This is a genomic window from Kordiimonas gwangyangensis DSM 19435 = JCM 12864 (genome assembly GCF_000375545.1).
Taxonomy (GTDB): domain Bacteria; phylum Pseudomonadota; class Alphaproteobacteria; order Sphingomonadales; family Kordiimonadaceae; genus Kordiimonas; species Kordiimonas gwangyangensis.
Genome location: NZ_AQXF01000003.1, coordinates 1 through 56,253, shown reverse-complemented (window position 1 = coordinate 56,253; position 56,253 = coordinate 1). Strand labels below are relative to the sequence as shown.

The following is a 56,253-nucleotide window of genomic DNA, read 5'->3' as shown; positions in this document are numbered from 1 at the left end:
CTGAACCTTTATTTCCTTTCTGGTGTGCACCAGCATGCGGAACCGGTGGTGCCCGCGCACCCGCGCCATGGGTGCGGGCGCTGGACCCACGATATTCACACCGTGTTCTACCGGCGCCTTGGCCGCGAGCATGCGGCCTGTATCCAGCACATCTGCCATCTCTGGGCCTGAGAGAATGAGCGCCACAAGGCGGCCAAAGGGCGGCATGTGGTGGCGTGACCGCGCATCGCGTTCCGCCGCCATGAAGGCATCCCCATCACCGGACAGCAGCGCCTGCACCACGGGATGCTCCGGCTCATATGACTGCAAATAAACCCGCCCCGGTTTCTCTGCGCGGCCCGCCCGGCCCGACACTTGAACAAGCTGCTGGTAGGTACGTTCGCCCGCGCGCAAGTCACCGCCCCTGAGACCAAGGTCCGCATCCACCACGCCCACAAGGGTGAGGTTGGGGAAATGATAGCCTTTGGTCACGATCTGGGTACCGATGATGATATCTAGGTGACCGCTCGCGATTTGCTGCACCATATGCGCGGTCGCACTGGGGCTCATCATTGTATCACTGGTCATCACCGATGTGCGCGCGGTCGGGAACCGGTGGGTGACTTCCTCGAACAGACGCTCGACGCCAGGCCCGCATGCCACGAGCGTGTCCTCATTCTTGCATTCGGGGCAGGCATTCGGGATCGGCTCCACATGGCCACAGTGGTGACACTGCAACTCGCGCCGGAACCGGTGTTCCACAAGCCAGGCCGAACAGCTTGGGCATTCAATCCGGAAGCCGCAGGTGCGGCACAGGGTCAGCGGCGCGTAACCCCGGCGATTGAGGAACAGCATCGCCTGCTCCCCCGCTGCCATTGTTGCCTCGATCTCACGCACCATAATGGGGGACAGCCATGTGCCAGCCTCTGGCGGCTCATGGCGCATGTCGATGGCCTTCATCTCAGGCAACACAGCCTCTCCGTGCCGCTCCCGCAGCACCAACTTCTGATAGCGCCCCTCATCGGCGTTCACTAACGTCTCAAGGGACGGCGTTGCACTGGCGAGCACAATGGGACAACCGGCGAATTTGGCCCGCACGATCGCCATGTCGCGCGCGTGGTAGAGCACACCATCCTCCTGCTTGAAGGAAGGGTCATGCTCCTCATCCACCACGATGAAGGCAAGATGCTGGAACGGCAGGAACAGGGCAGACCGTGCACCCACGACCACACGGGCATTGCCGCTCGCCACCGCCCGCCACGCACGCCGGCGCTCTGCTTGGCCAACCTCTGAGTGCCAGACGACAGGTTCAACACCAAACCGCGCCTGAAAGCGGTCGAGCCATTGGCTGGTGAGCGCGATTTCAGGCACCAGTACCAGCACCTGTGCACCAGGGGCCTTGAGCGCTTCCGCCAGTCCCTCAAAATAGACCTCGGTTTTACCGGAACCCGTAATGCCATCAAGCAGGAAGGGCGCAAAGCCACCCTCCCAAACCTTGTCCGCAATAGCGCGCGCGGCCGTCGTTTGCTCATCCGACAGCGTTGGGCCTTTGAGCGTAGTGTCTGGTTGTGGGTACGGCAGGTCCACCGACATGTCGGAGACGGTTACAAGTCCGGTTTTCTCCATCGCGCGCACAACAGCGTCACTGACACCGGCAAGCGTGGCAACCTCACTCGCGACCCGCGGCGTGCCGTCCGCCAGCACCTTTAGCACCGCTTCCCGCGCGGGCGTCATTCGCACACCGTCCGTGGCTGCGCTTTTATTCAGCGCATAGTGGCGCCGCACCGGCACGGGCTGCAACGCGGCAGAGGCCGACAGGCACATGCGCATCACCGGGCCGGGCGCCGAGAGCGTATAGGCCGAAACCCAGTCAATGAACGTGCGCAAATCCGCGCGAATAGGCGGCAGGTCCAGCACCCGGTTCACCGGCTTCAGTTTGCCATAGGGCAGCACCTTGCCGCCGCTCGCACCCTTGTCCCACACCACACCAACCGCCATACGGCCCGCGAGCGGCACCTCAACAACGGCCCCGGGTTGGATATGGCCTTCAAGATGCTCCGGCACCGCATAATCAAGCGCACCGAGTGCTGGCACAGGCAACAGCACCGCCACCCGCATACCTTCCGGCATCGGGGCTGGTGTTGGTTCCGGCATGTCAAACAACTGTGTCTGCCGCACGAACGCTTGGCCTTCCTCTTGACTGGCGGCGGCACGCAGGGCCGCCCTACCGCGCACATTAGGGACTTCATTCGCACACAGCAATTTCCAATCTTGCATTTTAGTAAGCTTAGCTTATTATATGTCTAGCTTACTAAAAACAGTTCTCGAGTTCTCGACATGCGACCTCCTTCCCAGGACAACCCGCTGGCTTTCAGAATTGGCGACCTCTTCCGCCAAATGAAAGCCAGCTTTGATTCGAAAGACGGCCCCGACGTCACCCGCGCTCAGGCAAAGCTTCTTCTGTCGGTGTGGCGCAATCCCGGCATCAGCCAGCAGGCGCTGGCGGCCCGGCTCGATATCGCCACCATGTCGGTCTGCCGCCAGATTGATGCACTTGAAGAACGCGGCATGGTCGAGCGCCGCGTGAGCGACAGCGACCGCCGGGTCAAATGCCTTTACGTCACGGAGAAGACCGCACCGATCATCGACCGGGTGATGGACCATGTTCATGAAGTCTCGGAAACTTTTCTGTCGCCCTTGAGCGCGGAAGAACGCGAGACTTTCCTCTCCCTCCTCGAGCGAGTCACCGAAGACGCCATTGCCCGCAAAGCGGGAGGTAAAAAATGAAAAGACTGATTCTCTATGTGAGCGTGCCTGCGCTAATCCTCGCTGCTGTGTTTTATGTGTATCTGACCGGGGGCCGTATGGTCACGACAGACAACGCCTATGTGCGTGCTGGCATTCTGACGGGTGCGAGCCGCGTGTCCGGCGAGGTGGTTGAAGTGCTTGTTGGCCGCAACCAGCATGTTGACGAAGGTGCTCTGATTGCCCGGCTGGACGATAGCGACGCCCGCGTGAAATTGCAGGAAGCCGAAGTTGGCGTTATCAGCTCCCGCCATATTGTGGCGGCGCTCAAGGCCAACTACCGCAAGAGTGTCGCGGCCCTTGAGAAGGAACGCCAAAGCCTCGCCTATGAGACACGGGAGCTGAAGCGCGCCGAAGCGCTCGCCAGGGACAAGAACCTCTCGGAAGCCGCGCTTGATAACCAGCGCTTCGAGGTGGAAGACGCACGGCGCGAGATCGCCATCCTCGAAGAAGCTGTGCAAATGGCGCTGACGCAACTGGGTGGTGATGCGGACATTCCGGCCGATCAGCACCCGATGGTGCTGAAGTCCCTGGCCGCCGTGGAGGCCGCGAAGGTCGCGCTTGAGCATCTTGAAGTGCGCGCCCGCACTGGCGGGACCATCACGCATATCGACCTGCACCCGGGTGAATATATCTCCGCCGGGTATCCGATTTACGGCATGACGGTAGACGGTGACCTGCGCATTGAAGCCAACCCGAAGGAAACCGAACTTACCTATGTGCGCATCGGCCAATCGGTCGATGTGATTGTGGACGCCTTGCCGGGTTTGCATTTCACCGGCAAGGTGACCTCAATCGATCCCGCCACGGGGGCGGAGTTCGCGGTACTTCCCGCCCAGAATGCGACCGGCAACTGGGTAAAGGTTACGCAGCGCGTGCCAGTACAGATCCTTCTTGACAACGGGCAGGACCTGAGCGCCCTCCGGTCTGGCCTTAGCGCCGAAGTGTCGATCGACACGGGGCACGAGCGTAAAGTCTCCGACCTCACATCCATGGTTGGGCTTTAGGCCAATAGTCATGAGCCAAGCCACCCGGCACCAGACACCTGTGCAGGAGATTGCCCACCACCGTGGTGGGCTGATCTTCTGCCTTATGCTGGCGGTCTCACTCCATACGATTGATGCCACCATCGTCAATGTGGCGCTGCCGCATATGCAAGGCAGCCTGCAGGCAACGTTTGATCAGATATCCTGGGTGGTGACGAGTTATATCATGGCGTCTGTCGTGCTGACGCCGCTTGTGGGCTGGGCCGCCGCGCGTTTTGGCGTCAAACGCCTGATCATGCTGGCCATGGTCACCTTCACGATCTCATCTGTGCTGTGCGGTATTTCCCTCACCCTTGAAGCCATGCTGGCGAGCCGGGTGCTGCAGGGTGCTGCGGGCGCGCCGCTTATCCCGCTCGCTATTGCGACCATGAACCGGCTTTCAACTTCGCCCGGTGAACGCGCACGCATGATGGCGCTTTTTGGCCTTGGCACCATGGTCGGGCCCGTGCTTGGCCCCTCGCTCGGCGGCTATATCACCGAGGTCGCAAGCTGGCGCTGGGTCTTTTTCATCAACCTGCCCGTGGGCATCATCGCAGTGCTCGGCATCGCCGCCACCATGAAACCGGGGGCGGGCCTGCCTGGCCACCGCTTGAACCTCGCCGGATTCCTCTCGCTCGCCATTGCTGTTGGCTCGTTTCAGCTCGCGCTCGACCGCGGCGAGACCGAAGACTGGTTCGAAAGCGCAGAGATCATCGCCTATGCCCTCATCTGCGTCGCGTCCCTTTGGGTTTTTGCGCTTAATAGCCGATTCTCCAACCGGCCTTTCCTGCCCGGCGCCCTGTTCCGTGACCGCAATTTTGTCGTCGGCATGGTGCTGATCCTGATCACGGCGGGCAACATGACAGCGTCTGTCGTACTGCAGCCGCCCATGATGCAGAACCTGATGGGCTATCCGGTGCTGGATACCGGCATCCTACTTATGTGGCGGGGTATCGGTATGGTGTTTGGCATGATGCTCGCGCCGCGCCTCACACAAGTGATGAACCCGCGCTGGCTGCTTGTGATTGGTGGTATCTCAATGGCGGCGGGCCTGTCGCCCTTCATATTCCTGACCACCGAAACACCGGCTGTCTTGCTCTCCATCCCGCCCATCTTCCACGGTTTTGGTATCGGCATCATGTTCGTGATGGCATCCACCATTGCCTACGCCACCATCCCGCATGAACTGCAGGTGGAGGCATCGTCCGTCTTCTCGCTCATCCGCGGGCTAGGGCAGGCAGCCTGTATCTCTATCGTGGTCGCGCTCGTCAGCCGCTATAGCCAGATCAACCACGCTGAGCTGGTGGAACGCCTGACCCCGCTTCGGCCCTACACGCCGTCTGGCACCATATCGGTGCTGACAAGCACGCCGGAACAACTGGCGCAGGCGAACCTGCTCGTGTCCCAACAAGCGGCGATGATTGCCTATAATAACGCCTATCTCGCTCTTCTGTTCGCGGCCGCTACTGTCATCATCGCAGCCTTCCTGATCAAGCCGCGCCAGTTCGATGACGAGCACGCGGTCGAGCATCCTGTTGAAGCATAAGGAAAGCCAAGCACAGGCTTGCATTCAGCCCCCATCTCCAGTAGGGAAGCGGCGAACGGCGCATATTTGATGCGGCCACGGCGTTTTCCCTTTATAAAGGCGAACCGTCCCAAGAGATGATGGCCCCATAGCCGGGCCCGCAAGGAGCATGACATGAAATTCTTCCTCGATACCGCGAACATCGATGAAATCCGCGAAGCGAATGCGACCGGCCTTCTGGACGGTGTGACCACCAACCCGTCGCTGATCAAAAAAGCTGGCCGCGAGTTTTTTGAAGTCATCACCGAGATCGCGAAAGAGGTAGACGGCCCGGTATCGGCTGAGACTGTAGCCCACGACCATGAGACCATGCTCAAGGAAGGTCTCAAGTGCGCGAAGATCGCTGACAATATCGCCGTCAAAGTTCCGCTGACGATTGAAGGCCTCAAAACCTGTAAGGCGCTACGCGCTGAAGGCATCATGGTCAACGTTACGCTTTGCTTCACTGCCAACCAGGCACTGCTCGCAGCCAAAGCTGGCGCGACCTTCATTTCGCCTTTCGTTGGCCGTCATGATGATGTTGGCTTCAACGGCATGGAGCTGATCGAAGACATCCGCAACATCTATGACAACTACCAGTTCGACACACAGATCCTCGTGGCCTCTGTTCGTCACCCGGCGCACATCCTCGAGAGCGCGCGCATCGGTGCCGATGTTGCCACCTTCCCGATCGACGTGCTCAGGAAACTGTTCAATCACCCGCTGACGGCCAACGGCCTCGCGGCGTTCGACAAGGACTGGGCAGCCACCGGCTTCTCGATCCTCTAAGGAAAAAGACAGGGCGCGGGCATCAGTTCGCGCCCTTCTTCTATCTGCGCATGACACAAGCCGCTTTTGATAGCCTGAAATCCCAACACCCGTGGCCTGAAACTGATGGCCTCACGGCGTGGGACTATACGCTTGGCGGCGGCGGACGGCAGTTGATTGACGCCATCATCCGCGCGCAAAAGCCTGCCTTCATGCTGGAAATAGGCTGTTTCCTGTGTTCGAGCACCAAGCGCTGGCTCTCGCTCGACAGCGACATCCGCGTTGTGGGTGTCGACCCCTGGGACGATGGCCTGATTGAACAATGCCGCCGTTATGTGGGGCGCCCTGCCCTCACCCGCGCCTACCCTGACCGCGCGGTGCAGGAGCAGTTCGCGGCAGACATTGAAGCCCAAGGCCCTTTCTCCACCGCACTCGCGAACCTACACGGTTTTGAGGACCGCTTTGTGCCTGTGCGAGGGCTGTCGCCTGATGCGCTTTATGTGCTGAAGGAAACAGGGTTTGAGCCTGACCTCATCTATATCGACGCCAACAAACAGGCCATTGACCTTGATGTATGCATTGAACTTTGGCCAGACGCGCAAATTACCGGTGATGACTGGCACTGGGGCCGCACCAAGGGCTACCCGATGCGCCGGGTGGTTGAGGCTGTTGCGCACACCCACGGCTTTAAAATCGAGGCCGACCACGCCACTTGGGTGCTCCACCGCTAGACAAACGCCTGCACCGTTCCTATGTTCCCTGTGTAATAGGAGCGTTTTTGAAACATCTGTCTGAGACCCGCTAAGCCCTGCCCCATCTGGCGGCAGGGAAAATAGAACCCTCCCCCACTGACGTGGGCGGAGCAGATTTCTATTTGGCGGAGTTTCCCCCATTGAATATTTCCAAAATGGAACAGCGCGCGCTGCATGCGCTCGCGCAAGGCGGTGCTATTTTAATCGAACGCGACCCGCACCGTAAAATCACCGACGCCTACTGCCTGAACCGCGAAGGCTGGCGGCTTTCAGGCTTTTCCATCGCGCTTTTCAAAAAGCTGAAACGGCGTGGTTTTATCATGAGCCGCAACAGCGGTCCGTACCGCATCACCCCGCATGGGTTGATGAATGTACGGGCACAACTGGACAACCAGTAAAAAGGAAAGGGAGGCTTTTGCCTCCCTTTTTCTTGTAGTGCTAGGCCGCCAGCTCTTTCACGCTGTAGGGTCGCAAAACAGAGCCCACTTTGTTGGCAACCGCCTCAAGCCGCAGGCAGGTTTGGTGGTACCTGTCTTTCGCGTGTCCTGCCTCAAGCCACGCCCGCAGTTTGCCCACATCACCCGCGAGTGCAAGCTCGTCCGACAGTGCCGCGTCGTCCGACATGGCGTTCGCCAATAACTGGGGTACCACATCCTTGCGAAAAGCCGCCAACCTATCCGCCGATTCGCCCGGCAGGCGACGGTCGGAGAATTGTGAACTTTCGAGAAAGGCGGTCGCGAGCGCGCCGCCGCTATTCAGGTTCTTGTAGAAGATGGGCTTTGCGACACCGCCCAGAAGGAGCGCACCCGTTTTGCGGTGCACAGCAACCGCCGGATAAAGCGCCGCAACTTGCGGCAGGTGGGTGTTGGGGTAGACGTCCCAACCGAAATAGGATTCCGCCACGCGGAAATAATGCTCAAAATCATCCACATTCACGATCTGCGTGTCCTCGAGGAATTTGATTTCAAGCTTGGGCTTGGTGATCACAACCGTGTCGTTCGACACGTCGATATAATAAGCGCCAAGCTGCATGGCGCTTTGAAAGTACGGCCCATAGGTCAGCTCACCCCATATTTTACGGAACAGCCCACCCTTTTGCAGGAAAGGCTTCAGGGCCGCAAAATAGCGCACGTATGGGCCCTTGCCCTTCACACTCGCATGGATATGGTCCCACACAATATTGCGGATGATATCACAGTAACCATAGGGGTATTTGGTGACGTCTTTCATCTCGGAAAGATAGGCCGCCTTGCCTTTGAGCGCGGCGGCCTTTTGCGCCTCAAAATGCGCGTCAACCCGCGCGCGGATCTTGCGCAGGCCCACGGTAATCAGCCCCATATTGGGCGTGATCCATTTCCGGGTAAGGGTGTCCATCGCATCGTCTGCTGCCACACAGTCGTTGGCCGTGGCTTCTGGAAATATTGGCAGCATAAAGCGGGCCTTCAGTGCGCTCGACTATTCGTCGGTATCAACCCAGGTGACATGGCCCATTTTGCGGCCCGGACGCGGCTCCTGTTTACCATAGTGGTGGAAATGCGCCTTGGGGTCCTGCAGATAGGGTTCAAAATCAAGGATATCAGCACCAAGCAGGTTCTTCATACGCACCCGGCCACGGGCGTCCGTTGAACCAAGCGGCAGGTCACAGATGGCACGGATATGCTGTTCGAACTGGCTGGTGTTGGCGCCCTCAATCGTCCAGTGGCCGCTGTTGTGAACGCGTGGTGCAATTTCGTTGACTACAATCTCGCCGCTGCTGTCATGCACAAACATCTCAACCGCCATCACACCGATATACTCAAGCGCATTGGCAACGCGTGTTGCCATAACCTTGGCCTTGGCTTCAAGCATCGGGGAGATTTTGGCCGGTACAGTCGTGGTATCAAGGATGTGGTTGGTGTGCACATTCTCGCTCACCGGGAAGGCCGCCACATCGCCGGAGGCGCTACGGGCCACAACCACACTGACTTCGCGGTCAAAGGTTACAAAACCTTCAAGGATCGCCGGTTGGCCGTTCGTGACCTCCATCACCCGGTCAAGGTCCGTGCGGGACTTGATCATCACCTGCCCTTTGCCGTCATAGCCAAAACGGCGGGTCTTGGCGACGGACGGGCGACCGATTTCCTTGAGAGCTGCCTGCAGCTCGTCAGCCGTCTCAAACGCCTTGTAAGGGGCGGTTTTCACGCCTGACGCGTTCAGGAAGTCCTTTTCCAGCAGGCGGTCCTGCGTGGTTTTCAGCGCACGCACACCGGGGCGCAGCAGCGTGTCGCGCCCCACCAGTTCTGCCGTCACACCCGGAACGTTTTCAAACTCGTAGGTTGCGACATCAACCTTGCGGGCAAACTCCTCAAGCGCTTCCTCATCCTCATAGTCAGCGATAGTCACTTGGTCCGCGACCTGAAAGGCCGGGCTGCGTTTGTCTGGGCAAAAGATATGGCAGCGGTAGCCGAAGTTGGCTGCCGCAAGCGCCAGCATGCGGCCAAGCTGACCACCGCCGAGAATACCGATCGTTCCACCAGGTGCGATTTGCGTCATGATAAACTCTCTTAAGCCTCGTCGACCGGGTCTTCGGCCACACTTGCTGTCTGTTCCGTGCGGAAGTTATCAAGCTTGGCCGCGACAGCATCATCCATCAGCGCGATCACGGCACCAGCCAGAAGGCCCGCGTTTTTCGCGCCCGCCTTGCCAATCGCGAGCGTCCCCACGGGCACACCGCCCGGCATCTGCACGATGGAAAGAAGGCTGTCTTTACCCGAAAGCATGCTCGATTGCACCGGCACCCCAAATACAGGGAGCGGTGTCATGGCGGCGGCCATGCCCGGCAGGTGAGCGGCGCCACCAGCGCCTGCGATAATGCACTTCAGGCCACGGCCTTTTGCGCCTTTGGCGTATTCAACCAGCCGGTCAGGTGTGCGGTGTGCGGAAACAATTTTGGTTTCATAGGCCACGCCGAGCATATCAAGTGCTTCTGCCGCGTGTTTCATTGTTGGCCAGTCGGACTGGCTGCCCATGATAATGCCAACAAGGGGGCGTTCACTCGTCATAGCGTCGTTGTCCTCATGCTTACGAGTTCGCGGCAGGCCGGCGGAACCCATACCGCCAGTGCCCGCCGTTTGCGGAGCGCGCATTATAGGCAGGCGCTTTATGATTGCAAGGGCCGATGAAATCAGCATTTTTCACGCATGCGCTTGCAAGTCGATTCACAAAGACGGCATAATGATCTAAGAGAGTACGAATTGCCACGGACCACAGGTTATTTATGAAGATCACGAGCACACCCGGCACATACCGCGCCGCACCCACGCGGGAGGTCCGCCGGACATCTTCTACCTCTAGCGCGACCAGTGCGAGCGCGCCGCGGCAAATTGACGATACCGTGAATGTGCAGGCCATCCCGCCTGAGGAAATGACCCCGCGTGTGCAGCGGGCCATCATGTCGCTGATGGAAGAGGTCGACAGCCTGCGCCGCGAGTTGGAACACACCCAACGCCGCCTCCGTGAAATGGAAGACATGGCCGACACCGACGCGCTGCTGCCGGTGCCGAATCGCCGCGCCTTCGTGCGCGAGCTCAATCGAATGATCTCGTTTGCGGAACGGTACGGCGCACCGTCCACGCTGGTGTTCATTGATCTCAATGACATGAAGCAGATCAACGACAAGTTTGGCCACGAAGCGGGCGACAAGGCGCTGTTCCATGTAGCGCGCCTTTTGACCGAGAATGTACGTGGCACCGATGTGATTGGCCGTCTGGGCGGCGATGAGTTTGGTGTCATCCTCGCGCAAGCCGATGAGAATGTGGGCACAGAGAAAGCCGCGTCGCTCGCGCAGCTGATTGCCGACAATCCGTTGCAGCTTGGGGGCGACACCATCCAGATGAGCCTTGCCTACGGCACATACACCTTCCGCTCCGGCGATCATCCTGATGATGCGCTCGATAAGGCGGATAAAGCGATGTATGAAAACAAAAAAGAACAGAAGGGCGAGGACAACGTCCGCTAACCCTGTCTCTGCCCTCAGGCAATAATGTCGGGCACCAGCATGTTCTTGAGCTTGGCGATCTCGTCCTTCAGCATCAACTTACGCTTTTTCAGTCGCTGAACCTGCAACAGATCGAAGGTCCCCGCCCGTGTGATGGCCGTGATGGCATCATCAAGGTCACGGTGCTCCTGCATCAGATGCGTCATCTGCCCCTTGATCTCATCCTCGTCCATCAAACGCCTCAAAACAGTTTTTTCTTGGAGAGACAGTATTATAGCATGGTCGCAAATTGCAAGAAAGAGAGGGACATGCCACCAAGCCGCGAGGAATTCTGGAATTTCTGCCTTGAGATTTACGCCGCCAAGGACGTGAAAGACGCCTGCCTTGCTGCGCAAGATTCCCACGGTGCGGATGTGAACCTCATGCTCCTCCTTCTCTGGCATGACCGCGAAGTGTTGATGCTGGCCGACAGCCAACTTGACCGACTGATGGCGGTGTCTGAACACTGGCAGGCGCAGCATCTCGCGCCCCACCGCGCCCGTCGCCGCGCCGCCAAGGGCACGCCGACGTATGACCTGCTCCTGCGCGAAGAGCTTGACCTTGAACGCGACGCACAAGCGGCCCTCCTTGGTGCGCTGGGGCGCAGCGCGCCGGGCGACACGCCTGATAACCTGCCCCGCTATATGAAGCGGCTTTCAGCGCCCCTGAGCTTATCGGAGCCCCTTCTGGCCGCCATCCGGCGTGCGTAAGCCCCGCTCCGTCGCACAGTCATTGAGGAACAGATGAAATCCCGCACACTTGGCCGAGATAAACCAAGCAGAGGATAACAATGAAGTTCCTAAAGGCCGCCAGCGCCGCCCTTCTCCTGAGCGTGAGTTTTAGCGCCTATGCCGCACCGGCCCCGGCCGCGATGATGAACCAGATGCGCGCCGCTTTTGGCGGTGAGCAACTGATGTCCCTCACCTCAGCCCGGATGAAACTGCATGTGCTGAAGGTGGGCGAAACCCTGCCCCATGTGGTGGACATGCATTATGACCTGAAATCGCGCGCCATCGAGAAATCCGAAACCACCGATGAAGGTTTTATGCGGCAACAGGCCGGCAGTGGCCGCGGCTTCACCTATGTGGGCGACAGTTGCAGCCCGATGGAGGAGCGCGAGGAAGACAAGCTGATGCGCAGCCTGTATGGCAACTTCCTCTTCCTGCTGACGGACAGCAGCACCATCATGACACCGGCGGAGAGCACCCCACCGGCAAGCACCGAGAACGCGGGCCTTGCGTGGTATAATATCTACCGCCCCGGCTGGAAGGGCATGCACATCGGTGTTGAGGAAGAAAGCGGGCTTATTCGCGGCCTATGGTTCGGCGGGGAGACAACAGGCCAGGAACTGGAATACCGCATGGTGGACGGTGTGATGTGGCCGCACCGCTTCCGCATATTCGAGGACGGCAAGCTGACAAGCGAAGGCTGGTTCACGGATGTGAGTTTCAGCCGCAGCGGTCAGGACGGTATCCGCGTGCCAGATTATTGCATGCAGCTGCTGACACCAAAACGCTAGTCACCCTCGCCCCAGCGCTTGATATCGCCGACATCAAGGTCAAAGAGATCAAGCGCCCGCGCGGCGGTATAGGTGATCATCTCGTCAATACTATTGGGCTTGGAATAAAGTGCAGGCACGGGCGGCATGATGATGGCGCCCATTTCCGCAAGCGATGTCATGGTGCGCAGGTGACCAAGGTGGAGCGGGGTTTCCCGCACCATCAGCACAAGCCGCCGCCTTTCCTTGAGCATCACATCGGCTGCACGACTAACAAGTGATGATGTGATGCCGGTGCGGATCTCGCCCATGGTTTTCACCGAACAGGGTGCAATGAGCATACCCATGGTCTTAAACGACCCACTGGCGATTGCAGCGCCAATGTCCGCCGCCGGGTAGACCACGTCGGCAAGGTCGCGCACCGACTTGACCGTACAGCCGATTTCTTCCGAAATCGTTCGTTCCCCGGCCTTTGAGAGCACCAGATGGGTCTCTACATTTGTGGGCCTCAGAAGCTCCAGCAGGCGCACGCCAATAGCGACACCACTGGCCCCGGTGATGGCAATGACTATCCGATTTGTGCGAGTCTCAGACACTTTACGCAATAATCCTTCAAACGGCAGAAAAGTCCTGTTTGCTAAGTGCCCGAAGATACAGGCTTAGTCACAGCGCGCCAATCTTTTCCGTGACAACATCATTACAGAATGATGAAATACTTAGTCCAACCAACCAAAATAGGAGTGACGGGTATGAACCTAGAATCGCATGTTAATTCACTCAACGCCAAACATGCTGAAATTGAAGAGATCATCGCCCGTGAGGAGCACCGACCGTGTCCAGATACGATGCGGCTCGCACAGCTGAAAAAGCAGAAGCTCCGCCTGAAAGAGGAAATGGCCCGACTAAGACACTAGGCCCCTCATACGGTTCAAAAAAAGAGCGTGAGGACATCCTCACGCTCTTTTTGTATCTGCATCCCGTGGAGGGAAATTATTCTTCGGTCGCTTCCGGTGCGTCGCCCTCAACCTCAGCAGCTGCTTCCGGTGATTTCTCAGCCATCTTGCGTTTGCGCTCAGCGGCGGTGCGTACAGCTTCGTCAAGCTCAACCTGCTTGCAAAGGCCAAGGCCTACCGGGTCCTGCGGTTTAATGTTCTGGATATTCCAGTGGCTGCGCTCACGGATAGCCTGAATGGTTGGCTTCGTGGTACCCACAAGGCGGCTGATCTGAAGGTCGCTCAGCTCCGGATGATGACGCACGAGCCATGCGATGGCGTCGGGCTTGTCCTGGCGCTTGGAGACCGGCGTATAGCGCGGGCCCTTGGTGCGCGGCAGTGCCTTCACAGCGTCTTCCGTCAGTTTCAGCGACGCGCCTGCATCTTTCTGGCAGCGTTCGATCTCGTCCCAGCTCAATTGGCCGTTTGCCGTGGGGTCCTGGCCAACAATGTTGGTGCCAACCGTGCCATCGGCAATGCCCTGCACTTCAAGCGCGTGCAACTGGCAGAATTCCGCAATCTGCCTGAAGGTCAGTGCTGTATTGTCTACAAGCCACACCGCTGTGGCCATCGGCATCAAAGGTTGTGTCATCCCGTTATCCCTACAAATTACAGAATTCCTCTAGTCCAGATGAACTTCCGTCCACCTGCCCTCCCGGAGATTAAATTGATCCTGAAAGGGGCGAGAGAGAAATTCCTCCCGTACCCCTCTTTAACAGGTCAGGAACTGCCTGTCACCGCGAATTGTGCGCGGGAAAGGCGATATTTGCGCATTCCTACTGCTTGTGGCTGACCTCGAGCATGATTTTGCCCTTGTGGTTGCTCGAATCCATCAGCGCATGCGCTTTGGACGCGTCCTCAAGCGCAAACACGCTGTCAATCACCGGACTTACCTTACCGCTTTCGAGCAGCGGCCACACCTTGGCGGCGAGCGCCTCGGCAATGGCGCCCTTGAAAGTATTGTCGCGTGGACGCAAGGTGCTGCCCGTCAAGGTCAGGCGCTTGAGCATCACCGGCAGCATGTTCATCTCCACCGCGGGGCCGCGGAGGAACGCAATGGAAACATGGCGGCCATCAGGCGCAAGGCAGGCGATATTCTTGGGTACATAGTCCCCGCCGACCATATCCAGCACCACATTCACACCGGCACCATCCGTGACCTTGTTCACAACCTCCGCAAAGTCTTCCTCGCGGTAGTTGATGACCGTATCGGCACCCAAATCGCGGCAGAAAGCTGCCTTGTCGTCGCTGCCAACGGTGGTGATGACCTTGGCGCCAAAAGCTTTGGCAAGCTGGATCGCGACCGAGCCGATACCGCTTGAGCCGCCATGCACCAACAGCGTTTCGCCGGGCGCGAGTTTGGCGCGGTCAAACACGTTGGACCATACGGTGAAGAAAGTTTCCGGGATGGCGGCCGCTTTCACATAGTCATAGCCTTCCGGCAGTTTGATGGTGGTGGCGGCCGGTGCCTTGCAAAATGCAGCGTAGCCCCCGCCTGGCACCAGCGCGCACACGCGGTCACCGACGGTGAGGCCGGATACCTGCCCGCCCACCGCAACAATCTCACCCGCAACCTCAAGCCCCGGAATATCCGACGCGCCGGGCGGCGGCGGATAGCGACCTTCGCGCTGCACCACATCAGGCCGGTTCACGCCCGCGGCAAAGACTTTGATCAATACTTCACCCGGGCCAGCTTCCGGCATGTCGCGTTCCGCGACTGTCAGCACCTCAGGCCCACCGGGCATCTTGATTTCAATAACTTTCACTGTATCTCTCCAATCATCATGCCCAGAAGGTGGGGCGAGATAGCCCTCGTGACAAGCCCCCCGTTCTTCGGCATCATGGCAGCGGTGGCGGCTCAGGCAGGAGTTTGAAGAATGGATTTTGATGACGTACCGGTGAAAAAGGACAGCCCACTCACGGCTGTGGAGCGTGAGGACCTGTCAACTGTCAGCGCGGAGGAACTCGAGGACCGGGTGGAGCGTCTGCTGGCGGAGGTTGACCGCACGCACAAGGAAATAAAAGCAAAAAAAGCCAGCCGCGCGGCGGCGGATGCCTTCTTCAAACCCTGATTCTGGCAATGAAAAAGACGAGGGCTGAGCGGCTCTTGGGGGAGGAATGCCCGGCCCTCGCTTGAGTACACGACAGCGAGGAGTCGTGGAGGAAATCAACAGTCAGGAACGATGTTCCTTAAGCGGCGTCAGCCTCAATTGTTTTCGGGGAGTTTTCACCCGAGCGAATCTCGATCTGGCGCGGACGCTTGTGTTCCGGAATAACGCGCTTCAGTTCAACCTCAAGCAGGCCATTCTGGAACCGTGCATCACCAACCTGAATGGTGTCGGCAAGTTCAAAGCGGCGCTCGAACGCGCGTTTCGCGATACCACGATGCAAGTAACGCCGGTCCTTGTCTTCGTCGCGGCCCTTGCCAGCGATCAGGAGCATGCCTTCTTGCACGGTCACGGTCAGTTCATCAGGCGCAAAACCTGCAACGGCCATGGTGACGCGGTAATCGTCGTCGCTCAGTTTCTCGATATTATAGGGTGGGTAAGGTGCGCTCTGCTCGGAACTCAGGGCCGAATCAAGCAGCCTGTTCAGGTGGTCAAAGCCAACGGAGCTGCGCATAAGCGGGGAAAGGTCAAAACTTCTCATGTCATGTCCTCCAATAGAAGCGACTGATTAAGGGCCCGCAACCATTGCCGGGCCAATTCAAACCCCGGTCCCGACCATTCGGCAACCGGTTGAGTTTGATGTGGGTAGGGGGTCGCATTTCTGCAAGAGGAAAAATCAAAAAAGGCGCCCCGTTTGGGACGCCTTTTCCGAAAAACCGTTTCGTCGTAACGACTTATTTTTTGAGCGACAGAGCACCGAAACGCTTGTTAAAGCGTGCCACACGGCCACCTTCGAGAACCTGACGAGCGCCGCCGGTCCAAGCCGGGTGCGATTTCGGGTCAATCTCGAGCGTCATTGTGTCGCCTTCCGAGCCCCACGTGGAGCGGGTCTCAAAAGTCGTCCCGTCGGTCATTACCACTTTAATGGTGTGGTAGTCGGGATGAATGTCTTGTTTCATGGTCTTTAATCTCCGAAAACGAGGCGTCCGTTTACCGGATGTTTTAAGGGATTGCAAGGCTGTTTCTCAGCTTTTTTGCTGGATTATGCCGAGAAGCGCGCCATGAGCGCCTTTGCCGCACCTGAATGACAAGTTTTTCAAAATCGTTCATTGGCACGAGCCGCGTGCGCGCCTATATCTGCCCTCACGTATTACAGGGAAAAATCCATGACTGATTCCGCCGTCCGGCTTGAGCATGAGCCGCCCAAGGGCAAACTGAAAAACCTCAACACGCTTTGGTCTTTTGTCCGGCCTTATAAGCTTCAGCTGGTGCTCGCGTCTTTCTTCCTGCTTGTCGCGGCGGCGACGGTCCTCATCGTTCCCACCGCCCTCGGCGACATTGTCGATAAGGGTTTTTCGGCGGACAACGCCCAGAAAGTGAACGACTACTTCCTTGTTTTTGTTGCCATTGTTGCAGTTATGGCCATCGCCACCGCCTTCCGCTTCTACTTCGTCACCTGGCTTGGCGAACGTGTCGTCGCCGACATCCGCAAAGCGGTGTATGAGCGGCTCATCACCCTCTCGCCCGAGTTTTTTGAGGTGAACCGCCCGGGTGAAATCGTCTCTCGCCTGACGGCTGACACCACGCTGGTACAAACCATCGTGGGCTCAAGCGTATCCGTATGGGCGCGCAACTTCCTTATCGCGGTTGGGGGCACCATCTGGCTTTTTGTCATGTCGCCGAAGCTCATGAGCTACATCGTGGTTGTGATTCCGCTGCTTCTGGGCGTCATCATATATGTGGGCCGCAAAGTGCGCGATCTGTCGCGCACGAGCCAGGATAAGGTGGCGGATGTGGGCGCGCGCGCGAACGAGTCGCTCTCCGCGCTTAACATCGTTCAGGCTTTCACACAGGAGAAGACCGAGGCCAAGCGCTTCGGCACCCATGTGGACGAGGCTTTTGTCGCTGCCAAGCGCCGCATCACCGTGCGCGCGGCCATGACGTTTGCCATGATCTTTCTTATCTTCGGTGCCATCGCCCTCGTGCTTTATGAAGGCGCGCAGGACGTGATTGCAGGCACCATGAGCGGCGGGGAGATGCTTGATTTCATCATGCGGGCCGTGTTTGTGGCCGGTGCCTTTGGTGCGCTTTCGGAAGTCTACAGTGAACTGCAGCGCGCGGCTGGCGCCGCCGGACGCCTCGCCGAACTGTTGGCGGCGGAAGCAACCATCAAAGCCCCCGCGAACCCCACCGCAATGCCGGACCCGGTGCGGGGCGATATTCATTTCGATAACGTAACGTTCCATTATCCGTCCAAGAAAGACGTGCCGGCGCTTGAAGGCTTCAACCTTCGTATCAAGCCGGGCGAAACAGTGGCGCTTGTCGGCCCGTCCGGCGCGGGCAAGTCGACCGTGCTGCAACTGCTCCTGCGCTTCTACGACCCTGAGGCGGGGCGCATCACCATTGACGGCGTGGATATCGCGCGGACCGAGCCGCAGGCCTTCCGCTCCCACCTCGCCTTTGTGCCGCAGGAAACCATTATCTTCGCTGACACAATCGCGGAAAATGTCCGCTATGGCCGCCTTGACGCGACCGATGACGACGTGAAAGGCGCCGTCGAGGCCGCAGCCGCCAAGGAGTTTATCGAGCGCGCGCCAGAAGGCTATGACACGTTCCTTGGTGAGCGGGGCAGCCGGCTTTCGGGCGGACAGCGGCAACGCATTGCCATTGCGCGGGCCATTTTGCGCGACGCGCCGGTGCTACTCCTTGATGAGGCTACCAGCGCGCTTGACGCGGAAAGCGAACAGAAAGTGCAGGAAGCGCTTGAGCACCTGATGGAAGGTCGGACGACGCTTGTGATTGCGCACCGCCTGGCGACCGTGAAGAAGGTGGACCGTATCGTTGTGCTCGATGAAGGCCGCATCGTGGCTGAGGGTACACACGACGAACTGGTGGCCAAAGGTGGGCTCTACAAGCGCCTCGCCGACCTCCAGTTCGCGAGTGGAATTTAAGCCTTTTCAATCACTTGACGAGTGACGGCACAATCTGATGCGACAGAAGCTGGAGCGGTATCGACTGCTCCGGCTTATTAAAGTTCTTGCCGGTGAAGGCAGCCACAAGCTTCAACTCCGGCACCACAAAGATGTAAGTACCCCCGTTGCCATGGGCGTACATCAGGCTCATGGGCTGGCCTTTCACCGCGCCCTTATCAAGCCACCAGAGATAGCCGTATCGTTCCCTTTTTCCGTATACTGTGGTATACTCTTCCATCATGTCACGGAGCCAGTTTTCCGCGATAATCTGTGCGGAACCTGTGCGGGAAGTGTGTGGGATCTGTGCGGGGTTTGCGCAAAAAGTGTGCGGAGTTTGTGCATCTTTTTCACACACCGGAATGGCCCCACCGTTCAACACCAATTGCCCGATTTTATGCAGGTCACTGACCGTCAGACGGAGGTGGCCACCGGTGTCGGTATAGCGCCGCGGTGTGTCCCGCCAGCGGGCTTTCTCAATGCCGAGCGGGGCAAACAATCGCTCCTCTGCAAAATCGGGTACGTCCTGGCCCGAGAGCTTTTTGATCACCCTGCCCAGCAGCACGACACCACCGGTGCAATAACTGAAATGATCCCCCACCTCATAGGCCATGGGTTGGTCGAGCAGGAATTCGGCCCAGTCGCGGGTCCGGTACATCTTGTCTTCGTGGCCGAGGGAGGCTTTGTCCCAGTCGTTGCAGGCAAGGCCCGAGCGCATGGTGAGGAGATCCTCAACCGTGATATCGCGCTTCGGGTCCCCGCCGGGGATACCCGCAAACTCATCCGGCAGGATATCGGCCACTTTGGTCTTCACACTTTTTAGGCTGCCGTCTTCAATGAGTTCGCCCACCAGAATGGCGGTAATGCTTTTGGTGGCGGAGCGGATGTCATGCCTATGGGACGCATCCACACCGGGGGCGTAAGCCTCGACGACGATCTCGCCGTCCACGCTGATGATAGAGCTGGTGATGCCTTTGAGTTCACCTGCGGCAAGCTTATCGCCGATAACCTTTATGGCGTCATTCGCGCCCGCAGGCAGGCAGAACAGGAGAAGTGCGGCCAGAAGGCCGGTCAGTTTTGCTGTCATGGTATCCTCGCATTTTTATCTGTTCAGCGCAGAATTTCACCGCAATGCGGCAGCATGATGAACGAGAGGGAGGCTTCACCCCGCGCGGCGTGAAAAAATCCCTACCCCCTTGTCGGGAACCGCTGCGCCCATGCGTCCTAGGCATAACAGCAACTGACAGTCAGGAGATTATGATGAGGAAAATTGTTGTCGGCGCGTTTTTGAGCCTAGACGGCGTGATGCAGGCACCGGGCGGGCCTCAGGAAGACCCCACCGGCGGTTTCAAGCATGGCGGCTGGGTTGCGCCCCTGTTTGATGAGGCGGGTGGTGAGGCCGTGGACGCTATGTTCAAGGAACCGTTCGACCTGCTGCTGGGCCGCAAAACCTATGATATTTTCGCAGCCCACTGGCCGCACGCGCCGGAAGGTGACCCGATCGGCGAACTGTTTGACGGCATCACCAAATATGTCGCGAGCCGCAACCCGGATTTCCGGCCCACATGGCAGAAAACCGAAATGCTGGGTGCCGACACGGTGGCGGCCATCAAGGCACTGCGCCAGTCAGACGGGCCGAACCTGCTGACCCAAGGCTCGACCGAACTTCTGCAGACCCTGTTCAAACACGGGCTTGTGGATGAACTGCATACATTCGTCTTCCCCGTCGTGCTGGGCGGCGGCAAAAGGCTGTTTGGCGACACCGGCTTTTCGGCCAGCTTCAAGCTGGTGTCTTCAAGCGTGTCGAGCACCGGGGTTGTGTTGAGCAAATATGAGCGGGACGGTGAGGTAGAGACAGGCTCGTTCGAGTTTGACGAACCAACAGCAGCAGAACTTGAGCGCCGCAAAAACCTGACCTGAAGACTGTGAGGCAGGAGGGCAGCAACCCTTTAGCTGCTGCCCTACCCATACGGCTATAGCCCGTAGTGCCAGGGCACCACGACGCTGAACGCTGCCCACACCACGAGCGCGAGCGGTATGCCAAGCTTCATATAGTCGGTGAAACCATAGTTGCCTGGCCCCATGACAAGCAGGTTGGTCTGGTAGCTGACCGGCGTGGCAAAAGAGCAGTTCGCGGCGAAAATAACCGTCACCACGAAGGGCAGCGGCGGCAGGTCAAGCCGCGTGGCCACGTCCACCGCAATGGGGGTGAACAGGATAGCCGTCGTGTTGTTCGACAGGATATTCGAGATCACCGCAACGAGCAGGAACAGCGCCGACAGCATCACCGTGCTGCTGGCACCGTCAAGCGCGCTGACCATCTGGTGACCAAGGAAGGCAGCACCGCCCGTGGCCTCCATGGTAGCGCCCATGGCAAGTGCCGCTCCCACCAGCAGGAACACCTGCCTGTTGAGTGCGCGCGACGCCTGCCCGATGGTCAGGCACCCGGTGATCACCACCGCAAAAGCCCCCAGCATGGACGCCACCACAATAGGCAACAGCCCGCTGGCGGACGAAGCAACCACCGAGAGGAACACCAGCTGTGCAATCCATTTTTTGTGTTTTTCCGGCAAGGCATGGCCGGACCATTCCATGAGAATCACGTCGCGCCGCGTGCGCAAGTGGCGCATCTGCGGCCCTGTCCCGCATACGAGCAGAATATCGCCCGCTTCCAATCGCACACTGCCGATGACACCGCGCATCATGCGGCTGCGGCGCTGCACACCAATGATAACACTACCGCCCGACAGTTGCGCCCCCACTTGCGCCACCGTGCGGCCCTCAAGCGGGCTTGCGGGTGGCACCAGCACTTCAAAGAGGTGCGGCACGCCCTTCTCGCCGGAGGAGGAGAGCGACAAGGTATCGCCGCCCATCAATACACTGGGGGCTTCCGCGGCAATGTCCGTCAGCTTGTCACGGGTGGCAACAAGGGTCAGCGTGTCACCGGGTTTGAGCGTGAGCTCATCAAACGGCGGCAGCAGGGTCTGGCGACCACGCTCAATGAGCCACACAGTAGTGTCCTTGAAGCCCGGCAGCATGCCCGAGACCGCCTGCATCCCCTCATAGGGGCTACCCTTCAAGACCGTGAGCTGGGCAATATACTGTTTACCGCCCGCACCGTCCCCGCCGGTGTCAAGTCCGCCATCCTTGGGCAGGATGCGCGGCGCGGCAAACCAGAGGAAGGTGAAGCCCACCAGCGCAATCATTGCGCCCGGGATGGTGAAGTCGAAGAAGTCGATATGTTCGCCGGTAAGCGAGAAATAGGCACCGGCCGCCAGCAGGTTGGTGCTTGTACCAATCAGCGTGGTCATGCCGCCAAGGATAGCCGCGAAGGAAAGCGGCATCAGCACCTGGCTGGGCGCTTCGCGCATCTTGTTCGCGAGTACGATCATGATCGGCAGGAACATGACCACCACAGGGGTGTCATTAAGGAACGCGCTGATCACCATCACCGCAATCAGGCAGCAGAAAATCAGCATGCGTGGCCGACGACGCCCGTAGCGCAGCAGAAGCGTCGTCGGACCATCAAGCGCCGCTGTCTGACTCATGCTCTGCCCCACAACCATAAGCGCGAGGATGGTGATAAGGGCGGGGTGCGCAAATCCTGCAAGCAGGTTCCCTGCGGTCAGGAGCGGGTCACCGCCGGCGTCATAAACAGGAAATAGCTGGAAAAAGAGCAGTAAAAGGGCAATCACGCCGAGAGAGACAACCTCGACCGGCCAACGCTCTGAAGCATAAAGGATAATCGCGCCGATAATAACGGCAAAGCTGACCCACATATGAATGTTTGTCGCAATCAATTCCATGCTGTTCTCCCTGAAGCGCATGAGCGAATTGCACGCACACAAACACCAATCATACGGTAAATTTGAGGCACCGTCGCGGAAAATACAGTTGTACCAGAACCCGTTTATGTGGCGCGCCTCGCGTCCACCCGTGCAAACTTGCTTGTGTAGAAGGTACAATTTTGTTAAAAACACAGCGAATGTCGGTGTTGAATGGGGCGCGCTGGCATTAACGGGAGGCCACAGTTGAACACTGTAAGCAAATTCAAGCGCGCGCTTGCGCCTGTTGCCATTGCGGTTTTAGCCACCATGGGCAGCACCGGCGCGTCTGCCACCTATAACCACAGCTATAGCGATTGGGACGTAAGCTCGGACCCCGGCACCTATGGGCCCATTTCCCTTGGTGACACCATCACGCTTGATGCCTGTGGGTCGGTATATTTCAACTATAATAACCAGAGCCAGAGCACATCGCTTTGCGATATCTCGAGCCTGAGTTCCTTCACGCTGACGTGGAAAGCCAAGATCGGCAACAACTGGTCCCACATCACCCAGACCTATAGCGGCAGCAATACCGCGAACGGCCTGAATGTGACGGTGAACACCGGTGCAGGTACCTTCTTCAATCAGGCTGGCACCTATATGATCGGCCTCTATGTCACCGTGAACAACAACAGCTGGGTGCAGCTTCCGGGCGGTAGCTGGGGCTATTCGAACGACAATGGCGGTTATGACCCGGGCAACCAGAGCCTCGCATGGTCATCCGCATTCACTGTTAGTCCTGCCGCCAGCGTACCTGAGCCCTTGGCCGCGCTTTTGCTGGTGCCGGGCCTTGCGTTGATTGCCCGCCGCGAACGCCGCCGCCGCAGGCAGGATCACGCCCGGTAAACTTCTTGTAAATTGCCAGTTAATCTAAGAAGCGCTATCAGCCGGTGGAGAAAAACAACTCTACCGGCTATTTTGTTACTGCGGTAGATTTTGAAGACCTGTTTCATCCGGCCTTGCGTGCAAGAAACTGCGGGCCATTTATGAGGTATCCCTTGCGTCTTGCCCGACTGGCCCAACTGGCCGCATGTATATTGACCACCGCTTTTGCCGCCCTGCCCGCGCAGGCTGAAGGCATGCGCCTGTGTAACAGCACGGAGTTCTGGCCACCCTACAGCTTCCTGCGTGGTGACGTGCTCGAAGGCGAGCATACCGAAATATTGAACGCGGCGTTCAAGGACATTGGCGTTGAAATGGAACAGGTGTACCTGCCGTGGAAACGCTGTCAGGACCGTGTGGCAACAGGTGAACTGGACGGTATCATCGGCATTTCCTATACGGAGGAACGCGGCGCGGTTCTCGCCTTCCCCGCTGACGCAAAAGACGCGGCGCCGCTCGAGGCCATCAGTCAGGTTGAGTTTGTCATCGTCACCCGCGCCGACACCGACGCACCCGCCAGCATCAGCATCGAAGCCCTGCCTGAGCCTGTTGGCGTGCTGCTGGGCTATCGCTCCGCCGACACCGTGCGTGAAGCTGGCAAGCAGGCGCAAATTGTGGCGCAACAGTCCAGCCTCTTCCAGATGCTGGAACGTGGGCGTATTGCCTCGGCCGTCGCACTTCGGGGCACAGCCATTCACTATGTGGAGGCGAGCAAGGAACCACTTGTCATTCATGAGCCCGCGCTATGGTCCACGCCGCACTTTGTTGCCTTCAGCCGGAAGGCTGATATCACGCCCGAGCAGATGCAACAGGTGTGGAATGCGGTGAAAGCCATCCGCGCCGACAAAGTCCGCATGGCCCAAATCCGCGCGCATGTGAACGAACTGCTCGAACCCTGTTTCGAAGACGGCGCCCCCTGCAAGTGACGCAGCGACTAGCGCTGCGTCAGGCGCATTTCGATACGGCGATTGCGGCTGTAGGCGAAGATGTTATCCGCCGGGTCGATGGGCTGGAACTCACCAAAACCGGTGGCGGCAAGCCGCTCCGCCGGCACACCAACCGAGATCAGGAATTCCACCACGCTGATGGCGCGGGCGGCTGAAAGCTCCCAGTTGTTTTTATACTGCGCAGTCGAGATCGGGCGCTTGTCCGTATGTCCGTCTACGCGGAGAATCCAGTTCAGCTCAGCCGGAATCTCGCGAGAGATCGCCATCAGTGTCTCGGCGAATTTGCGCATTTCGGCACGGCCTTCGGGGCCCAGTTCCGCACTGCCCGAACTGAACAGCAGTTCGGAGGCGAACACAAAACGGTCCCCCTCGATGCGGATTTCAGGGCGGCTCGAGAGCACTTCCTTGAGACGGCCAAAAAACTCGGACCGGTAGCCCGCCAGTTCCTCAACCTTGGAGGCAAGCGCACGGTTCAGCCGGCGGCCCATATCCACAATCACAGCCTGATTGCGGCGGTCGCGTTCTTCGCTTGCCTGAAGCGCGGCTTCAAGGCGGCTTAGCTGTTCCTGAAGTGCTGTGATATTGCGCTGCAGGCGTGCGACCTCAGCCCGCGCCTGGGCTGAGATATTGCGCTCATCCGCAAGCTCACTTGCGGCAGTGCCATATTGTTCTTCAAGCCGTTTGGCAGCAGCTTCAAAACGTTCACGCGCTTCCGTCATCTCCAGAAGGCGCGCCGCGCTGTCTGATAGCTCACTACGGGTCGCGTCGAGCGAGGCGGAAAGCTCGTCTCGGTCCTTGTTGGCGGCGGTCAGCGATGCCGAAAGTTCGGCCATGCTGTCCCTCAGTGCGTCATTGGCCTGCTGCTCCATCTTGAGAAGATTACCAAGCTGGGCCACTTGCCCCCTGAGTTCCGCCAGCGCCTGATCACGGCCCGACAAGGCTTGGCCGAGGAAAAACTGCGCCAGCACAAACATCGACAGCAGGAAAATGATAACAAGCAGAAGCGTGGAGAGCGCATCGACAAAGCCCGGCCAGCTATTGTCCTGCGCGCCGCCACCAATTCTCCTGCGGGAGCCGATCATGCGTCATCCTCATCGCGGCGGGCGGACAGGCCCGTAGGACGCACCTCGGGTTCTGCGGCGCTAGGTGTGGCGGGCGGAGGTGTCACCGTGCGTGGCTGCGCTGCTGCCGGTGTGGGGCGTGCGGGCATCGCAGTGCCCTTGCCGCCGTCCATGCTGACAGCAATGGTACGCGACAGCAGCTTGAGTTCAGCGCGCAGTTCCTCAACCAGATTATCGGACGTGCGCACCTGTTCATCAATCAGGCGCTTGATGCCGACATCAAGGTTGCGGATATGGGTTTTGGTGGCATCGTCAATGACAGGCTGCGGTGCTGCCGGCGGCGGCGCCTTATGGCTCGTCGCCAGCTTGTCAATCGCGGTTGCGAGCATCTTGAAGGCCTCGTCACCCTTTTGCATGTGCGCGGCCTGTGCATCCAGTTTGTCAGCAAGGGTGGCGAGCGATTCTGCAATGCTCGTCATCGTGTGCTGGCCCTGAATGCGGGCATCTTCGGAATGTTTGAGCGTGCGCTGGAGCCGATCTATGCCGTCTGCGGTCTGTTCCATCAGCGCGGTCATATAAGCGCTTGGGCTTGCCATACCGTCCGACATTTCGGTGCGCGAGAGCTGGGTGACGGACGCCAGCCAATCCTCAACGCTGTTATAGAACCGCGTTTGCGCCTGACTGGCCTGCAGGTCCATGAAACCGAGAATCAGGCTACCGGCAAGACCAAAGAGCGAGCTTGAGAATGCCGTGCCCATGCCCGAAAGCGGTGCCTCAAGCCCGGCTTTCAGTTCATCGAACATGATCGCCATATCGCCACCATCGACCGTGAGGCCGTTGATGGTTTTGCCAATGGCGCCAATGGTGCCGAGCAGGCCCCAGAAAGTACCGAGAAGACCGAGGAAGATAAGGAGGCCGGTGAAATACCGGCTGATCTCGCGGCTTTCTTCAAGGCGGGAGATAATGCCGTCCAGCACCGAACGCATGGAGAGCGTGGACAGGCGCATGCCGCCCTCTTCCTGCGCGGACAGAAGCGATGCCGCAGGCGCCAGCAGGCGTGGCTCAGCGCTAGAGCGGTTGGCTTCCTGACGCTTGAAGGCATCGACCCAGGCAATCTCCGGCGTCAGGTCAAAGACCCGGCGGTAGGCAAAACCGATACCGATGAGGAGGGTCGCAACAATCACGCTGTTGAGCGCGATATTGGCCATGAAGGCGTCAATGACGGCATCCCTGAGAAGCGCAACGATGACCAGCACCGCCACAAGAAACAGCGTCATGCGCATGGTGAATTTTCTTGGCTTCTGCATTTGTGCCCTCTCTTCCCCCGTGTAGGATCAGGCCCGCGCATGCGGTCCAAACCCGGAATTCAAACTACAGCAATAACTTGGCTATAGTTTAAGGGCAATATTATGGCTGTAAATGCTGAAGTCGTGAAGCGCCAAGATGTGCTTGTGCGTCAGGCCGCGAAAAACTCGTCCACGATAGCCGGGTGATCCTTCGGCGAACGGCCAAGCATGCTTTCCGCAAGGCTGTTCAGCTTCGCCATCGTAGGTTCCCGGTAGAGGCGACCAAGGTATGCGGCCACACCGGGCCAGCGCGTGGCATCAAGTGTCCAGTCCGCCCAGAAGGCGTTGCGCATCAGTGAGCCGATAGCAATATCACCCACAGACAGCGGACCACAGAGGTAACCCTCATCAGGCAGTTGGCTTTCAAGATAATCGAGGATCTCCGGCAGGTCCTCGTTGATCGCCTTGGCGACCACCGCCTCGTCCGTTGGTTCCTTCAACACCACAGGGCGTACCCGGCGTTGGAAGAAAAGCGGGAACAGCACGTTCCGGCCCATGTGATCGTCGGCATATTCCTCGAACCAGCGCGCGCGGGCGCGGGCTTCCACATCGGATGGATACACCGGGTTTTCCGGGAATTTTTCTTCCAGGTACTGTGCAATCACGCTCGAATCCGGGATGGTAAAATCCCCGTGTTTCAGTACCGGAATACGGCGCAGCGGGCTGATGCGGGTAAAGTCGGCGTCGCCCGTAAACGGAATTTGTGGGACGCAGCGGAAGGGCACACCCTTAATGTCCAGAATCGCCAGAACCTTACGGACATATGGGGAAATTGGGGTACCAATGATGGTAATCTCGTCTTTCATGGGTGCGTCCTCCTCGCTGCTGATCATGAAAATAGCGCCGAGCCCGCGCTTCTCAAGGCTTTTCAGGCCCTCAGGATCGTATGTCTGATATACAATATTGAAGGGTAAACTTTAGGTGCGGACGTTTTGCCATACAAAAAAGCCGCCCCAGTGACGGAGCGGCTTGAATTCCAACGGCTTTCCGGAGGGAAGCGTATCTGGCTTATGCTTTCTGCGCGCGGTGAACGCGCTTGAGCGCACGCTGCATCGGCGCGTGAAGCTGGTCGTTCGCCGCAATCACATCGCCGGATTTGAGCATGTCGGTGCCTCCGTTCATGTCGCTCACGTAACCGCCCGCTTCTTTGACAAGCAGCAGACCGGCAGCGATATCCCATGACGCAAGGCCCGATTCCCAGAAAGCGTCATAGCGGCCGGCAGCCACGTATGCGAGGTCGAGGGCTGCGGAACCAAAGCGGCGAATGCCTGCCACGTGCGGCATGAACTCAGCCATTTCAGCCATGAAAAGCTCATGATTGCCACGGCCCTTGAACGGGATACCGGTGGCAAGAAGCGCATCTTCCATCTTGTTACGGCCCGAAACCCGCAGACGGCTCTCGTTGAGGTAGGCACCCTGGCCCTTCTCGGCCCAGAAAAGCTCATCATTGAGCGGCGCGTACACAACGCCCGCCACGATCTCACCACGCTCCTCAACCGCAACGGAAATCGCGAAGTGCGGCAGGCCGTGCAGGAAGTTGGTGGTACCATCAAGCGGGTCGATGATGAAACGCACGTCGTCACGTTTGCCTTTCACTTCGCCATGTTCTTCCATCAGGAAGCCGAAGTCAGGGCGTGCGCGGCTCAGTTCTTCAAAAAGGGTCTTCTCGGTGCGTTTGTCGGCCTGGGAGACAAAGTCTGCCGGACCTTTCCTCGACACCTGAAGCTGTTCCACTTCGCCAAAATCGCGGCGCAGGTTGCGGCTCGCTTTAAGGACGGCGGAAACCATCACATTCATGAGCGGTGAACGACGGGCCATGGAACTCTCCAATCTCGGGCTTTAGAAAATACTCGGAACAAAAAAGGGGCGCGAACGCGCGGACTATTAGTCCGCGCGGCCGGCATATTCGCGTTCAGCGGTCGATACGATGATCTTGTCGCCTGCGCTAACAAACGGGGGAACACCAACACGGAGGCCGTTTTCAAGGATGGCGGGCTTATAGGAGCTCGACGCCGTCTGGCCTTTCACAACCGGTTCGGTTTCCGTCACTTCAAGGACAACCTTTTCAGGCAAGCTTACGCCAATCGGCTTCTCGCCATAAAGCTCGATCACCACGGTCATGCCGTCTTGGAGGAAGACACTGTCTTCGCCGATATCTTCAGCGGAGATGGAGATCTGCTCGTAACTGTCCTGATCCATGAAAGTGAACATTTCGCCTTCAGCATAGAGGAACTGATAGTCCTTCTGCTCCAGCGTTACTTTCTCCACCTTTTCCGATGAGCGGAAGCGTTCATTCAGCTTCGTACCATCGATCAGGTTCTTGAGCTCAACCTGCAAATAGGCGCCGCCTTTACCTGGCTGGGTGTGGGCGATTTTAACAGCGCGCCACAGGCCACCTTTATGCTCAATCACATTACCCGGACGAACGGCGTTACCGTCGATTTTCATGGAGCACCTCTTAGGATCTCATAAGTGTCAAAGAACAAGTTGGGCCGCGATGTAACAGATTCGGCCATGCTATGCAATGGGCGACGTGTGGTGGGGCAGCCGCGCAAAAGGCGCATGGCTCACGCTAGTCGGGATCTTTGGCAAAAGCTGTGACACCATCCGGCAAGGTAAGCCAGCCGTGCCTGCGGCAGTCATAGACGGAAACGCTTGGCGGCGGGAAGTCGGGGTCTGCAAAGGCACCGACCGCGATACTGATGCCGCCCCCCACACCCTCTTCAGTATGATACACAGTCGTGCCGCACTTGGGGCAAAATCGAAACCGGAACGCTGCACCCGCGTCACCCACACGCACATATTCGGTCGCCTGCCCGTTTACCTCGTAGGGTTCACTAAAAGATGCGAGGTACGCAAAGGCGCTGCCGGTGCGCTGCTGGCAGGCAAGGCAGTGGCAAAGCCCAACGCCCCTTGGTTCGCCTTTCACCGTGACACTCAATTGCCCACAACTGCACGCTGCTGTTCTTGCTGTCATCTTATGCCCTCCTCCCAAGATTTGGTCTAACGCTGGCATGCAGATTACGGTGTGGGCAAGTCACGTTCGTGCGACACCCGACGAGTGGTGTTGCACTTTTGCGAACACACAGTTCATTTCTTTGCGATTTTCAGGCCGAACAGGAAACCCTATCTTGGTTTCAACAGCGAACACGACGGGCGGTCACACAAGCCCGAAAGCAGCAAACCAATTTTCGGAGACGACACATGACGACCACTACTGAAACAATTAATCGCGGCCCGTTCGGCCTTCCTACCCTTGAAGGTATTCTGGGTGGCCACGCTGACCTCGGTCGCACGATTGCCCGCGTGGCAACCGGCCTTTTCCTCGTGCCGCACGGCGCACAGAAGCTTTTTGGCATGTTCGGCGGCTACGGCCTTGAAGCAACCGGCCAGTTTTTCGCCAGCCAGCTTGGCTTCTCGAATGGCTATCTCGCCGCGCTCGGCGCCGGTTCGGTTGAGTTTTTCGCGGGCCTTGCGCTTGCCCTTGGCCTTTTCACCCGTTCAGCAGCCATCGCGATCACCGTGATGCTTCTGGTGGCGTCCACCTTCCACTTCGGTGCCGGTTTCTTCTGGACGAACGGTGGTTGGGAATACCCAATCCTTTGGGCCGCAGTCGCCCTCAGCTTCGCCTTCAGCGGCGGTGGCCGCTATAGCTTGGATAACACCCTGGGGATCAAGTATTAACCCTTAATTCGCAAGAACAGAAAAAGGCCGGACTAAGTTCCGGCCTTTATGGTTTACAAGCCGTCAACCAAAATACCATCTAGAGAGGAAATAATTTAACCAATATTAAACCATAGCGACCTAGGGTGGAGCTTATTTTGTTGCTCGGGAAAGCCACCTTCTAATGCTTATTGACATGAAACGACCATTTTTTGGCAAACGTCGCGACGACTTATATGCTGCCCTTGATGAAGCGCAGGCTGTCATCGATTTCACCCCGGATGGCACAATCCTCAACGCCAACAAGAAATTCCTCGACTTGATGGAATACAGCCTGGCGGAGATTGTCGGCAAGCACCACAGTATTTTCATGGCGAAGGGCGATGCCCAAAAGGCCGGGTACGCCCAGTTCTGGAAAGACCTGAGGGCAGGCATCTGCCAGTCCCGCACCTTTGGCCGCGTGACCAAGAGCGGCAAACATGTATGGCTACAGGCCACCTACCTGCCGATGCGCGATGCCAAAGGCAAGGTCAGCCATGTGCTCAAACTGGCACAAGACCAGAGCGCAAGTCATCAGCTTGACCTCGATATGCGGGGTAAGATGGCAGCACTAGACCAGGCGCAAGCGATGATCGAATTCAAACTTGATGGCACCATCCTCACCGCCAACAAGAATTTTACCGACACAATGGGTTATACGCTTGAGGAGATTGTTGGCAAACATCACAGCATGTTCGTCACAGAAGAGACAAAACAGTCGACTGCCTATAAAGAGTTCTGGAGGGGCCTGGCTTCGGGCAAATCCTTCAACCAGCAATATCGCCGTATAGGAAAAGATGGGAAGGTTATTTGGCTCGAGGCTAGCTACAACCCGGTCATGGATGACGACGGCAGACCTTTGAAGATTATCAAGTTTGCGACCGACATTACCACGCGCAAGATGCGGGATGCCGACTATGAGGGCAAGATGACCGCACTTGCCAAAGCCCAAGCCATAATCGAGTTCACACCGGACGGCATTATTCTGGATGCCAATCAAAAGTTCCTTGATGCCGTTGGCTATCGCCTTGAGGAAATCAAAGGCAAGCACCACAGCATTTTCCTGGATAAGGGAGTGCAGGGCAGCAAAGAATACACCGAATTCTGGCAAGCGCTCAGGGATGGCAAGTTTCAGGCAGGAGAGTTCCGGCGGCTTGGCAAAGGGGGTGAGGATGTCTGGTTGCAGGCAACCTACAACCCGATCATCAGCCCGGACGGAACCGTCTTCAAAGTGGTGAAATTTGCCCGCGACGACACACCAGCTGTGAAAAAGCGCATGCTGCGCGACGCGGTTGTGGCGCAGCTTTTCTATGACATGAATCGTGTTGTCGAGAGCGCCAAGACTGTCGAGGAAAATGCCCATGCTGCATCGTCTGCAGCCTCACAAACCGGCGATATGGTGGAAACCGTTGCCGCAGCGGCAGAGCAGTTGAACGCTTCCTTCCAGGAAGTTGCCCAGAGTGTTTCACTCGCCCGAACGTCGTCCGAGCGGGCATCAGACGAATCCACCCAGGCGACGGCAGCAACCGAGCGCCTGACTGTGGCAGCCGACGCCATGGGCCAGATCCTCGTATTGATTGACGACATCGCGGCCCGCATTAACCTTCTGGCGCTGAACGCCACTATTGAATCCGCGCGTGCAGGCGAAGCTGGCCGGGGCTTTGCTGTTGTAGCCAACGAAGTCAAGAACCTGGCAAGTCAGGTTGCAAATGCGACCGCCCAGATCGCTGGTGAGATCGAGAACATGCAGTCTATATCGGCCGAAACGTCGAACAGATTGTCGGTCGTCACCCACTCTGTCGGCGAACTTCAGAGCAGCGTCAGCGGAATCGCTGGCGCGATTGAGGAACAGAGCGCTGTCACACGGGAGATTTCTTCAAACATGCACACAGCGTCCAGCGCGGTAGCGGACATTAACCGGAGCCTGAAGTCTCTCGCAGCCGAGGTGGACAAAACCCACCAGAATGCACAGGATGCGATGGAACAGGTAGGCACCATCCAGTAGAAAATACGGATTGGGCTGGTTCAACCTCAGCCCAATCAAGCCTTGATGGCCGACGCCTATTCGCTCAGGCCCAGCGCTTCATTGAACGCCCGGACGGCGGCTGCAGGCCCCTCCGGGTGTTTCCATACCGCCGAGCATACCGCCACAAAATGCGCGCCCGCTTCGGCAAGCACACCGCAATTCTCCGGCGTGATGCCGCCAATGGCCACGCAGGGGATTTCCGTCACTTCATCCCATACGGTCAGTATCTCGACATCCGGGCGGTATTCGCTGTCTTTGGTCTCAGATGGGTAGAACGCGCCGAAGGCGACATAGTTGGCGCCCTCTTCCCCCGCCTTATAGGCAAGGTGCATGCTGTCGTGGCAGGTGACACCAATATCCTTGGCGTGGCCCAGAAGCTTGCGCGCCGTCGGCACGTCACCGTCGTCCTGGCCGAGATGCACACCGTCCGCATCCACGTCCGCCGCGATATCGGCACGGTCGTTGATGAGGAAAGCGACCTCATATTTGTGGCAAATCGGCATAAGCTTGTGGGCGGCAGCGATGATCACATCGTCTTCCACGCCCTTGAGGCGAAGCTGCAGGCACGCCACATCACCGGCTGAAAGCGCGCTTTCAAGCTCGCTCGCAAAAGCGTCCAGATCCGCGATTTCGTCGGGCGTGATCAGATAGAGCCGACAGGCTTCCGGATTTTGTGGCATCGTGCGCTCCTACCTCAAAGCTTGCTTCGCCCCCGCATATGCCCGATTTTAGCGGGCTATGAAAGAGGCGTCAGTGAAAAACAACAAAAAACGGGGCAGCCCATGCCGCCCCGTCTTCAAATAATCTGCCAAGCAGGTCTTAGGCGTCAGCCATCGACATGCCTTGTGCGCCGAGGTCCTTGAAGGCTTCGTCAAGGCGGGCCGCCATGGATTCTTCGCACTTACGAAGCCATACGCGCGGGTCATACTGCTTCTTGTACGGCTGGCCGGTTTCCGGGTGCACCTGCCATTTGAAGGCGTCCTGGTTGGCATTCACATATTCGCCCGCGGCTTTCGAGAAAGCGAACTGCGTGTCGGTGTCGATGTTCATTTTGAACACACCGTAGCCAACAGCCTCGGTGATCTTTTCTTTCTCGGAACCCGAGCCGCCGTGGAACACGAAGTTAAGCGGGTTGGCGCCCGTGCCGCGTTCCTTCGCCACCAGCTCCTGGCTGTGCTTCAGGATTTCAGGGCGCAGCTTCACGTTGCCCGGCTTATAGACGCCGTGCACGTTACCAAAGGATGCTGCGACCGAGAAATGCCCGAGCGGCGTCAACAGGTCATAGGCCTTCAGCACGTCTTCCGGCTGGGTATAAAGGCTTGGGTTCTCGAAATCGTCACCCACGTCGGAGCCAACACCGTCTTCCTCACCACCCGTCACGCCAAGCTCGATCTCGAGGCTCATGCCAAGCGGCGTCATGTCTTTAAGCACACGCGCACAGACATCAAGGTTCTCGTCGATCGGCTCTTCAGAGAGGTCCAGCATGTGGCTGGTGTAAAGCGGCACGCCTTCGCGTTTCAGGTTCTTGCGGCTTTCCTCAATCAGCGCTTCGACCCATGGCACGAGGCTCATGTTGGCGTGGTCGGTGTGGAGGATGGCGCAAATGCCGTAGTGTTCGGCCAGCAGCTGCACGTGGCGGGCGGCGGATACCGCGCCCAGCACCTTGGCGCCAAAGCTGTCTTTCATGCCTTTGCCGGCGTAGAACTGTGCACCACTGTTGGAGAACTGGATGATGACATCCGAACGGTTCTTGGCGGCGGCTTCCATCACAGCGTTGATGGAGTTGGTGCTGACCACGTTGACCGCGGGCAATGCGTAACCCTTGTCCTTGCAGTTCTGGACGAGAGCCGCATAGTCATCGCCGAATACGACACCTGGTTTCATGATTATTCCCTGTAATTTCCAGCGTTTTTGGGGCCCGATTCTTATGTTTTATGTTGCGTGGAACCGGTGGGCCTTAGATACACAAATGGCCCCTTTGCCGCAACGCAAGATGGGACCAAAAACCCTATTTGCATCAGTATTTAATACAAAGTTGTCCGCTTTGTGAAAATGACAGCGCTGCCATTTCCGAAGCACCATAATCGCGCCCGACTCGGGACACAAAAAAGCCCCCGGCGAGACCACCGGAGGCTTTACTGATTCGCATGTGGCACGATTAACCGAGGGCGGTCACGCCCGGCAGGTCCTTACCTTCCATCCATTCAAGGAAAGCGCCACCGGCGGTCGAGATATGGGTGAAGCTGTCCTTCACGCCTGCATGCGCGAGCGCGGCCACGGTGTCACCGCCGCCCGCAACGGTCAAGAGCTTGCCCTCGTCCGTCAGCTTGCCTGCCGCTTGCGCAAGGCCAACAGTGGCCGCGTCAAACGGTTCCATCTCGAACGCGCCCATCGGGCCGTTCCAGACAAGGGTCTTGCATTCCGCCAGCACAGCCTTGAGCGCTTCAACCGTTGCCGGGCCAGCGTCGAGGATCATCTCGCCGTCCGTCACCGCGTCGGCCGCTTTCACCTCATTCGCTGCATGGGCCTTGAACTCACGCGCCACAACAACGTCCGTCGGCAGGTGCACAGTGCAGCCTGCCGCCTTGGCGTTATCGATGATCTTGAGCGCGGTGTCCTTCAGGTCTTTCTCGCAAAGGCTCGCGCCAATGTCATGGCCTTGGGCATAGAGGAAGGTGTTCGCCATGCCACCACCGATGATGAGGTGGTCAACCTTGGCAACAAGGTTCTCAAGCACCGCAAGTTTGGACGACACCTTGGCACCACCCACAACCGCCACAACCGGGCGTACGGGTTCACCAAGCGCCTTCTCAAGCGCCTCAAGCTCCGCGCCCATGGTCTCACCCGCCGCAGAGGGCAGAAGATGCGCGATAGCCTCGGTGGATGCGTGCGCGCGGTGCGCGGCAGAGAAGGCATCGTTCACATACACGTCACCCAGCGCCGCGAACTGTTTCGCAAGCTCAGGGTCGTTCTTTTCTTCGCCGGGGAAGAAGCGGGTGTTCTCAAGCACCACCACCTCATCACCGGGCAGCGTGTCGCCAAGTTCGGCAAAACCAACGCTGCGGCCCAGCACGCTGGCAAGCGCCGGCACCAAGGGCTTCAGGGACATCTCAGCCACCACCTGCCCCTTGGGGCGGCCAAAGTGCGCGAGGAGGACCGACCGGCCACCGGCGGCAGCAATTGCGTCCACCGTCGGCTTCACCGCCTGCAGGCGGGTGTCGTCCGTCACTTTGCCATCAGCCATTGGTACGTTGAGGTCCACCCGCACAACGGCGGTTTTGCCGGTGAGGTCACCAAGGTCGGAAATACGTTTGAAAGCCATTGATCAAAACTCCGAAAAAATCTGTTTGGACAAAAAAGGGCGACCGAATGGGCCGCCCTATGTTTGTTCGCTTGTCAAAGCTTAGCCGAGTTTGGCCATCGCAACCGCGGTGTCGGACATGCGGTTGGAGAAGCCCCATTCGTTGTCGTACCAGGTCAGGATACGGACGAACTTGCCGTCGATAACCTTGGTCTGGCTGCTGTCGAACGTGGAGCTGTTCGGGTTGTGGTTGAAGTCGATCGAAACCGCAGGCATGTCCTCGTAACCGAGTACGCCTTTGAGTTCGCCTTCAGCCGCAGCTTTGATCGCAGCGTTGATCTCATCCGCCGTGGTTGCGCGGCCTGCATCAAACTTCAGGTCAACCATGGATACGTTCGGTGTCGGTACGCGAACAGCGGAACCGTCAAGCTTGCCGGCCAGTTCCGGCAGCACAAGGCCAACAGCTTTCGCCGCACCCGTCGAGGTCGGGATCATGGAAAGCGCTGCAGCGCGTGCACGGCGCGGGTCGGAGTGCAGGGTGTCAAGCACCGGCTGGTCGCCCGTGTAGGCGTGCACCGTGGTCATGTAACCGCGCTCGATCCCCACGAGGTCGTTAAGGACCTTGGCAACCGGCGACAGGCAGTTGGTGGTGCAGGATGCGTTCGATACGATCTTGTCATCTGCTGTCAGGCTGTCGTGGTTGACGCCGTATACGATGGTTTTGTCGGCGTTTTCGCCCGGTGCGGAGATGAGGACTTTCTTCGCGCCAGCGGTCAGGTGCATCGCTGCTTTTTCACGCTTGGTGAAAATGCCGGTGCATTCCATCGCCACATCAATTTTCTCTTCAGCCCACGGCAGCTCTTCCGGGTTGCGGATGGCGGTCACGCGGATGCGGTCGCCGTTCACAACGATAAAGTCACCGTCAACGCTTACCTCACCCGGGAACGGGCCGTGCACGCTGTCACGCTTGAGGAGATAGGCGTTCATGCCAACATCACCGAGGTCGTTGATCGCAACAACCTTGATATCGGTACGGCCGCTTTCATAGATGGCACGCAGAACGTTACGGCCGATGCGGCCAAAACCGTTGATGGAAACACGAACTGTCATCCGCGGGGTCCTCCTGGAAAATTGATGGTCAGTAGGGGCTATATAATTTTGTTAATGCTTTCTTAAAGCTTCTCGCGCACCGCTGCAACAAGCGCGTCGGTGGTGATGCCGAAATGCTCATAAAGCACTTCCGCCGGTGCCGAAGCACCGAAGCTGTCGAGACCGATGTTCACGCCGTCAAGGCCGGTATATTTGGCCCAGCCGTAGGTGGATGCGGCTTCGATAGACGCGCGGATCGTGCCTTCCGGCAGAACCGATGCCTTGTAGGCTGCATCCTGCGCGTCGAAAAGCTCGGTACACGGCACGGATACAACGCGGGTCGGCACGCCGTCAGCCTCGAGAATGTCACGGGCTGCTACAGCAAGCTCAACCTCGGAACCGGATGCGAGCAGCACGACACGCGGTGCGGCAGATGCTTCCTTGAGGATATAACCGCCCTTTGCACAGAGGTTTTCATCGGTGTGCTCGACACGTTGCTGAATGGTGTTCTGACGGGTGAGCGAGAGAACAGACGGTGTCTCTTTGCTTTCCATCGCCAGCGCCCAGCACTCAGCGGTTTCAACCGCGTCACACGGGCGGAACACATTGAGGTTCGGCATGGCGCGAAGGGATGGGATATGCTCCACCGGTTGGTGGGTCGGGCCATCTTCACCGAGGCCGATGCTGTCGTGCGTCATCACGTAGATCACGCGCTGTTTCATCAGCGCTGCGAGACGGATGGCCGGGCGAGCATAGTCGGTGAACACGAGGAAGGTGCCGCCATAAGGCACGTGCTGGCCATAAAGTGCCATGCCGTTCATGGCAGCGCACATCTCGAACTCGCGGATGCCGTAGTACATGTAACGGCCGGAGAAATCGTCCGCTGTGATCGGCGCGGTCTGGCTCGTTTTCGTGAGGTTGGAGCCGGTGAGGTCAGCGGAACCGCCGATGGTCTCAGGCACCACACCATTGATCACTTCAAGCGCCATCTGGCTTGCCTTGCGGGTCGCAACCTTCACAGGCTCAGCGGCAAGCTTGGCTTTATATTCGTTGATCGCAGCGGTGAAGCCCTTCGGCATGTCTTTGTTCATGCGGCGCTCGAAGTCTTCTTTCACGAAAGCGTCGAGACCGTCGAATTTCTTCTTCCACTCAGCGGAAACAGTTTTGCCGCGGCTGCCAGCTTCAAGCCATGCATCGCGCACGTCAGCCGGGATGACAAAAGGCTCATCTGTCCAACCAAGGAATTCGCGCGTTGCAGCAATCTCGTCATGACCGAGCGGCGCACCATGGGTCGCGGACGTGCCCTGCTTGTTCGGCGAACCGTAGCCGATGGTGGTGCGGCAAGCGATCATCGAAGGCTGGTCGCTGTTTTTCGCTTCCTGAATGGCAGCTTCAACGGCTTCCATGTCGTGGCCGTCAACGGCTTGTACGTGCCAGCCAGCGGCTTCAAAGCGCATGCTTTGGTCTTCGCTCGTCGACAGGTCGGTGCCGCCGTCGATGGAGATGGAGTTATCGTCCCAGAGCACGATGAGCTTGGAGAGCTTCAGGTGACCGGCAAGCGAGATAGCTTCCTGGCTTACGCCTTCCATAAGGCAGCCGTCACCGGCGAGCACATAGGTATAGTGGTCGGTGATGTCCGATCCGTATTCCTTGTTCGACAGACGCTCAGCAATCGCCATACCGACGGAGGTTGCGAGACCTTGGCCCAAGGGGCCAGTGGTCGTTTCAACACCCGGGCATTCGCCGAACTCAGGGTGGCCCGCGGTCGGGCTATGAAGCTGGCGGAAGTTCTTGAGGTCTTCGAGCGTCGGGCGCTCATAGCCCGTGAGGTGCAGCAGCGAGTAGATCAGCATGGAGCCATGACCCGCGGACAGCACAAAGCGGTCACGGTTCGGCCAGGTCGGCCACGCGGGGTCAAAGTTCAGGAATTTCGTGAACAGCACCGTTGCCACGTCGGCCATGCCCATCGGCATACCGGGGTGGCCGGAATTGGCCTTCTGTACGGCGTCCATCGACAAGGCGCGGATCGCGTTCGCCATACGGGTGTTCAGGATGTCTTCTTGGCTGATGTCAGTATCGTGCATGTGGGTCTACTTGTCTCATGGGGTGCGCGGCACACGCGAGCCTTGGTGGTAGCCATGCGAAAGCCGCCTCAAAATTTTGCGGCCAAAATGGCGGGGAAGGCCCCGCTAGTCAACCGAGAAGCGGCTTTTAGGCCGAAAGCGCGCGCTTTTATTCGCCCCCGCACGCGGAATGGCGATTGACGCCCCCGCCCCCAACCTCCTATCTTTCCCGGAAACAAGCCGAATCCAGCCGCAAATGCACATGCTTCTGCTACGCTGGCAAATGGGGGACCATTCCGATGGCAACGAACAACAAGACCGACGCGCTGGAGAGCGCGCGCACGCGACTCGAAAGCGCGCTATCGCGGCTTGCGCAAGGTGTCGCCAGCACGCGGGACACCGTGAGCGCCGCGCGTGAGATCGCGGAAGAGAAAATGGCGCTTGTCGCCCGCGTCACCGCGCTTGAGAAAGAAAACCTCAAACTGCATGAGCAGGTTGCCGCCCATGCGCTGATTGAACCGGCGGGCGATAGCGGCGAACTGGAAGCGCTGCGGGCCGAGAAAGCCTCGCTGGAACAGAATTACCAACTGCTCAAACGCCAATATGCCCATCTGCAGGACGAACTTGAAGCGGCAGAAGACGCCAAGTCCGCCGCGTGGGGCAATGGCGAGGACGGCAGCGCCACCGCAGAGCTTGAGGCCGAGAACGCGAAACTGAAAGCCCGCGTTTTGGAACTTGAGGAAGAGCGCATGAGCGTGCGCAGCGAGCTTGACGGTGCCATTGGCCGGCTCGAGACCATGGTAGGGAGCGCATAACATGGCCCAGATCAATGTGAATGTGAACGGCAAGACCTATCCCCTCGTCTGTGCGGAAGGCGACCAGGACCGGCTGTCCAAACTCGCGGCCTATGTGGACGCGAAATGCACCGACCTCACCTCCAAACTTGGCCATGTGGCAGAAAACCGCCTGCTCCTCATGGCTGCTGTGCTGATCGCGGACGAACTGCAGGACGCCATGAACGGAAAGGGTGGCCCCGCGCTGGGCACTGGCCTCACCGAAGAGGACATGGCATCGGTGCTGAATGAGGTCGCCATGGAGATTGAAGGCATCAACGACCGGCTGGCCGCAAGCTGAGCCCTCTACTCCCTATTGCAGAAAGCCCCTTGAGAGCTTACATAAGCCCTCGCGGGTACTGCACTGTGCGTGCGATACGCAGTAACCCCTGGGGCTATAAACACCTCTAGGGAGCTGTCCCTGGACTGGACCGTGGTCCTATCCATACGGCGCCCACCTGCTTAGTCAGGTTCCAGAGGGTACACACTTCAAACGGCAGCAGCGGTCCCGCACCCATCCTTCTGCCCCGTTCAGGAATTCGATAGCCATGGACATGACGCAGCAGCTTAAGGCCGCCCATAAAAAGTCTATCTATCACCGCGCTGAAATATTGGCGAGCGAGACATGTGGTTGTTTTTATTGCCTCACTATTTTCTCACCGCAACAGATTACGCAGTGGACAGATCCGAATGACGAGACTGCCCTTTGCCCGGAATGCGATATTGATTCCGTGCTAGGCTCTGCGTCTGGATTTCCCATCACTACTGAATTCCTCACCGCTATGAGAGAGCACTGGTTTGGTGATTGCTGACAAAATGACCATGCGCGAGGACGCAAAGCGTATCCGCATGGGCGCGCATGAGATGTATGGCCTTGCGGCGGCTGAGAAAGCGGCCACACATGGCCTCAAGCTGTTCTCAAGCTTCGAGAAACATGCCGTCATCGGCGCTTACCTGCCGATGGGCGATGAGCTGGACCCGCGTTTCCTGATGCATGCACTCACCCGCGCCGGCTACCGCACCGCGCTGCCGGTGGTGACCGCGAAGGCCACACCGCTTACCTTCCGCCTGTGGGGCGAAGGTGACCCCCTGGACGCTGGCCCCTTCGGCACCATGCACCCAAGTGCTGATGCGCCCGAAGTGGTGCCCAATGCGCTCATCGTGCCGCTGCTTGCTTATGACGAAGACTGCTACCGTCTTGGCTGGGGTGGTGGCTATTATGACCGCACACTCGCCGCACATTCCGAGATCAAGGCATTTGGCTTTGCCTTTGGCGCACAAATCGTTGATCATGTGCCGAGAGAGGCGCACGACTGGCCGCTTCAGGGCGTGATCACCGAAGAAGGCGTGATCCTGCCGCGCAAGAAGGCCGTATAAACACCACATGCGTGCGCCAAACGACAAGCAGTAGGCAACGATTTTATGCGACTTTTGTTTCTAGGGGACCTGATGGGCCGCGCGGGCCGTTCCGCCGCCGCAGACGCCCTCCCCACCTTACGTGAAAAGCTCAAGCTCGATTTTGTGATTGTGAACGGCGAAAACGCCGCATCGGGCTTTGGCCTCACCTCCAAGATTGCAGGCACCACCATTCAGGCCGGCGCGGACGTTATCACTGGCGGTAACCACACCTTCGACCAGAAGGAGTTACTGAACGTCATTGACGCGGATGACCGTATTCTGCGCCCCATCAACTATCCTGAAGGCACGCCGGGCCGTGGGTTCGCGATCTATGATGCCCCGCGCGGCAAGAAGGTCATGGTCATCAACGCCATGGGGCGGGTGTTCATGAACGCGATGGAATGCCCGTTCCGCGCCATTGATGCGGTGCTCAAGAAATACCGCATGGGCGTTGCGGTGCACGCCATTGTGGTGGACTTCCACGGCGAAGCCACGTCCGAGAAAATGGCCATGGGCCACTTCCTTGATGGCCGGGTGAGCCTTGTTGTCGGCACCCACAGCCATGTGCCCACCGCGGACTGCCAGATCCTTGATGGCGGCACAGCTTACCAGACCGACGCTGGCATGTGCGGCGACTATAACAGCGTTATCGGCATGCAAAAGGAAGAGCCCATCAGCCGCTTCCTCACCAAAATGAACAAGGAACGCTACAGCCCCGCCGAGGGTGAAGCCACCATCTGCGGCACCTTCATCGAGACCGACGACCGCACCGGCCTCGCCAAACGCATCGAACCCCTGCGCATGGGCCCAAGGCTGATGGAGCATGTGCCCGTGGTTTGACACATTTTGCGCTAGTATCAAGAGCATATGCGAACCAATGGCCGACATATGCTCTTCCCAGCGCTCCTTATACTGGTTTCAACGCCAGTGTTTCCTGCCCCTGTCAGTGTCCCCACCCCAAAATCATATATGCAGTGCCCCACGTTTGCAGAGCTGCCGTCGGCAATGGAAGAGGGGCTTTGGCATGTTCGCATTGATCGGCGCAAGAATGTGCCAGTCGCAGACGTTCGCCACCTGATCAAAGAACCCGGCTTTGCTTGGAGAGAGGTTTCTTATTCGTTGCTCGACGCTAAGCTCCCTGAGAGTCAGTTCAGCGTTGAGGGCCTTACCTGTGCATACAGGCGAACTATCGATCTGGGGTCTGAGAGTGCCGGCAAGTTGATAGTGCACCGAATTCGCCAAACGGATGTATATGCAACACTGGATAGTCGGTTTCTCGCGACTTTTGACCCGGCGTCACTCGCTCCCGTATGGCGCCTCTCTCAATACACATTGATTGCTGACTATGTCCAAACCGCCGAGGAATCATACCCATCGATGAGCGCATCACATGGCTACAGCATATCGTGCATTGAAAGCATTCAACAATGCCGCTTCGAAATCGTCGAGAATGTGCGCCCCTAGTGCTGTGGCCTAGCCAATCAACAGCTGATCCACCGGCACTTTGCCAAACGGCTGTTTGGGGTCGTCCGACTGGGCGTAGTTGTTTGGGGTGTGGTGGATGAAGGCGCGGTCGTCCAGGCCGCCCTCATTCGGCCAATAGGCGATGAGATTGCGGCCATAAAAACCTTCCGGCACGTCCCATACACTGAGGCCAGTGGCCGCATGTTCGCGGATACCCCAGCCGAGCGGATGGCCCTGCGGCACGGCGGACTTGCCGAGCAGGTGCTCCGTCATCTGCGCGCGGTCATGCAGGTACATGCCCTGATAGGGGCGCGGCAGGCCGATGAACCACAGCTCGTCACCGAACTTCACCCGTGGCAGCTTCGCCACCTCAACCCGACCTACGCAGTCTGACGCGAACCAGCGCTCGCTATCCGCCTTCTGCTCAACACGCAAAAACGAGGGGTAGAATTTGGTCGCGCGCAACAGCTCCCGCCCCTGAATCCAGTATTCCATGCTCTCGCGCCGGATGAGGATGTCGTCCTCAAGATACATGAAATGGCTGATGCTCTCGTCGCGCATCAATTTGTGGAACACGGCGAAGTGCGACCATGTGAGCAGGAACGGGTGCCCAAGCGCGATGGGCGCGAGGAAGTTTACCTCAAAACCCTTGCCGCCCACGGCACCTTCGATTTTCGCCACCCGCTCCCGGTCGCGCACGTTGGTAACGATGAACACGGTCAGCTTGTCGGCAAGCGAAGCGAAATGGTCGCTGATACGGCTGAGGAAGGTTAGCCGCTCCTCCACATAATGGAAGGTGACAGCGATGGCGAGGTGCTTGGGCACCGACGGTGGCGGCAGGTTCTTTTTCATATGGGCGTGTATGCTCACGGGGTTGTTTGATTGCGCGAGCCTAGCCCGATACGGCCCGGGTCTCAACCAAAGTTGCGCGGCGCTATATCAGCGGTTCAGCAAAATACGGATTCCGGCATTTGCTATCAAAATCGTAGTTGCGAATGGGAGAAATCCGGGATATGAGCGCAGCGCTACGAGGATAGACAACCAAAAACGGAGCATAAAATGCTGTCCAGAACCTTTACCGCCGCGCTTGTGGCCGCAACACTTTTTGCCGTGCCCGCCTTGGCGGTTGAGCTGAAACCCTACCAGAAAGAAGCGCTTGAAATCCTGATCAAGGCTCTGCCGGAAGAACACAAGGCCGCGGCCCGCGCGCAGTTCGAGCAGATCCTGGCACCAATGAATGAAATGCAGGTTGCCATGATGGTGAGTGCTGCTGAGCAGGCCATGGCCGAAGATGCCGCAGAGGAAGATACCGCCGCGGATGAAGACTATGGCGACACCGAAGAACAGGTCGCCACACCGGAAGACCTCGCTTTCAACGAAAAACAGTACGAGCCTGTTGTGCGCAAACTGTGGGAAGCCAGCCGCGACTGTGACCTTTATGTCGAGGAAACCCTGGCCAACAACATGAGCGGCGAGACCTATGCAGCCTGGGGCCGGGCATGGCGCTATGACCTGCCGGCCATGCGTCTCGCTGATCTGCATAACGCCCCCTCGACCTATGAGAATTTCGCCATGACCTTCCGCGGCATGGCCCCACAGGACGGACGCTACACGTTCGACTTCAGCCACGTGAAAACCTCCTGCGACCGCGGCGCGATCGAGGCAGCCGTCAAAACCGCCTATGCTGACTACGACAAGCTCGGCAAAGCCTTTGTTCCGGAAGTCAAAGCCGCCGCCGAAGCCGACGATTTCTCGAAAGCCGATGCGATTGTCGCTAAAGCTTCCGCAAAGGTTGCCGTGATCGTGAAGCGGCTGGAACAAGCCGTTGCCGAGCACCGCCCGAACGGCAGTGAAGCACTTCTGCAGGCGCTGATGTACGGCAAGCGGGTGAAGTAACACCTGCTCGCCCAGTCCAAGCAAAAAGCCCGCAGCAACCGCCGCGGGCTTTTTTGTTTTGCCTAACGTCGCACGCCCTAAAGGAAGCGGCCTACCACGTCCTTGTAGGAACGGCTGACTTTCAGTTCCATGCCGTTCTCAAGCGTGAGGAAACATTCGCCGTTTGAATGCGGCTTCACTTCGCGCACCTTATCAAGGTTCACGATGGTGGAGCGGTGCACGCGTTGGAACACTTTGGGGTCAAGGCGGCGTTCCATGGTTTTCATGGTCTCACGGAGGATATGCGTCTTGTCGCCCACATGGATGCACATATAGTCGCCCGCCGCGTCGATGAAATCCACGTCCGAGATGTCGACAATGGTGATATGCCCCCGGTCCTTGATGCGCAGGTGAGGGTCAAAGCGCGTATCCTTGCTTTCAACCGGCTTCTCGAGAAGTGCAGTGAGCGCCTCAACCGGCGGGTCCTGCATATTCTCAATCAGTTCCACGAGCCGCGCATTTTGCTCAATGGCGATACGCTGCGCCATATGTTCACGCACGCGGGTGATGGCTTCGGCCAACCGCTCCTCCTCCACCGGTTTGAGGAGGTAATCGAGCGCATGGGCCTCAAACGCCTCAAGCGCATACTGGTCATAGGCGGTGACAAACACCACAAGCGGGATTTCCGCCTCGCCCACCAGTGAGCGCACAACGGAAAAGCCGTCAAAACCCGGCATCTGGATATCAAGGAAGACAAGGTCGGGCTTGTGTTCCTTGATGGCTTTCACCGCCTCACGCCCGTTTGAGCAGGTGCCGATAATCTCGACATCCTCAAACGGCTGCAGCCGGATTGAAAGCCCACGGACCGCAAGCGGTTCATCGTCGACAAGTATGGTACGTATTTTGGCCATCGCGTTTTTCCCCGTTTTATTATGGGCCCCATTTTATTCATTAAAAGTTAAGGGCGTTTCTCGCGTTCACAAGGTATTTCAATGAAAATGCCAAGCCCTTCCGGCTGCAGGTTTTGCAGCGAAATACGGTGGTTTGGCCCATAAATCTGCATCAGCCGTTCCTTGGTGTTGACGATGCCAACACCCGAGCCTGACTGGCTGACGATATTATCAAGGTCTTCAATGCCCGGCCCCGTGTCCTTGAGCACGATAGCAAGGTTGCCGCCATCCACATGCGCGGCCACTGAAATGGTGCCGCCTTCAATCGACGGAGCAATCGCATATTTGATCGCATTCTCAATGAGCGGCTGCAGCAGGAGGCTCGGGATCAGGGCTGTTTTGGCGTCTTCCTCAATATCGAAATCCACCTTCAGGCGGTCGCCAAAGCGCACATTCTCGATATCGAGGTAAAGCCCTAGAGCATAAAGCTCCTGCTCCAGCGTGATGCGCTGGGTGGGCTGGTTCACAAGCGTGAAGCGCAGGAAGCTTGAGAGCTTGGTGAGCATCTTGTTCGCGTCCGCCTCCGCGCGCTCCAGCACGAGGGTCGAGATGGCGTTGAGCGTGTTAAAGAGGAAGTGCGGGTTCAGCTGGTAGCGTAGCATTTTGAGCTGCGCCTGGTGCGCCATGGCAGTGGCCTTCAGCACCTGTTCCTGCTGCTCCCGCATGCTCTGGTAGTAGTGGTAACCAAAATAAAGCGCGGACCACGCAAACAGCGCCGTGGTCTCAAACATGGCGTTGCCGAACATCTCAAGCCCGGTGAAGGGCGGCAGGCCCGGCACGATCATGGGCGCGATATAAAGCTCGATCATCGAGAACAAAAGCCCGCAGGCACCGCAGATCACCACCACAAACAGCAGCAGCCACTGCAGCGGCCACTCGCGCGCGAGGCGGTAAAGCTGGCGCAAGAGCGTGGTCATCGACAGGCCAACAAAAGCGGCGGCGATAATCACCCACGAGAAATAGAAAAGGTCCTGGCCATTGGTGATGGCCTGGAAAGTCCGCAGGAAGCTGTATCCTGTCCAACCGCAGATCTGGAAGATCCAGAAAGTATGCTCTTTCGAGCTTAAAAGCCTGTCCATACCCGACAGCTGCCCCCGATGTTCCCTTACATTCACGCTCGGGTCATCGCCATAAATGCCGGCGAGCCCGCGAACGGGCAAGCCAAAACGGGTCGCCGCGTCGCGGGCATTATGGCCCCCTTGGGAGCCATCGCCAACATTGTTTTTATCGGGGTATTCCATCGGCAACTCTGAACATTGAGCCGCAGGCCCTAGCGACCGTTGGCGAGCTGCATGCTTTCTTCACGCAGCTGTACCGCTTGGCCCGGGCGCAGGCGTTCGCCGCCACGCACAATGACCTTGTCACCATTCTCGATCCCGCCAAGGATCGCGACACGTTTGCCGGTGGCGGCACCGGTGTTCACCAAAAGGCGCTCAGCCGTATTGTCTTCCTTCACGCGGTAAATATAGGTGCCGTCCACACGCAACACGAGCGCGTCGCGCGGCACGGAGACCACTTGCTGCGGCTCGCTCGCAGGCACACCAACCTGCACGGCAGTGCCCACCACATAGCGGCTGCCCTCAGGCACGCTTACACGGATTTCCATCGTGCGGCTCAGGCTGTTGCCCACAGGCACAATGGCGCGGATGGCGCTATCGAGCACCTGCGCGTCCCGCTTGAGCACAACATTTTGGCCATCCGCCAGAAGCGCCGAAAGGTTCACTGGTGCCTGTGCGCTGACCTCAAGGTGTTCGGTGTCCACAAGGCGAGCGATCTGACGACCGGGCGTGGAATATTCACCAGCCTGCGCGAGGCGCTCGACCACACGGCCCGGGAAAGGCGCGCGCACCTTGGTGCGGTCAAGGTCAATCTCCGCCTGCTCCACTGCGACACGGGCTTGCGCCAGCTCTTCCGTCGTCATCAAAAGCGTGCTTTCAGCTTCCTCCACCCGGCTTGGCGGCACGTTTTTGTTCTCCAGCAGTTCCTGCACCCGCTGGTGGTCGGACTTGAGGTACGCCACACGTGCTTCAAGGCGCTTGACCTGGCTTTTGGCACGCTCGAACGCGAGCCTCAGATTACGGTCGTCGATCTCCGCAATCACGTCGCCTTCCTTCAGGAGCGTACCTTCAGGTGCCACCCATTTCACGAGGCCCGCAATCTCGGCCGCGATGCGGCTGTCGTTGCGGCTCACCACGGTGCCGGGCATGAAAGCTTGTGGCGCCATCATCTCCGCACTGGCTTCCGCCACCTCCACAAGGGCCGGCGGCTGTTGTTGCTGGGCCATCGCCATGGTGCTTTGGCCCGCGAGTGTGACCGCGAGAACAGCGGCGGTCGCACCCTTTTTCCATTTGCTCAATGTAAACATTCTCATTCCTCGCATTTTATTATTCTGCCGGGTGCAGCTTGCGGCCACGCAGTTTCGCGAACGCAGCTTGAAGCACGCCTGTTTCCTGGAAACGCAGGAGACAGGGGAGCAGCACCAGGGTGAAGATTGTGGATACGGTCATGCCGCCCACGATTGTTGTGGCCATGCCGCGGTAGATGGCACTGCCCGCACCGGGGAACAGCACAAGGGGCAGCATGCCCATGATGGATGTCAGTGTGCTCATAAAGATTGGCCGGATGCGGAGCGCAAGCGCACGCTCGACCGCTTCATCACGTGTCAGCCCTTCTTCTTCGCCAGACCGGGTCTGGGCGACAAGAAGGATGGCGTTATTGACCACAAGACCGAGAAGGATGATGAAACCGATCATGGTCAGCAGGTCGAGCGGCGCGAAGGACACCATATTCAGGACTTTCAGGGCCAGCACCCCACCCACCGTCGCGAGCGGGATGGTGATCACCACAAAGAAGGCATCGCGGGCGGAGCGGAAGAGCGCCGCGAGGATCATGAACAGCAGGCCAAGTGCCAGCACGAAGTTGAGCGACAGAGACCCAACCGCACGGTCAAGCGCGTCCGCGTCACCGCCATAGCTGATGATGCCGTCTGCCGGCAGCAGCGGCTTCAACTGCGGTTCAACCTTGTCCTTCAGGATAGCGATCATGTCTTCAAGCGCCATGCCGTCGGGCTGGTTGATATTGAGGGTCACGGTACGCTTGCGGTCAAGGCGCTGCACGAAGGTCGGGCCAACGCCGCGTTCGATTTGCACAAGGTCACCCAGCACCACTGTGCCACCATTGGGCGTGGAGATTGGAACACTTTCGAGCATTTCAGGCTCGGCCCAGTCTTGCGACTTCAGGATCATGTCCACACGGCGTTCACCGTCAAAGTGCTCGCCAAGCCACATGCCGTCCCCAAGCGCACGAACAATGTTCGCCACATCGTTGCGGGTGAAGCCTACTTCAGCCAGGCGGCGGTCATTCGGGTGGATTTTCAGCTCAGGCGAAATCACGTTCGGGTCCGGGTTCGGCTGCGCACGGGACCCCGGCAGGTTCTCCTGCACCAGCTGCATCGCGGTTGAGGTGACATCACGCAGCGCTTCCAGATCCTTCGACTGGATGTTGAGCTGCACCGAGCCCCCGCCACCGAAGCCGCCGAACAGGTTACCCTGCTGACCAAAGGCAAACACATCCGGGAAGCCGACGAGGATTTCCTCGTTGATCAGCTTCTGGAGGTCTTCAACCTTTTCCTGGTCCTTGGCGCGCACACCAAGTGTACCGGCAGCCCCGTTCGGGAAGGTGATGATGTAATAGTTACGGAGCGCGGGCTCTTTCTCGCCTTTCATATAAGGCTCAAGGCGTTTCACGATAACCTGCGCAATTTCCTTGTCGATGGTCTCAACATTCGCGCCCGACGGGAACAGCATGAAGGCGTCAATCGCGTCACGCTTCACCGGCGGCAGGTAGTTGAGGTTCGGCAGCAGCGCCCAACTGAGGGCAACCGCACCGCTCATCAGGCCCACGATCAGGCCAATACGGCGCATCGGCGTGCCAGTGAGGGTCATCAGCTTGCCGGCAAAGCGCTTCGCGCCGCCGCCCGCATCGTCGTTGACCGGCAGTTTCTTGAGCCAATGCTCAGCCGCCACCGGCAGGATGGTCACCGCCACGATGAGCGAGATACCAACGCCGATTGCGATGGTTAGCGCGAGGTCGGCGAACAGTTGGCCTTCCACATCCTTGAGGAAAAGGATGGGAACAAAGATGGCAACCGTTGTGGCGGTCGAGGCCAGAAGTGCGCCCCATACCTGCCCGGCACCAATGAGCGACGCGAGGTTCGGTTTTTCGCCCCGTTCCCTGAGCCGCACGATATTCTCAAGCACCACAATGGCGGCATCAAGCACCATACCGGTCGCAAAGGCGAGACCGGCGAGCGAGATGACGTTCACCGTTCGGCCAAAGAGCGCCAGCACAATGATGGTGGTCAGCAAACACACAGGGATGGTGAGCGCGATCAGCATGGTCGCCCGCACCTGCCTGAGGAACCACCACAGCACGCCAACCGCCAGCATCACACCCACAAACAGGTTGGTGGTCAGAAGGTTGATGGCGCGTTTGATGAACACAGACGGGTCGAACGACTTCTGGATCGAGATACCCTTCTCGGCCAGAATGCCAGCGTTCAGCTCATCAAGAGTTTCCGTCAGGCGGTCAATCGTCGCGAGCACGTTGGCACCGCTATTCCTGACAATACGCATACCCACGGCGGGGTTGCCGTTCTGATAAACCACTTGTGTGGCTGGTGGCGGGGCCACGCGCACGGTGGCGATATCGCCCACCGTTACCGGGCGGCCGTCACGCCAGTCAATGATCTGTGCCGCGAGCTCGGACGGCTCATAACGGCCCTGGAAATTCAGGAGATAGCGGCGGCGGCCCACATCAAGATAGCCACCGGAGCTATCGACCGTGCGGCCGATCACGCGGGCGATCTGGTTGATGCTGATGCCAAGCTCGGCCGCGCGTACCGCGTCAAATTCGATCTGAAGCTGCTCACCAAAGCCGCTGCCTGCCTCAACCGATACGCGGGATACACCCTCCACAGCTTCAAGGCGCGGTACCACTTCATCCTCGATGAAGGTCACATAGTCGCTTTGGGACAGTTTGCTGTCCTCAGTGAACTGGGTGAAAAGGTAAATCAAAGTCTCGCCGGACGGGTCACCACCGTTCATCAGAACCTGCGGGCGGTCGGCATCCTGCGGCAAAGGCGGCAGGCGGTTCAGGCGGCTGATCACTTCAATCAGCGCGTGATCCATGTCGGTCTCAAGCGCGAACTCGAGGGAGACAAAGCCAAAGCTCGGGTTCGAGAAGGTACGCATCTCTTCAAGGCCAGAGATGCCCTGCATCACTTCCTCGATCGGTTCGATAATCTCGGATTCAATCTCGGAAGGGCTGGCCGCGCGCCAGAAGGTCTGTACTGCAAGTTGGGGGCGTTCAATCGCCGGGAATAGCTGGACCGGTAATTTGGTCAGCATGAGAATGCCCAGTAGCACCATCATCGCCGCAACGACGATGACAGCAGCCGGGTTTTTCAGGCTCTGCTCCGTAAGTTTCATGGTGGGTTTCCTCGCGTCCACTTTGTAATATTGTTACAAAACGCGGTATGAACCCATCCGAGGCCCGAGTGAATGCGAATGCGACAAAACGCACGGGCGATGCGACAAGACGCCCCACACTCAGCGACGGCTCAATTTGATTGGGCCGCCGCAAGCTGAGGATCAGGCAAATTTATTCAGAGTCGCCCTGACTGCCATCGTCAGCAGGATTTTGCTGGTCACGCTCAGCCTTTTCCGCCTTGCTCAGCTTCTCCATTTCCTCAAATTCACCGAGACCACAGCTGCCCCACTGGCGGCCAAAGCTGTCGAGCACGGTGATGATTTCCATACGGCACAGCATGGAAATCGAGGTGGAATACATGAAGCGCTCTTCCGCGGCGAGGCGCGGGCAGCGGTGCGGCATGCGGTTGATGTAGGCGGTCTTGCCAACGCCTTTGAAGAAGATGGTCTGGTCGTCGATGATCGTCGAATCACGCAGGAAACGCAGCGGCACACAGCTTTTGGTTTCGCCGGTTGCCTTATAGTCTTCCATGACACGTGCGAGGCGCTTTTCCGAGCGCGTCATCTCGCCTTGGTCTTCAGCGAGGCTTTGCCCACCGAAGGCCACAAGGGCGACGATAAGCGTTGGCCACAAAGCTTTTTTTTGCATTTTTGTTCTCACGGCTTGCTCACTTTCCCCTATACCCTAACCAAGCAAGACTGAACGATTGCTGAACGGAATTTGCCGCTACGCTTCAAGCTTGTCCAGTTCGCGCTGCATGAGCATGCGGAGGTCCGCCCCCAAGTGCGCGAGAATGATTTGTTCGTTTTTGCCAACCCGCTCCAGATTGTCATCAAAGGCAAGGCCGTGCACCTGCGCTACCTGCAGAAGGTAGGCGACAAAGGCATCGGCCCGCGCGCGGATGATCCAGCTGAACGGCCTGACCGGCGCACCGCGCTTCGCACACGCCGCGCGGAACTCTGACACCAGATGCGGAATAAGCGTATCCCCAATACGCTTGAGGCCAACACAGAAAGCCTCAAACGGCGGCAGTTCCTCTTCTGCCTGACCGTCATCTTCCTGCTGGCACGAGGCCACAGCCTCAAGTTCCGAGACCATGGTCTCGAGCGCACGGTCAAGCGATGCGGCGATATCATCGGCCACTTCCTGCTCACGCGGGCTGAGGAGCGGACGACCGGAAGCCTCCAGCCCTTTCAGGCTGGCGCTCAGGAAATCAATGATGGTTGCCTGTTCGCTCATGCTCGTCCTCCAGCCCCCCATATAGCCCGGCTTTAGGGGAGGCGGCAATTGATTGCGGAAAAAAAGTGATCGACTTGGGCCGAAAAGCCGTATTTCCATAAACAGTTATTACGCACCGGGAGGGGTCATGCTGGATTTGTATGTGAGTGGAGCCATAGCGCTCGGAGTTTCGGTTTTGCTGCTGTGGGTCATCAGCATGCTGCGCGGGCACGTGAGCTTCATTGACGCTTTCTGGGGCACCGGTTTTGTGATCACCGCCTTCGCGGCAGCCTTCGGTTTGATGGAACTGGGGGACACCCAGGTCCTCACCCTGACCCTCCTCAGCCTATGGGGTTTCAGGCTTTCGGCCTACCTTCTGTGGCGCTACCTGAACCACGGTGAGGATGCACGCTACAAAAAAATCCTCGGACCGCGCGAGGGGCTAAGTCGCCATATCTACTCGCTTTTTATCGTTTTCATTCTGCAAGGTGCGCTGATCCTCGTGGTCTCCGCGCCGGTGATTGGCATCCTGAGCGACAACCCACAACCGCTTGATGGCTTCGCATTGGCGGGGGCGGCCGTGTGGGCGATCGGGTTTTATTTTGAGGCCATGGGCGACTGGCAGTTGATGCGCTTCAAGGCCGACCCGGCCAACGAGGGCAAGATCATGGACCGTGGTCTGTGGGCCTGGACCCGGCACCCGAACTACTTCGGCGACTTCTGCGTCTGGTGGGGAATTTGGCTTATCGGCCATGACCTTGCGCTTATTTTCGCCCCGCTGATGATGAGCTTCATCCTGATGAAATGGTCCGGCGTGCCGATGACCGAACGCGGCATGATGAAGCGGCGCGAGGGCTATGCGCGCTATATGGAACGCACCAACGCCTTCTTCCCGCGCCCACCCGGAATCTGAGGAAATCCGCCAAAAATTGCCCGCACAGGTGTGCAAACCCTGTGCGGTAAATGTGCGGAAATCAGCCCGATCTGTGCGGAAACTGTGCGGGATATGTGCGGAAAGTGTGCGGGTTTTTCCGCACACCCTACTCTGCCGCTGACGCCACCATTTGAGCCCGCGCGCGCACCGGCCAGCCGGCCCACAAAAAGGCAAGTGCCGCGCCCAAGAATACCACATTCAGCGCCACCGCGACAGGGGAATTCACCTCCCCCATATAGGTGCCCCATTTGATGAGCACAGCGGCGATGATCATGAGGCCAGTCACGCCCCGCAGCAGGCGTGAGAAGGCCGCGCGGTCCGTGAAGGCGAACGAGATACTGACCAGCACCAACAGGCACAGCCAGAACATGGCATTGAGGAGCGTGCCTTCGACCGCGAGCACGGACGGCAGCACCATACAAAAGGCGAGCGCGAGCGGCGTACCCCAGATGGTGGCAGCCCAGGCAAGCTCAAGCCGGGGGGCGGGGCGTCCCTTCTCCCGCCGTTTGATGAGCCAGATATTCACCCCGGTGGCCGAGACAATGGAAATGGCAAGCCCGAGGATGCCGTAGATGATTTTCACCGGCAGGCCGCCAAAGGAGCCAAAGTGCACCGTATAGGCGGAAGCGATGATCTGCTGCCCCGCAGGCCCATCCGCGTGGCCGAGCGTGCCGGTCAGGTTACCCGCGCCGTCAAAATAATAATTGTCACCATAAATCAGCCGCGCCGGATGCTGCGCGAGGATGAAGGCGCTTTGGCCTAAAGTGCCCGGCTCGTGCATGATGATATAGGTGGGCGTCAGCCCCTCGTGGGCAGTGCTAAAATTCCCCATCGCCGCCGCCACATCGGGCATGGGCGCAGGTGTCATATTCTCCGCCGGGTCTGAACCGAACACGGGCTCATAAAAACCCTCCATGTCACCGTCCAGATAGGTGGTGGCCGCAAAATATGAGAGCACGGAGGCAAGGCCAATGGCCGCGCCCGTCAGCGCCACCAGAATATGGAACGGCGCCCCCCAGACACTGAGGCGGTTATGAAGGTCAGCCTCCGCCAGCTGCTTGTTGCCCTTGAGGCGCATGGCAAAGGCATCGCGGAAGATACGCGGGTGCGCGAGAAGGCCCGAGATCACGAGGCCCACAAGCATGGCACCGAGGATGCCCACAACCGTGAGGCCGAGCGTGGTGGGCAGGTGCAGGTAATAATGCAGGCCCTCGAGGAATTCGGTCCACGGATGATGCACGGGGGTGGTCAGGTTACCGTCCGCGTCCGCGTACCAGCTCGCTTCCCCATCGAGTGAGACACCAAGGCGCGGCATGCTGGCGTGTGGCAGGCTGACATAATAGTGGTGCGGCACGTCATCCGTGCGGGCAAGCCCCTCCTCCGCCGCGCGGGCGACGGCAGCGGGTGCGGCGCTGCCTGCAAATTCAGGCACCTCAGGCTGTTCCCAGCGGGCGAATTCTTCATGAAAGACCATGAGCGTGCCCGAAAGGCACAGGATATACATAAGCGCGCCAACCGCCAGCCCAACGGCCGAGTGGCCCGAGAGCATTTGCGCCACAAACCCGGCCTTGCCAGCTTTGCCAGCCGCAGTATCCATATTGATATCAGACGCCATGATCGTTCCCCTCAAACCAGAAACTGAGTGCCGAGCGCACCGAGCACACCACTTAGAACCACAATGCCGCCACGCTTGATGACCGGCATGTCATAGGTCGCGAAAATAGAGAGCACCGCCCAGATAAGCGGGAAAGCAAACAGGATGGCAAAGAGCCGGAGCGTGGGCTCAGAATGCGCCATCGCGCCATAAAGCCACAGGCTGAGCGTCAGCGCCGCCACCCCCGCGAGTGGACCGGCGAGCAGGAAGGTAAACACCCGCCTGCCGCCCGCTTTCCAGTTGATGGGGCTTTTCTCTGGCGTGCTGGTGCGCGCTTCCCGCGGCGCCCGCGCCTTGCGGCCCGCGGGCTGGCGTAGGGCGGCATATGTGATGAAGCCCACACCGATGGTCATGAAAGCGGCGAGCGCAAGGGCCGCGCCCCAGTCGCCCGTGCTGGCCATGATCCACGGCACAAAGGACACGGCGATGAGCCCCCAACCGGCACTCACTTCCATGCGCGAGCGCACGCCCTTCCTGCCCCATGTATACCGGAGGACCAGAACGCCCGAAAGCGCGAGCGCAAGCCCGAGCAGCACAAGAACTGGTGATAAGTGTGGCATCGCGACCCCCTGTTTGTGCGCGTGCAGCAGGGCAGAAGCGCCAACGCCCCACCCCCGCCTGAGTACCGAGTTGCGGGCAAGCTATTAAGAATGATTTGCAATGTCAACATTACAAAGCGGGGGGAGTGGTGGATTATGCGTGCCCAGCGGCCTGAACATCAAGGACACCTCAACAAGTCCAAGGGAGCACTTTCTGCCACAGGGGGCCGCACAAGCTCATCATGCTGGTAAATTTACTTAAAATTAACCTCATAAGTTGTAATTGTGGTTGCGCTGGATAGCATCTGTTCATCAGGCACATATTTTGAAGAGATGCTGTAATGAAAACATTCCAGCGCACGACAGGCTTTACTTCAGAAAGCATAGGGCGCGGCCTCAAGGCTGTCATGTGGTCCGTGGCGATATGCTTTTGGTCGGCCGCCGTGGCTCCCGCCGCAACGGCCTGCGACCTCACCGGCGCGGATGAGAGCTCACCCGCCCAAGATTCAGATAACACGCCGAACAAGTTTGAACTGCAACAAACCTATGACGGTTTTGGTGGTGGCCCCTTCTGTAGCGAGATCGCCCGCGGGCTCGAAGCGCTTCAACTCACCAAACTGAACTTCTGCGGTGTCGCGGTTCCTCCCGGCTCCGAGGATTTTTCATTCCCCGAATGGCAATCNCTTGAGCCGTCTGAACACCNGGAGCTGATGCGAACGGCTGTNCTCTGGAACAGCCTGGATATCAACACCGCCGATCCGGACCGGCAACTGAAGTTTACGGAACTGAATGAGATCATNAGGTCGGGCCAGATTCCGCCGGANATAAGGGCCCGCCTCATGGACGGGATTGCGGAGGAACTTGACGCACAGCTTCTCANGGCTGAACTGGCTGTCGCACACATTGACCTCAACGGTGATGGCCTGCCCGACACGCTCTACCGCATGACCCCGCTTTATCGTGTGAGCCACTACAGAAAAACTGAAACAGGCGAACGACAAAAGGTACTGTCCTCGCTTTCGCGTTCATTCGCCAGACCATGCACGAATATAGGCCTCCCCGGCCCAGACCGTCCCTATATGTATTATTACGAACCCACGATCGCGCCGGGCCTTTTCGATAACCTGGTTGCGGGACAAGGTCACCGTTCCAGCAAAAACATTTTCTTCTGGCAGCAGA

Annotated in this window: 55 protein-coding genes and 1 other RNA gene (1 of these 56 only partly in view); 24 read left to right on the top strand and 32 right to left on the bottom strand. The window is 58.6% G+C overall.

What is annotated here, in order from left to right:
- Positions 1–2,133, bottom strand: the 5' portion of a protein-coding gene (locus B150_RS0108610; RefSeq protein ID WP_025896255.1) for a primosomal protein N'. Its footprint begins 87 nt before the window's first position; the window shows 2,133 of its 2,220 coding nt (coding positions 1–2,133); its start codon is at positions 2,131–2,133; the stop codon falls past the left edge of the window.
- 183 nt (positions 2,134–2,316) lie between these two features.
- On the opposite strand from B150_RS0108610, the gene B150_RS22300 reads away from it, so the two are divergent.
- The 6 genes from B150_RS22300 to B150_RS0108580 all read left to right on the top strand — a co-directional run bounded on the left by B150_RS22300 (position 2,317) and on the right by B150_RS0108580 (position 7,291).
- A complete protein-coding gene (locus B150_RS22300) occupies positions 2,317–2,766 on the top strand; it encodes a MarR family winged helix-turn-helix transcriptional regulator (RefSeq protein WP_081611373.1) in 450 nt (149 codons plus the stop codon).
- On the top strand, positions 2,763–3,791 hold the full coding sequence (locus tag B150_RS20275) for an HlyD family secretion protein (protein ID WP_020399505.1): 1,029 nt from the start codon (positions 2,763–2,765) through the stop codon (positions 3,789–3,791). The genes B150_RS22300 and B150_RS20275 overlap by 4 nt, the downstream gene beginning before the upstream one ends.
- Before the next feature lie 10 nt (positions 3,792–3,801).
- Positions 3,802–5,355, top strand: a complete 1,554-nt coding sequence (locus B150_RS0108595) for a DHA2 family efflux MFS transporter permease subunit (protein WP_020399504.1) — start codon at positions 3,802–3,804, stop codon at positions 5,353–5,355.
- Between the two features lie 153 nt (positions 5,356–5,508).
- Positions 5,509–6,162: a fructose-6-phosphate aldolase gene (gene fsa / locus B150_RS0108590; protein WP_020399503.1), complete on the top strand. Its 654-nt coding sequence runs from the start codon at positions 5,509–5,511 to the stop codon at positions 6,160–6,162.
- A 50-nt stretch (positions 6,163–6,212) separates the two neighbouring features.
- Entirely contained in the window at positions 6,213–6,872 is a 660-nt protein-coding gene (locus tag B150_RS0108585; RefSeq protein WP_020399502.1) for a class I SAM-dependent methyltransferase, read from the top strand.
- Positions 6,873–7,033: 161 nt separating this feature from the next.
- Complete coding sequence (locus B150_RS0108580) at positions 7,034–7,291, top strand: YjhX family toxin (RefSeq protein WP_020399501.1); 258 nt, start codon at positions 7,034–7,036, stop codon at positions 7,289–7,291.
- 40 nt (positions 7,292–7,331) lie between these two features.
- Here the strand turns inward: B150_RS0108580 and B150_RS22295 are convergent, their stop codons facing one another.
- Genes B150_RS22295 through purE form a run of 3 tightly spaced genes read right to left on the bottom strand, consistent with a single transcriptional unit; the run spans position 7,332 to position 9,934 of the window.
- Complete coding sequence (locus tag B150_RS22295; RefSeq protein ID WP_020399500.1) at positions 7,332–8,324, bottom strand: hypothetical protein; 993 nt, start codon at positions 8,322–8,324, stop codon at positions 7,332–7,334.
- Between the two features lie 24 nt (positions 8,325–8,348).
- Positions 8,349–9,425: a 5-(carboxyamino)imidazole ribonucleotide synthase gene (locus B150_RS0108570; RefSeq protein WP_020399499.1), complete on the bottom strand. Its 1,077-nt coding sequence runs from the start codon at positions 9,423–9,425 to the stop codon at positions 8,349–8,351.
- Between the two features lie 11 nt (positions 9,426–9,436).
- Positions 9,437–9,934, bottom strand: a complete 498-nt coding sequence (purE, locus tag B150_RS0108565) for a 5-(carboxyamino)imidazole ribonucleotide mutase (protein WP_025896250.1) — start codon at positions 9,932–9,934, stop codon at positions 9,437–9,439.
- A gap of 215 nt (positions 9,935–10,149) precedes the next feature.
- Here purE and B150_RS0108560 point away from each other — a divergent pair, with 215 nt between their 5' ends.
- Positions 10,150–10,890: a GGDEF domain-containing protein gene (locus B150_RS0108560; protein WP_020399497.1), complete on the top strand. Its 741-nt coding sequence runs from the start codon at positions 10,150–10,152 to the stop codon at positions 10,888–10,890.
- Between the two features lie 14 nt (positions 10,891–10,904).
- Here the strand turns inward: B150_RS0108560 and B150_RS0108555 are convergent, their stop codons facing one another.
- On the bottom strand, positions 10,905–11,102 hold the full coding sequence (locus B150_RS0108555; protein WP_020399496.1) for a YdcH family protein: 198 nt from the start codon (positions 11,100–11,102) through the stop codon (positions 10,905–10,907).
- A gap of 75 nt (positions 11,103–11,177) precedes the next feature.
- On the opposite strand from B150_RS0108555, the gene B150_RS22290 reads away from it, so the two are divergent.
- Both B150_RS22290 and B150_RS0108545 read left to right on the top strand, forming a co-directional pair.
- Positions 11,178–11,618 carry a TIGR02444 family protein gene (locus B150_RS22290; RefSeq protein ID WP_020399495.1) on the top strand — a complete coding sequence of 147 codons (441 nt, stop codon included), beginning with the start codon at positions 11,178–11,180 and terminating at the stop codon, positions 11,616–11,618.
- An 80-nt stretch (positions 11,619–11,698) separates the two neighbouring features.
- Positions 11,699–12,427 (top strand): hypothetical protein, encoded by a 729-nt coding sequence (locus B150_RS0108545; RefSeq protein ID WP_020399494.1) that lies wholly within the window; start codon positions 11,699–11,701, stop codon positions 12,425–12,427.
- Here the strand turns inward: B150_RS0108545 and B150_RS0108540 are convergent.
- On the bottom strand, positions 12,424–13,002 hold the full coding sequence (locus tag B150_RS0108540) for a UbiX family flavin prenyltransferase (protein WP_035921062.1): 579 nt from the start codon (positions 13,000–13,002) through the stop codon (positions 12,424–12,426). The genes B150_RS0108545 and B150_RS0108540 overlap by 4 nt on opposite strands.
- 153 nt (positions 13,003–13,155) lie before the next feature.
- Here B150_RS0108540 and B150_RS23000 point away from each other — a divergent pair, with 153 nt between their 5' ends.
- Positions 13,156–13,320: a YdcH family protein gene (locus B150_RS23000; RefSeq protein WP_020399492.1), complete on the top strand. Its 165-nt coding sequence runs from the start codon at positions 13,156–13,158 to the stop codon at positions 13,318–13,320.
- Positions 13,321–13,396: 76 nt separating this feature from the next.
- Here the strand turns inward: B150_RS23000 and B150_RS0108530 are convergent, their stop codons facing one another.
- Together B150_RS0108530 and B150_RS0108525 are read right to left on the bottom strand one after the other, a co-directional pair.
- Positions 13,397–13,990: a DUF1013 domain-containing protein gene (locus B150_RS0108530; RefSeq protein WP_020399491.1), complete on the bottom strand. Its 594-nt coding sequence runs from the start codon at positions 13,988–13,990 to the stop codon at positions 13,397–13,399.
- A gap of 184 nt (positions 13,991–14,174) precedes the next feature.
- Complete coding sequence (locus B150_RS0108525) at positions 14,175–15,164, bottom strand: NAD(P)H-quinone oxidoreductase (RefSeq protein ID WP_020399490.1); 990 nt, start codon at positions 15,162–15,164, stop codon at positions 14,175–14,177.
- A gap of 111 nt (positions 15,165–15,275) precedes the next feature.
- Here B150_RS0108525 and B150_RS0108520 point away from each other — a divergent pair, with 111 nt between their 5' ends.
- Positions 15,276–15,470, top strand: coding sequence for a DUF1192 family protein (locus B150_RS0108520; protein WP_020399489.1), 195 nt, complete (start codon positions 15,276–15,278; stop codon positions 15,468–15,470).
- Between the two features lie 118 nt (positions 15,471–15,588).
- Here B150_RS0108520 and B150_RS0108515 read toward each other — a convergent pair whose 3' ends face one another.
- Complete coding sequence (locus tag B150_RS0108515) at positions 15,589–16,047, bottom strand: Hsp20 family protein (RefSeq protein ID WP_020399488.1); 459 nt, start codon at positions 16,045–16,047, stop codon at positions 15,589–15,591.
- 193 nt (positions 16,048–16,240) lie between these two features.
- Positions 16,241–16,465 (bottom strand): 50S ribosomal protein L31, encoded by a 225-nt coding sequence (gene rpmE, locus B150_RS0108510; RefSeq protein ID WP_020399487.1) that lies wholly within the window; start codon positions 16,463–16,465, stop codon positions 16,241–16,243.
- A 207-nt stretch (positions 16,466–16,672) separates the two neighbouring features.
- Between rpmE and B150_RS0108505 the strand changes: the two genes are divergently transcribed.
- Positions 16,673–18,457 carry an ABC transporter transmembrane domain-containing protein gene (locus B150_RS0108505; RefSeq protein WP_020399486.1) on the top strand — a complete coding sequence of 595 codons (1,785 nt, stop codon included), beginning with the start codon at positions 16,673–16,675 and terminating at the stop codon, positions 18,455–18,457.
- Between the two features lie 10 nt (positions 18,458–18,467).
- Here B150_RS0108505 and B150_RS22285 read toward each other — a convergent pair whose 3' ends face one another.
- The gene (locus B150_RS22285) at positions 18,468–19,562 is read right to left on the bottom strand and encodes a serine hydrolase domain-containing protein (protein ID WP_020399485.1); all 1,095 of its coding nucleotides are present in this window, start codon (positions 19,560–19,562) and stop codon (positions 18,468–18,470) included.
- 173 nt (positions 19,563–19,735) lie between these two features.
- Between B150_RS22285 and B150_RS0108495 the strand changes: the two genes are divergently transcribed.
- Entirely contained in the window at positions 19,736–20,395 is a 660-nt protein-coding gene (locus B150_RS0108495) for a dihydrofolate reductase family protein (RefSeq protein ID WP_020399484.1), read from the top strand.
- Between the two features lie 53 nt (positions 20,396–20,448).
- Here the strand turns inward: B150_RS0108495 and B150_RS0108490 are convergent, their stop codons facing one another.
- Entirely contained in the window at positions 20,449–22,281 is a 1,833-nt protein-coding gene (locus tag B150_RS0108490) for an SLC13 family permease (RefSeq protein ID WP_020399483.1), read from the bottom strand.
- Between the two features lie 225 nt (positions 22,282–22,506).
- On the opposite strand from B150_RS0108490, the gene B150_RS0108485 reads away from it, so the two are divergent.
- Positions 22,507–23,148, top strand: a complete 642-nt coding sequence (locus tag B150_RS0108485) for a hypothetical protein (protein ID WP_020399482.1) — start codon at positions 22,507–22,509, stop codon at positions 23,146–23,148.
- Between the two features lie 191 nt (positions 23,149–23,339).
- Positions 23,340–24,110, top strand: a complete 771-nt coding sequence (locus tag B150_RS0108480) for a substrate-binding periplasmic protein (protein WP_020399481.1) — start codon at positions 23,340–23,342, stop codon at positions 24,108–24,110.
- A gap of 8 nt (positions 24,111–24,118) precedes the next feature.
- On the opposite strand, the gene B150_RS0108475 is transcribed toward B150_RS0108480, so the two are convergent.
- The 6 genes from B150_RS0108475 to B150_RS0108450 all read right to left on the bottom strand — a co-directional run bounded on the left by B150_RS0108475 (position 24,119) and on the right by B150_RS0108450 (position 29,515).
- On the bottom strand, positions 24,119–25,213 hold the full coding sequence (locus B150_RS0108475) for a peptidoglycan -binding protein (protein WP_020399480.1): 1,095 nt from the start codon (positions 25,211–25,213) through the stop codon (positions 24,119–24,121).
- Positions 25,210–26,499, bottom strand: coding sequence for a hypothetical protein (locus B150_RS20255; protein WP_020399479.1), 1,290 nt, complete (start codon positions 26,497–26,499; stop codon positions 25,210–25,212). Before B150_RS20255 ends, B150_RS0108475 begins: the two co-directional genes overlap by 4 nt.
- 149 nt (positions 26,500–26,648) lie before the next feature.
- Positions 26,649–27,344 (bottom strand): glutathione S-transferase family protein, encoded by a 696-nt coding sequence (locus tag B150_RS20250; RefSeq protein ID WP_025896241.1) that lies wholly within the window; start codon positions 27,342–27,344, stop codon positions 26,649–26,651.
- Between the two features lie 202 nt (positions 27,345–27,546).
- On the bottom strand, positions 27,547–28,356 hold the full coding sequence (locus B150_RS0108460) for an inositol monophosphatase family protein (RefSeq protein WP_020399477.1): 810 nt from the start codon (positions 28,354–28,356) through the stop codon (positions 27,547–27,549).
- 66 nt (positions 28,357–28,422) lie between these two features.
- Positions 28,423–28,986, bottom strand: a complete 564-nt coding sequence (gene efp / locus B150_RS0108455) for an elongation factor P (protein WP_020399476.1) — start codon at positions 28,984–28,986, stop codon at positions 28,423–28,425.
- A 124-nt stretch (positions 28,987–29,110) separates the two neighbouring features.
- Positions 29,111–29,515 carry a GFA family protein gene (locus tag B150_RS0108450; protein WP_025896239.1) on the bottom strand — a complete coding sequence of 135 codons (405 nt, stop codon included), beginning with the start codon at positions 29,513–29,515 and terminating at the stop codon, positions 29,111–29,113.
- Between the two features lie 227 nt (positions 29,516–29,742).
- On the opposite strand from B150_RS0108450, the gene B150_RS0108445 reads away from it, so the two are divergent.
- A complete protein-coding gene (locus B150_RS0108445; RefSeq protein WP_020399474.1) occupies positions 29,743–30,222 on the top strand; it encodes a DoxX family protein in 480 nt (159 codons plus the stop codon).
- A 163-nt stretch (positions 30,223–30,385) separates the two neighbouring features.
- Entirely contained in the window at positions 30,386–32,245 is a 1,860-nt protein-coding gene (locus tag B150_RS20245) for a methyl-accepting chemotaxis protein (RefSeq protein WP_020399473.1), read from the top strand.
- Between the two features lie 56 nt (positions 32,246–32,301).
- Here B150_RS20245 and thiE read toward each other — a convergent pair whose 3' ends face one another.
- The 5 genes from thiE to tkt all read right to left on the bottom strand — a co-directional run bounded on the left by thiE (position 32,302) and on the right by tkt (position 38,710).
- Positions 32,302–32,946 carry a thiamine phosphate synthase gene (gene thiE / locus B150_RS0108435; protein WP_020399472.1) on the bottom strand — a complete coding sequence of 215 codons (645 nt, stop codon included), beginning with the start codon at positions 32,944–32,946 and terminating at the stop codon, positions 32,302–32,304.
- 139 nt (positions 32,947–33,085) lie between these two features.
- On the bottom strand, positions 33,086–34,150 hold the full coding sequence (gene fbaA, locus B150_RS0108430; protein WP_020399471.1) for a class II fructose-bisphosphate aldolase: 1,065 nt from the start codon (positions 34,148–34,150) through the stop codon (positions 33,086–33,088).
- Between the two features lie 274 nt (positions 34,151–34,424).
- On the bottom strand, positions 34,425–35,588 hold the full coding sequence (locus B150_RS0108425; protein ID WP_020399470.1) for a phosphoglycerate kinase: 1,164 nt from the start codon (positions 35,586–35,588) through the stop codon (positions 34,425–34,427).
- 81 nt (positions 35,589–35,669) lie between these two features.
- Positions 35,670–36,677: a type I glyceraldehyde-3-phosphate dehydrogenase gene (gene gap / locus B150_RS0108420; RefSeq protein WP_020399469.1), complete on the bottom strand. Its 1,008-nt coding sequence runs from the start codon at positions 36,675–36,677 to the stop codon at positions 35,670–35,672.
- Between the two features lie 62 nt (positions 36,678–36,739).
- Positions 36,740–38,710 (bottom strand): transketolase, encoded by a 1,971-nt coding sequence (tkt, locus tag B150_RS0108415; RefSeq protein ID WP_425311192.1) that lies wholly within the window; start codon positions 38,708–38,710, stop codon positions 36,740–36,742.
- A 308-nt stretch (positions 38,711–39,018) separates the two neighbouring features.
- On the opposite strand from tkt, the gene B150_RS0108410 reads away from it, so the two are divergent.
- From B150_RS0108410 to B150_RS0108390, 5 genes are all read left to right on the top strand, one after another.
- Positions 39,019–39,534 carry a hypothetical protein gene (locus B150_RS0108410; RefSeq protein WP_020399467.1) on the top strand — a complete coding sequence of 172 codons (516 nt, stop codon included), beginning with the start codon at positions 39,019–39,021 and terminating at the stop codon, positions 39,532–39,534.
- A gap of 1 nt (position 39,535) precedes the next feature.
- The gene (locus B150_RS0108405; RefSeq protein ID WP_020399466.1) at positions 39,536–39,853 is read left to right on the top strand and encodes a cell division protein ZapA; all 318 of its coding nucleotides are present in this window, start codon (positions 39,536–39,538) and stop codon (positions 39,851–39,853) included.
- A gap of 52 nt (positions 39,854–39,905) precedes the next feature.
- Positions 39,906–40,065: non-coding RNA, 6S RNA (ssrS, locus tag B150_RS22995), on the top strand.
- 288 nt (positions 40,066–40,353) lie between these two features.
- A complete protein-coding gene (locus tag B150_RS20240) occupies positions 40,354–40,929 on the top strand; it encodes a 5-formyltetrahydrofolate cyclo-ligase (RefSeq protein WP_025896235.1) in 576 nt (191 codons plus the stop codon).
- Positions 40,930–40,974: 45 nt separating this feature from the next.
- Complete coding sequence (locus B150_RS0108390; RefSeq protein ID WP_025896233.1) at positions 40,975–41,790, top strand: TIGR00282 family metallophosphoesterase; 816 nt, start codon at positions 40,975–40,977, stop codon at positions 41,788–41,790.
- Between the two features lie 633 nt (positions 41,791–42,423).
- Here the strand turns inward: B150_RS0108390 and B150_RS20235 are convergent.
- Positions 42,424–43,266, bottom strand: coding sequence for a hypothetical protein (locus B150_RS20235; RefSeq protein ID WP_020399461.1), 843 nt, complete (start codon positions 43,264–43,266; stop codon positions 42,424–42,426).
- A gap of 207 nt (positions 43,267–43,473) precedes the next feature.
- Here B150_RS20235 and B150_RS0108375 point away from each other — a divergent pair, with 207 nt between their 5' ends.
- Positions 43,474–44,310: a hypothetical protein gene (locus tag B150_RS0108375; RefSeq protein WP_020399460.1), complete on the top strand. Its 837-nt coding sequence runs from the start codon at positions 43,474–43,476 to the stop codon at positions 44,308–44,310.
- Positions 44,311–44,387: 77 nt separating this feature from the next.
- On the opposite strand, the gene B150_RS0108370 is transcribed toward B150_RS0108375, so the two are convergent.
- The 6 genes from B150_RS0108370 to B150_RS0108345 form a co-directional block, all read right to left on the bottom strand.
- Positions 44,388–45,200: a LytR/AlgR family response regulator transcription factor gene (locus B150_RS0108370; RefSeq protein WP_020399459.1), complete on the bottom strand. Its 813-nt coding sequence runs from the start codon at positions 45,198–45,200 to the stop codon at positions 44,388–44,390.
- A 47-nt stretch (positions 45,201–45,247) separates the two neighbouring features.
- On the bottom strand, positions 45,248–46,480 hold the full coding sequence (locus B150_RS0108365) for a sensor histidine kinase (RefSeq protein WP_020399458.1): 1,233 nt from the start codon (positions 46,478–46,480) through the stop codon (positions 45,248–45,250).
- 29 nt (positions 46,481–46,509) lie between these two features.
- On the bottom strand, positions 46,510–47,604 hold the full coding sequence (locus tag B150_RS0108360; protein ID WP_020399457.1) for an efflux RND transporter periplasmic adaptor subunit: 1,095 nt from the start codon (positions 47,602–47,604) through the stop codon (positions 46,510–46,512).
- 19 nt (positions 47,605–47,623) lie between these two features.
- Positions 47,624–50,728, bottom strand: coding sequence for an efflux RND transporter permease subunit (locus B150_RS0108355; RefSeq protein ID WP_020399456.1), 3,105 nt, complete (start codon positions 50,726–50,728; stop codon positions 47,624–47,626).
- A gap of 172 nt (positions 50,729–50,900) precedes the next feature.
- Positions 50,901–51,377, bottom strand: a complete 477-nt coding sequence (locus tag B150_RS20230) for a hypothetical protein (protein WP_020399455.1) — start codon at positions 51,375–51,377, stop codon at positions 50,901–50,903.
- Between the two features lie 78 nt (positions 51,378–51,455).
- The gene (locus B150_RS0108345; protein ID WP_020399454.1) at positions 51,456–51,968 is read right to left on the bottom strand and encodes a hypothetical protein; all 513 of its coding nucleotides are present in this window, start codon (positions 51,966–51,968) and stop codon (positions 51,456–51,458) included.
- 127 nt (positions 51,969–52,095) lie between these two features.
- Here B150_RS0108345 and B150_RS0108340 point away from each other — a divergent pair, with 127 nt between their 5' ends.
- Positions 52,096–52,860, top strand: coding sequence for a DUF1295 domain-containing protein (locus B150_RS0108340; RefSeq protein ID WP_020399453.1), 765 nt, complete (start codon positions 52,096–52,098; stop codon positions 52,858–52,860).
- Between the two features lie 127 nt (positions 52,861–52,987).
- Here the strand turns inward: B150_RS0108340 and B150_RS20225 are convergent, their stop codons facing one another.
- Both B150_RS20225 and B150_RS0108330 read right to left on the bottom strand, forming a co-directional pair.
- Positions 52,988–54,496: a PepSY-associated TM helix domain-containing protein gene (locus B150_RS20225; RefSeq protein ID WP_020399452.1), complete on the bottom strand. Its 1,509-nt coding sequence runs from the start codon at positions 54,494–54,496 to the stop codon at positions 52,988–52,990.
- Between the two features lie 11 nt (positions 54,497–54,507).
- Positions 54,508–55,095 (bottom strand): hypothetical protein, encoded by a 588-nt coding sequence (locus B150_RS0108330; protein ID WP_020399451.1) that lies wholly within the window; start codon positions 55,093–55,095, stop codon positions 54,508–54,510.
- Positions 55,096–56,253 lie beyond the last annotated feature (1,158 nt).

What these genes read in the sequence shown, in the direction of transcription:
- B150_RS20250 (WP_025896241.1), bottom strand. Translation starts at nt 27,344, where the DNA reads ATGAAAGACGAGATTACCATCATTGGTACCCCAATTTCCCCATATGTC.
- B150_RS0108370 (WP_020399459.1), bottom strand. Translation starts at nt 45,200, where the DNA reads ATGGCCAAAATACGTACCATACTTGTCGACGATGAACCGCTTGCGGTC.
- B150_RS0108390 (WP_025896233.1), top strand. Translation starts at nt 40,975, where the DNA reads ATGCGACTTTTGTTTCTAGGGGACCTGATGGGCCGCGCGGGCCGTTCC.
- efp (WP_020399476.1), bottom strand. Translation starts at nt 28,986, where the DNA reads ATGAAAATCGACGGTAACGCCGTTCGTCCGGGTAATGTGATTGAGCAT.
- B150_RS0108355 (WP_020399456.1), bottom strand. Translation starts at nt 50,728, where the DNA reads ATGAAACTTACGGAGCAGAGCCTGAAAAACCCGGCTGCTGTCATCGTC.
- B150_RS0108495 (WP_020399484.1), top strand. Translation starts at nt 19,736, where the DNA reads ATGAGGAAAATTGTTGTCGGCGCGTTTTTGAGCCTAGACGGCGTGATG.
- B150_RS0108365 (WP_020399458.1), bottom strand. Translation starts at nt 46,480, where the DNA reads ATGGAATACCCCGATAAAAACAATGTTGGCGATGGCTCCCAAGGGGGC.
- B150_RS22285 (WP_020399485.1), bottom strand. Translation starts at nt 19,562, where the DNA reads ATGACAGCAAAACTGACCGGCCTTCTGGCCGCACTTCTCCTGTTCTGC.
- B150_RS0108515 (WP_020399488.1), bottom strand. Translation starts at nt 16,047, where the DNA reads ATGAGAAGTTTTGACCTTTCCCCGCTTATGCGCAGCTCCGTTGGCTTT.
- B150_RS20275 (WP_020399505.1), top strand. Translation starts at nt 2,763, where the DNA reads ATGAAAAGACTGATTCTCTATGTGAGCGTGCCTGCGCTAATCCTCGCT.
- B150_RS0108560 (WP_020399497.1), top strand. Translation starts at nt 10,150, where the DNA reads ATGAAGATCACGAGCACACCCGGCACATACCGCGCCGCACCCACGCGG.
- B150_RS20225 (WP_020399452.1), bottom strand. Translation starts at nt 54,496, where the DNA reads ATGGCGTCTGATATCAATATGGATACTGCGGCTGGCAAAGCTGGCAAG.
- B150_RS0108505 (WP_020399486.1), top strand. Translation starts at nt 16,673, where the DNA reads ATGACTGATTCCGCCGTCCGGCTTGAGCATGAGCCGCCCAAGGGCAAA.
- B150_RS0108520 (WP_020399489.1), top strand. Translation starts at nt 15,276, where the DNA reads ATGGATTTTGATGACGTACCGGTGAAAAAGGACAGCCCACTCACGGCT.
- B150_RS0108475 (WP_020399480.1), bottom strand. Translation starts at nt 25,213, where the DNA reads ATGATCGGCTCCCGCAGGAGAATTGGTGGCGGCGCGCAGGACAATAGC.
- B150_RS20235 (WP_020399461.1), bottom strand. Translation starts at nt 43,266, where the DNA reads ATGAAAAAGAACCTGCCGCCACCGTCGGTGCCCAAGCACCTCGCCATC.
- B150_RS0108360 (WP_020399457.1), bottom strand. Translation starts at nt 47,604, where the DNA reads ATGTTTACATTGAGCAAATGGAAAAAGGGTGCGACCGCCGCTGTTCTC.
- B150_RS0108555 (WP_020399496.1), bottom strand. Translation starts at nt 11,102, where the DNA reads ATGGACGAGGATGAGATCAAGGGGCAGATGACGCATCTGATGCAGGAG.
- B150_RS23000 (WP_020399492.1), top strand. Translation starts at nt 13,156, where the DNA reads ATGAACCTAGAATCGCATGTTAATTCACTCAACGCCAAACATGCTGAA.
- B150_RS0108585 (WP_020399502.1), top strand. Translation starts at nt 6,213, where the DNA reads ATGACACAAGCCGCTTTTGATAGCCTGAAATCCCAACACCCGTGGCCT.
- B150_RS20230 (WP_020399455.1), bottom strand. Translation starts at nt 51,377, where the DNA reads ATGCAAAAAAAAGCTTTGTGGCCAACGCTTATCGTCGCCCTTGTGGCC.
- B150_RS0108375 (WP_020399460.1), top strand. Translation starts at nt 43,474, where the DNA reads ATGCTGTCCAGAACCTTTACCGCCGCGCTTGTGGCCGCAACACTTTTT.
- fbaA (WP_020399471.1), bottom strand. Translation starts at nt 34,150, where the DNA reads ATGAAACCAGGTGTCGTATTCGGCGATGACTATGCGGCTCTCGTCCAG.
- B150_RS0108425 (WP_020399470.1), bottom strand. Translation starts at nt 35,588, where the DNA reads ATGGCTTTCAAACGTATTTCCGACCTTGGTGACCTCACCGGCAAAACC.
- B150_RS0108570 (WP_020399499.1), bottom strand. Translation starts at nt 9,425, where the DNA reads ATGACGCAAATCGCACCTGGTGGAACGATCGGTATTCTCGGCGGTGGT.
- rpmE (WP_020399487.1), bottom strand. Translation starts at nt 16,465, where the DNA reads ATGAAACAAGACATTCATCCCGACTACCACACCATTAAAGTGGTAATG.
- B150_RS0108345 (WP_020399454.1), bottom strand. Translation starts at nt 51,968, where the DNA reads ATGAGCGAACAGGCAACCATCATTGATTTCCTGAGCGCCAGCCTGAAA.
- B150_RS0108450 (WP_025896239.1), bottom strand. Translation starts at nt 29,515, where the DNA reads ATGACAGCAAGAACAGCAGCGTGCAGTTGTGGGCAATTGAGTGTCACG.
- B150_RS22295 (WP_020399500.1), bottom strand. Translation starts at nt 8,324, where the DNA reads ATGCTGCCAATATTTCCAGAAGCCACGGCCAACGACTGTGTGGCAGCA.
- B150_RS0108340 (WP_020399453.1), top strand. Translation starts at nt 52,096, where the DNA reads ATGCTGGATTTGTATGTGAGTGGAGCCATAGCGCTCGGAGTTTCGGTT.
- B150_RS0108460 (WP_020399477.1), bottom strand. Translation starts at nt 28,356, where the DNA reads ATGGCCCGTCGTTCACCGCTCATGAATGTGATGGTTTCCGCCGTCCTT.
- B150_RS0108410 (WP_020399467.1), top strand. Translation starts at nt 39,019, where the DNA reads ATGGCAACGAACAACAAGACCGACGCGCTGGAGAGCGCGCGCACGCGA.
- B150_RS0108595 (WP_020399504.1), top strand. Translation starts at nt 3,802, where the DNA reads ATGAGCCAAGCCACCCGGCACCAGACACCTGTGCAGGAGATTGCCCAC.
- B150_RS20255 (WP_020399479.1), bottom strand. Translation starts at nt 26,499, where the DNA reads ATGCAGAAGCCAAGAAAATTCACCATGCGCATGACGCTGTTTCTTGTG.
- B150_RS22290 (WP_020399495.1), top strand. Translation starts at nt 11,178, where the DNA reads ATGCCACCAAGCCGCGAGGAATTCTGGAATTTCTGCCTTGAGATTTAC.
- thiE (WP_020399472.1), bottom strand. Translation starts at nt 32,946, where the DNA reads ATGCCACAAAATCCGGAAGCCTGTCGGCTCTATCTGATCACGCCCGAC.
- gap (WP_020399469.1), bottom strand. Translation starts at nt 36,677, where the DNA reads ATGACAGTTCGTGTTTCCATCAACGGTTTTGGCCGCATCGGCCGTAAC.
- B150_RS20245 (WP_020399473.1), top strand. Translation starts at nt 30,386, where the DNA reads ATGCTTATTGACATGAAACGACCATTTTTTGGCAAACGTCGCGACGAC.
- fsa (WP_020399503.1), top strand. Translation starts at nt 5,509, where the DNA reads ATGAAATTCTTCCTCGATACCGCGAACATCGATGAAATCCGCGAAGCG.
- B150_RS0108490 (WP_020399483.1), bottom strand. Translation starts at nt 22,281, where the DNA reads ATGGAATTGATTGCGACAAACATTCATATGTGGGTCAGCTTTGCCGTT.
- B150_RS0108530 (WP_020399491.1), bottom strand. Translation starts at nt 13,990, where the DNA reads ATGACACAACCTTTGATGCCGATGGCCACAGCGGTGTGGCTTGTAGAC.
- B150_RS0108330 (WP_020399451.1), bottom strand. Translation starts at nt 55,095, where the DNA reads ATGCCACACTTATCACCAGTTCTTGTGCTGCTCGGGCTTGCGCTCGCG.
- purE (WP_025896250.1), bottom strand. Translation starts at nt 9,934, where the DNA reads ATGACGAGTGAACGCCCCCTTGTTGGCATTATCATGGGCAGCCAGTCC.
- B150_RS0108445 (WP_020399474.1), top strand. Translation starts at nt 29,743, where the DNA reads ATGACGACCACTACTGAAACAATTAATCGCGGCCCGTTCGGCCTTCCT.
- B150_RS22300 (WP_081611373.1), top strand. Translation starts at nt 2,317, where the DNA reads ATGCGACCTCCTTCCCAGGACAACCCGCTGGCTTTCAGAATTGGCGAC.
- B150_RS0108545 (WP_020399494.1), top strand. Translation starts at nt 11,699, where the DNA reads ATGAAGTTCCTAAAGGCCGCCAGCGCCGCCCTTCTCCTGAGCGTGAGT.
- B150_RS0108405 (WP_020399466.1), top strand. Translation starts at nt 39,536, where the DNA reads ATGGCCCAGATCAATGTGAATGTGAACGGCAAGACCTATCCCCTCGTC.